The sequence below is a fragment of the Streptomyces sp. NPDC096339 genome, from assembly GCF_044762985.1.
Lineage (GTDB): Bacteria > Actinomycetota > Actinomycetes > Streptomycetales > Streptomycetaceae > Streptomyces.
Map to the genome: position 1 here is coordinate 57,672 of NZ_JBIWFI010000031.1, position 48,708 is coordinate 106,379.

Here is a 48,708-nt window from a genome sequence, read left to right on the forward strand (position 1 = left end):
CCTCGTGAGCAGAGGTGACGGCGTCACGTTCGAACAGGTACGGATGCGAGAAGGAGACGTGTTCGAGTTCGACGAGCGGTTCGTGCCGTTCGTCAACCAAGCACCGATCGACATCGTTCTGCACGAAGTGAACGAGGCGACCGACCAGGTCAAGTTCATCGGCGGGGCGAAAATCATCCCGTCCGAGGTAGGCCTCGGAGAGCGGACTCAGGCAATCGGTGCGCTGTCTTTGTCCTTGTACGAGCTGACGTACAAGGTGCTCTGACGCTGCCATAAGCCATGGGGATCTGAAATCCTCCTGCATGCAGAAATGGCCTCATGGATCGGATCCACGCGGACGGGTGGCCGCCGGGACACGCTCAGCGCGGTCCCCGTTCACCGATGAGCCGAGCTCTGGGATCAGCCGGACGCAGACGGGTCTGCCGCTGTTGCGTCCGGTCGGTAACGCCTCCTGCTGGAGGATCCGTGATCGAACATGTGACCCGCGCGCTCTCGCCTCCGCGCAACGCGCAGGACCGCGGGCCCGGTGTCCCCGGCCTGTTCCTCGAGCACGTGCAGCACCGCTTCCAGGCAGGCTGCACCAGCTTGATGCAGCTCTATCGCGAGTTACTGATTGTTTCAGAATGAGGTTCGGAGGCGGTGGAAGGCATATGAGGCTGTAGGCCAGTTCGAGCAGGCCCTGGTGGATGTCGGCGCATGGTTCGTAGCGGGTGCGGAGCCGTTTGCACTGGTGCAGCCAGGCGAAGGCTCGCTACACCACCCGGCGCACCTTGCCCAGTTCGGAAGCGTGGGCGACGTCGCGTCGCGCGATCAACGGCTTGATGCCCCGCTTCCACAGCAGGCGGCGGTACTTGTCGAAGTCGTAGCCCCTAAGGAAGTTGAACGTGACAGCCCTAGGGGGAAATTGAAGAGGCAACAGTTACGTCTGACGGCCCGACGGGTTCCGCATGGATCGACACCGCAGAACCCGCTACGTATCCTGCAATGGAGGCTTCCTGCCAGAGGGTCGCTAGGCCGTGACAAGCTGGCGGCAGTGCAGTAGAGGAGCGGTGGTTCGGGGTGATCGCGCCCGAGAAAAGGCGTCTGCCCGCCTTGCGCGAGCGGTGCCCGTCCCATGCTAGGAGCATCGGTATGCCTGAGAGTGAATCCGGCGAACGTGCCATTGTCTTCGCGAACAAGAATTTCGTCGGCCTGGGCCAGTTCCTCGCCGAAGGGTCCTACGATTCAACAGACTTGAGTATCGGAAACGACGCCGTTTGTTCTGTCAAGGTGCCCTCGGGTCTGGTAGTGCGCCTCTATGAACACTGGCACTTTCAGGGTCGCCATCTGGACGTCGCCCAGGACACCCCGGACCTCGGCGGATGGGCAAGGGAAGCAAGTTCGGCCGTCGTCTACAAATCTGCCGACCATCCCCCCGAGATCACAAAGATCGTCCTTTATGAAGGTCCCCAAATGGCTGGTGCGGCCCGTGTCGTCGGGCCTTTCAACTTTCCCCAGGAGGAAACCCACCCGCAGGTCCCACTTGGTTCTGCACTCATTCCGGATGGAATGGTTCTTCGGGTCTATCCGGATCCCGTGTTCAGCCCGGTCCTCGACTTCACGGATTACTTCAGTGACATCATGGATTTGGGCCCACAAGGCGTCGACAAGTACTCATGGAAAGCATACAAAGAGCCCGGATGAGGATCCAAGGCCGTTTCTCTCGGATCATCTGATCTTTGGTTGATGTGTGTTGTTGACTGGCGCGCAGTGGGCGCGGATCGAAAGGCGATGGCTCCCTCACCAGCGAGATGGGGCGCGGCGGTCTGGCAGTACGGGTGGAGCCATCTCCCGGACGGAGCCTCCACGTGGCCGCATGCCACCTGAAGTCGAAGCTACTGACCTTCCCGAACAAGCAGCACAGCACCAACGACGAGCACCTGCGTGTCCGCTACGCGGCCTACGCGCTCCTCCGCCGTGCCGCCGAGGCCGTCACCATGCGCGGCCTGGCCGACGATCTGCTTCAAGGCGACGGGAAGAACCGCGATGTCATCGTGCTGGGCGACTTCAACGACGAGTGGCAGGCGGCGACCACCCAGATCCTGTACGGGCCGCCCGGCTCGCAGATCGGCACCGGCGGCTTCACTCACCCCGACAACCCGGGCGACGCCAACCGCTTGTGGAACCTGGCCCCGCACATCCTGGAGCGGGGCGGCTTCTCCCGCATCTTCGAAGGCCAGCACGAACTGATCGACCACATCATGATCAGCCATTCACTGCTGGCCAAGTTCCAGGAGGTCTCCACAGGCAACGAGAAGCTCCCGAGCGTGACGGAGGACCAGCCGGCCGCGCCGCACGACAAGCCATCCGACCACTCACCGGTGGCGGCGAAGTTCGACTTCTAGACTTCCGCTTGCTCGATCACCTCGGTCGGCATGGTCTGGCCCGGTGGATGATCTCTCGTTGGCTGGGCCCGTCGAAGCCGCCATCGGCCAGTTGACAGCGGGCGATGACGGCCTGTTCGACGTCGTCCGTTTCGTGTGTGTCGGCCATGCGGAAACGATCTCATCGGAGGCTGACATCCTTGTGCGGCCTCCTGCGCCAGGTGATCACGTGCCCTGCCTCACTGACGAACCCGCGCGGCCCACGACCTGGCTTTGCCCACGAGAGCGGGCTCTGACTCAAGTCTCGTGGGGTGTCACGCCCCGTGGCGCAGGGCTTTGACGGCCGGTCGGCCGGGAGCCGTTCTCATGACTGGCCGGGCCCGTCGAGGCGGTCCGTGGGACCGGCGAACGAGAGGAAGACGGTCCGCGTGGTGAGCAGCCACGTGTCGTCCACCTTGCGGAACCTGTCTTCGTAATGCCCGACCTGAACCGGGGGCCGCAGCGGTGTCCGCGGAAGCCACGGTGACCAGGATGTTGGTGCATATACGGTGTGACAGTCGGTCCGCGGGTGGTGGGCACGTCAGGAGCTTCTCACGTCCGATCCGCCGTCGGGGGGCTGCCTCAGACCTCTTGCGCCACGAGCATGGTCCTCAGCCTCCGTACCTCGGCGATCAGGCGCGGCATGTCCTCCCGGGCAGAGGCGATGAAGTCGAGATCGGCATCCAACTGCCGGTCCGGACTGAGCACCTCCCGCCCGCCGATGAACCTCCTGAGATACATCTCGTCGTCCTGCTCGGCGACGTCCGGATCGACCTGGATGCAACTTGCGCCGCCGGTTCCCCAGCGAGTCTCCAGCAGTGGCACCCAGGGGCCCGGCGTAGCGCCCGCGATGCGTCTCTCCATCGCGTCGAGCTCTGTGTCAGTCAGCGCCTCGTTCATAGACATGCCGAGATCATCCGCCGGATGCTGCCCGGAGTCCACACACTCACAGCTCGCCGCTTTGGTTGCGGGACAGCCCTTAGCCGGGCCGTATCGGCTGAAGGACCCTCACTCGGGTCCCGAGTGTGGGCCCTTCGGGCCGCGGTGGGGCGTTCGGAGCTGTCGGCGGAGTCTCGGGGGTGGCTTTGTTCACGAGTCGTGGCTCTGGCACAACTTCTGTGGACCCGTGGCCGCGGTTGTCGGCGTCCCGGATAAGGACTCGTCCGCAGAGAACGATGTCTCTACCCTGAGTCGGAGCGGGTGTGCGCGCATTTCCGCAGGTTGCGGTGCCGTGGCAGAGCGGCCCATTGCGATCGACGTGGGCGAGGTCCCTCCCACGGCGACTGACGGAGACGGAGCGGACCTGCTCCCATCTGTCCACGGGTTCGAATCCCGTCGGCACCGCAGCCGACCTGGACGTGGTCCAGCGCGCGGACCTGCCGCATCACGCCAAGGCCGTCCTGCGAGGCGCCGTTCCTAGCGCATCAGCAGTCCCCGCATCCCCAGCCCGTAGTGCACGCGCAGCCGGTGCAGCTCCCACAGGCCCACCGCCGTGACGGAGAGAGGGGCGCCCAGGATGAACACGTATCGGATCACCGTCGGCACGCCCTCGTGGGCGCCGGTGAACATGTCGATCAGTGCCATCTCCCACGCCAAGGCCATGATCAGCAGCGGCGGCACCGTCTCGTGGATGTCCGCGGTGCGGAACACGTGCTGGACGGCGAGTCCCACGCCCCAGACGACGAACGGCGTCACCCAGAAGAGGAGGAAGAGGGTGAACGCGAGGATGAGGCCCTTCGTCACGGTGAAGTGGCCCTCCACGAGGGGTTCCTGGCCCTCGAAGAACCCTGAGAGCACGATGATCGGGAAGACGGAGGCCGCCGCCATCATGGCCACGATCGCGCCGAAGCACCGCCCCGCCCGGCGCAGCAGGTCCCGTCGCGCCGCCGGAGCGGCCAGGCCGTACAGGACGCCGACGACGACCGGGAGGGTCGCCGCCAGCACGAGGGCGCTGGTCCACGACTTGTCGACCTGCTCGTCCGCCGCATCGCTGAGCTTGAGGGCGAGCTTGTAGGCGTAGGACATCCACAGGAACGCGCCCACGCCGACCAGGGTCCTGATCTTCCGCATCCGCGCCACCTCAGGATCCGAGACGATGCCCGGCCGTGACGGGGTGAAGACCCTGCGCGCGGTGTGGATGGGGCCGATCCGCCGCCGCAGCCGGGTGATCGGCCCGCCCGGCGGCGGCACCGGCGGCCCCGGGTAGGGCGGCTGGGGCTGTGGCGGCACGTAGGGCTGAGGTGGGTGCGGCTGGTAGGGCTGCGGCTCCTGGGGCGGCTGTCCGCCCGGGTTCCAGTTGCTCATCGTTTCGTCCCCCGATATGCGAGTGTGCGGCGCCGCGATGGGCGCGATCGCCGAGTGTATTGAGCACACAGGGTCCGAGCAGCCCTCGCCCCGGGGAGTGCACCGAACGGCCACAATTATGCAAGCAAGCTTGCTTGTTTTCTTCGGCGCTGCCATGCCCGACGGGAGCGTCCCGTGTCCGATCCGGCGCCCGTGTTCGACGACCTGCGCGAGGAGAGCGAGGAACTCGACCGGCTGGTGGCCGAGTTGAGCGCCGAGCAGTGGGCGTTCGCCACCCCGGCGCCCGGCTGGAGCGTCGCCCACCAGATCGCGTATCTCGCCTGGACGGACCATTCGGCGCTGCTGGCCGCGACCGACACGGTCGCCTTCCACGTCCTGGTGGAGAAGGCGCTGGTGTCGCCGGGCTCCTTCGCCGACGACGGTGCCGAGGAGGACCGCTACGCCGGGACCTACCCAGACTTTGTAGCAGCCGTAACCGCCGGCGAAGATCGCGGCGATGTCGGTGCGTTTGTCGTCCCACAGGTGTCGCCAGTACTCGAAGGATGTCTTCTTCACCCACTGCGTTTCGTCGCACACCAGGATCCGGAACTCCTCGGCGAGAGTGTCCTTGAGGAGGTTGCCGAACTCGATGGCCCGGATGGGAGGTTCTCCCGGGAGGCCGAGTGCGTTGAACAGGCCGTGGCGGATGTCGCGAGGTGTGGGGCCGGCGCGCATTTCCAGGCGGTGGGTGCGGTCGGGTGCCAGGAGCCGTAGGGCGGAGTTGACGGACATGGTCTTGCCGGAGCCGGCCGGCCCGTACACGCACATCATCGCCTTGGCCTCGATGACGGTCTCGATGTTGTCCCGGGTGGTCAGAAGTCCTTCTGTGCCGACCGCCTGCGCGTCGGGCAGGGACGGGAAATGGTCGGCGGTCTCGGGCGAGAGCAGCCCGTAGTCGAGGTCGATCATGCCGTCTCGTTCTCCTTGTGATCGTTTCCGGGCGTGGGTGGTGTCCTCGGGGTCGGGGGGATCCGGCGGGCCCAGGTGTCGGGTACTGGGGCGTGGGGGATGTAGTCGGGCCGGGCCAGTTCACGCAGGCCGCGTTGAATCGGCGGCCCGCAGTATCCGCCTCGGCTTCGTCGGCGGTCAGCGCGCCCAGCTGTTTGGGGGCCACGCGGTGGTGACGGCCTCGAACCGCTTGCGCCGCAGTTTCTCGGCGGCCTTGAGGTCGGCCCGCAGCTTCCTGGCCGCCGCGGTGCGAGCCGCGCGTACGGCCGTGAACTGTTCGCGGTCGGCGCCGCCCGCGAGGAACGCAGTTCCCAGGTGGCGTCCGGAGACCGCGTCGAACACCTCGATCTCTTCGTCGTGGTGCGGCAGTCGGCGTACCTTGATCGGGTCGCCGGCGTGACCGACCATCCAGTCGGCGATGTAGTCACGCCGCTGGAACCGCACACCGCTGGTGGAGACCAACCGGATGCGGCCGTCACCTTCGAGGCCGAACCCGATCAGCGCTTCCTTGGGCACGTCGGTTACCGGGGTGGGTTCCGCCGAACGAGTTTGAGCCCTGTGCGATCGGGGGCCATGAACGTAGGGCTCGGCCGTTGACGGATTCGTTCCGCTGGGACCGGGATGGTGGCCTTGGCTCCGCGGTCTCATCCGGATGCTGCGGGAGCCGGCCTGGTGCGCCGGTAGCGGCCGGGGGGCAGGCCCCGTTCGCGGGCGAAGGCGCGGGAGAAGGCGAACTCCGAGGTGTAGCCGACTGCTTCGCCGATGTCGGAGACCAGGTGGTCGGTGTTGCGCAGGAGCCGGGCGGCCAGGGCGATCCGTACGCGGGAGAGATAGGCGAGGGGTGAGACGCCGACCAGCTGCTTGAACTGTCGGGCGAAGGCCGGGCGGGACATCGACACGTCGCGGGCGAGGCTCTCCACGGTCCAGGGCTGTTGCGGGGCTTCATGAATGAGGGAGAGCGCGGCGCTGATACGGGGGTCGCGCAGGGCCATCAGCCAGGACTGCGGTGCGGACCGCGGGTCGGCCGCCGTGGTGTCGAGCCAGGCGCGGATGACCTGGACGAACAGGATGTCGGTCAGGCTGGCGGCGACGGCTCGTGCTCCGGGCCGCTTGCGCGTGGTCTCGGCTGCCAGGAGCCGGATGACGCCCTGGAGTTCGGAGTCGGCGCTCATGCCCGGGATATGGATCACCGGGGGTAGGGCGGACAGGACCGGGTGCTGGGAGGCGTTGCCGTCGTACTCGAATTTGCCACAGACGACGCGGACGGCGGGGCCGTCGCCGCCGAGGTCCACGACGCCGTCGCGGTCCGCCGGGTGTGCGGCCTCCAGCTCCGCGTAGGGCACGGCGGCCTGTTCGGGTCCGCCGGCCAGATGGTGGGGTTCGCCGTGTGGCAGCAGGACGATGTCCCCGGGCACCAGCTGCTGCGTCGGCTGCCCCGAGACACGCAGCCAGCAGGTCCCCTCCGCGATCAGGTGGAACCCGGCCGTGCCGGCCTGTTCGAGACCGCATCCCCAATGCGACCCGCGGGCCCTGAGCTGGGCGAGCAGCACCCCTTTGAACCCGGTGGTCGCCAGTACATCCCCAAGAACATCCATGCCTGGAACATACCTGACCCTCCTTCACTCGCATTGAGACGATGAGTCAAGTTTTCTGAGAGTTCCTGTCATTTGAGAGCTGCTGTGTCGCTCATAGAGTCAGTGTCACAGGGAAGCGCACCGGCTCCCCGCCCAATGATTTCGATCGTGGAGAGCGACATGAGCAAGATCTGGTTCGTCACCGGTTCCTCGCGTGGCTTCGGCCGTCAGTTCGTCGAGGCGGCCCTGTCCCGCGGGGACAAGGTGGCCGCGACGGCCCGCAATGCCGAAACCCTGTCGGACCTGGTCGCCGAGTACGGCGACGCGGTACTCGCACTCGACCTGGACGTGACCGACAGGGCCGCGGTGAACGCGGCCGTCAAACGGGCCGTGGAGCACTTCGGCCACCTCGACGTGATCGTGAACAACGCCGGCTACGGCCTCTTCGGCGCCGTCGAGGAGCTGACCGAACAGGCGCTGCGCGACCAGCTGGAGACCAACCTGTTCGGTGCCCTGTGGGTCACCCAGGCCGCCCTGCCCTACCTGCGCGAGCAGGGCAGCGGGCACATCGTCCAGATCTCCTCCACCGGCGGCGTCGCCTCTTGGCCGCTGGTGGGCGGCTACCACGCCTCGAAGTGGGCGCTGGAGGGCCTGAGTGAATCCCTCGCCCAGGAGGTCTCCGGACTCGGCATCAAGGTCACGCTGGTCGAGCCCGGCGCGTACGCCACCGACTGGGGAGGCTCCTCCGCCGTCTGGGCCGACCCGATCCCCGTCTACGACGGCGTGCGCGACGCGCTCGGCACGTTCATGCAGACCCTCGACTTCGGCAGCCCCGCTGCCGCAGGCACCGCACTGCTGAAGGTCGTCGACTCCGACAACCCGCCGCTGCGGGTCTTCTTCGGCACTCAGGGCAACGACATGCTTCCGCAGGTCTACGCCGACCGCCTCAAGACCTGGGCCGACTGGCAGGACATCGCCGTCGAGGCCCAGGGCAACACCCCCGCAGCCTGAGCGACCACTCGCCTTCTCGTGTACCGCACTCGTGTGCTGCCGGCCCCGGCTCTCCCCGCGAGGCCGGCAGCTCCCTGCCCTTCTTAGGGTACGACCGGATGGCCGGGCGGCTGGGCGGCCTCCTGGCTGTCGTCGGCCCGCGGTGGTGACGTTGGGCTCGTCCACGCGGACTCGCACGCAGAATCAACGAGGCCTGCGCGCTCCGCACAGTGCTGCCGTCCATGCGGTCATAGAGTCGTCGAGCCGCACCAAGGAGCGGCGGTTTTCGAGGATTTGCCGTAATTCGGCGAGTCCGGATCCGGCCAGGTCGGCGCGCCGCGCACAGACCGAGGTCTGGAGATTCACTTTCCGGGAGATGACGCATGATCCAGTCCTGGCGTAGAGCACGCCGCGCTGTCAGAGCAACCGCAACCGCTACCGCCCTGGCCGCGATCGCCCTGGTCGGCTCCGCCGGCACGGCCTCTGCGGACTACTTCGGCGGCGGGCCCAACTCCATGAAGAACTGGAACAGCGACTCGTGCCTGGTCGTCCAGGGCAGCCAGAACGGCAGCGCTGCCTACCAGTACAAGTGCTTGGGCTACGCCGACCAACTGTGGACAGTCGACGAATGGGGCACGGGCACCTTTCACCTGACGAACTCGAACAGCGGAAAGTGCCTCGTCGTCCAGGGGCTCGCCAACGGAAACGGCGCGTTCCAGTACGACTGCGCGAACTACCGGGATCAGCTGTGGCGGTTGATCGGCACGGGCTACGGGTGGCTGCTGCAGAACGTCAACAGCGGAAAGTGCCTGGTCGTCCAGGGCGGCGCCGACGGAAGCCGCGCCTTCCAGTACACCTGTGATGAGAACTACGACGACCAGCGGTGGATGTTCGTCTGACCTCCTGACGTCCCTTGGCGAGGCCTCGACGCAGGCCGCGTCGAGGCGCGTCGCTGCACAGTTGCTGCAGCGCAGGACGTTCCCGCACACGGGGGCGGGAACGTCCTGTGGGTGTGAGCGGCCGCTGATGTGGCGGGGGCCGCTGGTCCGGCGTTCTCCCCGGTCGTCAGTCCCGGATGAGCAGGACGACGAATCCCGCGACGACGCCCAGCACCACCGCGAGCACGGAGTACCGGGGCCGGGACTCACGCAGGACCGGAAGGAAGTGGTCCACGGAGAAGCGGCCCGGCCCGGTGAGTGTGGTGGGGGACTTCAACGACTGGCAGTCCGGTGTCCACCTGCTCAAGCGGCGCATGGACGGCAAGCGGGCGGGGACGGTCGGATTGCCCAGCAGCAGCACGCATTCGTTCCGCTACCTGACAGCGGGTGACTACTGGTTCAATGACGAGGGCGTGGGCGACCGGGAAGACGCCAACAGCTGCCTGCACACTTGACAAGCCGGCCCGCCGCAGCTGCGGTCCTCTGGCCGGGGCGGCCCGCGCTCTCGGACTTGCCGGTCCTGGGCCAGGTGGAACAGTTCGGCTGCGTACCGCGTCGGGGCGTCGGGGTGTGGTGGGATCGGCCGGGTGAAGGATCCCTTCCGCAGTGACGAATCGGCTCCTGGCCACGTCCGCGACGGGAGACGCGGCCGCGCGGCAGGCTGTGGCCGCCCGGGCTGCTGACGCGGCCGGTCCGGCACTGCTGCTGGACATGCTCGGCCTCATGCCCGAGACCAGCTGCCCACACCACCTGCTGGGCCCGGAACGTCCCCGCTGATGTGCCGCCGGGGCCTGTGGTGGGTCAGCCGGCGAGCCTCGGGTATGCGAGGTGGTCCGTCCTGCGGGCGGTGAGGTGGACGCGGACGTCGGCGAGGAGTTCCAGGGCGTTGTCGTAGGCGTCACCGACGCTCCCGACCGAGGGGCTGATGCCCTCGAGGCGAAGACGCTCGGTGAAGCGCAGGCTCGTGTATGGCGAGCCCGCATCCGAATGACATATGAGCTGGTCCCGGCCAACAAGGGTGCCTTCGTGGCCACGACGCCAAAGGGCCATCCTGAGTGGCACGTCGACCAGCTCCACGTCCCGCTTCACCGACGCGTGCCAGCCCACGATCTTCTGGGAGAAGCAGTCCACGATGAACGCCACGTAGGTGAACGTCTGATACGTGCGGACGTAAGTGAAGTCGGTGGTCCACTTCTCATCAGGGTCCGGGGCTGTGAAGTCCCTGTTCGGCAGGTCCGCCGCCCTCGTGGCGGCCGGGTTGGGAACGGTCGTTCTGGGTCTCTTCCCGCGCACGACGCCGGCCATGCCGAGCGAGCGCATGGCCCGGTCAACCGCCCCGAACCCGGCCCCGGGCAGCACCGTGCGGCGGATGAGAGCCAATATTTTGCGCCGGCCATGGAGACCCTCAGGAGCCGGCACACGCTGCCCAGCACCGTTGGTGGTGAAGGCCAGCGACCGGATGGCTTCCTCGACCAGGGCGTCACTTACGGTCCCCGGGCCGCGGGCCCGTTCACCGGCCCCACGGGGGCGCGGCAGGCCCTTAAGGTTCGTGCCGCGATCTTCAGTCCCGCGCTGTTCAGGGCGGTGAGGATCGACTCGACGGTATGACCGACGGCCTTCATCTGGTCGACGTAGGCGACGATCAGCGGTTTCGGGGGTCGAGTTCCCCCGCGACGAAAATCGTCGCCGACTTCAGTACCTCGTTGACCTCGCGCAGCCGCTTGTTCTCCGCCCGCAACCGCCTGAGCTCCTCGCGTTCGTCGCTGGTCACGCCCGCAGTGACGCCCGTGTCGATCTCGTGCTGGCCACCCAGCGCCGCACGGATTCACGCGAGACACCGAGCGACTCGGCAACCTGGACATGGACAGTACGCTCGGTGGAGTACTCCGAACGGTGCTGGGTCACCAGACGCACAGCCTGGCTCCGAAGCGCGGGGTCGATCTTCTTGGGCACGTGTCCGATCCTCTCTGATGGCTCACAACGGAGCGGTAGAGAAGTCAGAACGGTTCAGTTCATCCTTGTGTGGGGCGTTGGTGCCCTCCCACCCGCCTATTGGGTGGGGCGGCCCCACGTGGCGCGGGGCGCCGGTGTGTGCGGGCTGGTGGTGGGTCAGGTCTTGGGTCGGGTCCAGAGGATGACGATGGCTCCGTGTTGGCCGGCGGCGCCGTTTTGGCCGTTGCTGCCTGGTCTGCTGCCGAAGCCGTCTTGGCCGGCGGAGCATTGGTCGGAGGCGGTGCCAGCACTGTTGTCGAGGCATCCGCCTCTGCCCCCGTCGCCCCCGTAGCCGCCTACACCGCCGAATCCGCCGTTGCCTCCTCCGCCGTACGCCCAGGCGCCTTCAACGCCGTCGAGGAAGTGCCGTGCCTTCACGCCGGGCCCATCGGCCACCGGGGCGCCGCCGGCGCCTGCGTCGCCGGCCCATTCTGGGCTGGGGCGGTGTTCCTTGCCGGTGACGCCCTTGCCCGAGGAGCCCTCTCCTCCGGCGCCTCCGGCTTCGGGGGTGGCACTGTCGGTTCCGTCGGGGCCGGGGTAGTCGGGCGTCAGCTTGGTGCACCGTTTGGTGTTCACGCTCTTGGTCGTGCCGTCCAGGCCCTTGGTGCCGGGTGTGCCGGCGGGCGCGCCGGCTGTGCCACCTGTGCCGCCGGCACCGTCTTGTACGAGGGCTTCGCCTCCGTAGGCGCCCCCTCCGCCCCCTCCGCAGCCTCCGCCGTGGCCTCCGGTGCCTGCCGTGCCGCCCTTGCCGCAGGGGGCGGTCAAACCCCGGGCTTCAGGTAGAAGTCCTCACCGTACGGCTCGATGAAGAGACAAAGATCGCCTTTGCCTGCGTTCGCCACAGGAAGCCTGCTGCGTCCCACCTGTCCCCCCAAGACCGTCACTCCAAATGGGCCACTCCACATATCTGCCCACACCAGCTCCGCCTGCCTCAAGCCGCTCTAGCCCTGCCGGTTGCGGGGCAACCCTTGACGCAAGGTCCGGCGTGCCCAAGCGAATGATCGAGGCCGGCGGTTGCCCGATGTGCATTCCTTGCGGCGTGCTGCGGTGCTAGCATTTTTCGGAGCGTTCCGTTGAGGTCTGCGGAGCAATGGGGGGTGGATTGCAACGCCGATTAGCGGTCGTCGGGAGCTTCCGTAATCAGGAGCTCCATATCCATGGATTCACCAACGAATCCGTGTTCGCCGAGATCTGTGCCGGGATCGGTGCCTGGGTGCAGCGGACGGGCCATATCCTCCGGGTGGGGTGGAGCAACGACCATCTGCTCAAGCAGGCGCGCCCCGAGGTCGATGGCCTGGAGAGCGTCGTACGGAATCCGGACGGAACGCTCGGTGCGAACCCGGAACACTGCCGTTTCCTCTTCGAGGAGACCGCCGACTACCATGCGATGCGCGGATTCCTCGAGTCGGCGGTGGTGAATCCGACGTCCGCGGCCCATGTCGAACTCGACATCAGCGAACCCATGCTCAACGGCAGCAGGGAACGCAACACACTGGCCTGGACGCCGGTCCGGGAGCGCGTGGTCGCCGGCACACGGATCGCGGACCATATAAACACCGGCGTCGTCCGGCGGTACGAGATCGACGGCCGACGTGACTATGAACTGTTCCGGTCGAAATACCTGATGAACATGTTGACGGACACCGGCGCCCGGGAGGTCGACCTGGTGGTGGCGGTCGGCGGGGGGAAGGCCAGCGGGACCTTCTACCAGACCGCGCTCGAACGGATGAAATTGCTTCCGCTTCCCTATTGCGGTGGCGAGGCCCAGCGTACGATTTTGCGCTCCTACGCCCGCCGCAACAGCAGGGCTCTGGAACGGATCACCTATGTGCTCGGACATGAGATGCCCGAGGTGGAACAGGATTACGCTCCGGATGAGGTCGGCGGACTCCTCCGCATTCTGGACAACGTCGAGAAGTTCTTCAGTTACCCCTATCGCGTCTTCGTCGCGTTCCCATACGGCCGGACCGCCGAACAGCGGGCGACGCAGAACCACCTCTTCGGCATCATCGAGCGCGCCATCGCCACGGTTTCCGCAAGCGCTCCCAACCGTTATCCCCATGCCTCGGCCGTCCGTATCGACCAGCACATCTTCGGGACCAGGGAGATCCACCGGGAGATGTGGAGCATGATCCGCAACTGCGGTGTGATCATGGGAGAGCTCACCCCGATCGACCCCGGCGGAGCACCCAATCCCAATGTCTTCTACGAACTGGGCTTCGCGGACGGGGTGTTCAACGACAAGCCCCACCTGCTCACCGCGCGGCACGGCACGGAGGTGCCCTTCGATGTCGGAAACAAGCTCATCTACTACTGGTCGGACCTGGAGCACTTCGAGCGGGTGTGCGTCGAGCAGTTCCGACGGATCTTCGACCGGGTGCACAACAACGAATAGTGTTCCCCGCGACACCGCCACACCGGCAGCCGGCCCGGCTGGGGAGTTCCCGATTCCGGCGAGCGCCATCGGGCATCTGGAGGAACTGCTGCGACGAGAGGTGCTGCGCGTCCTCGACAGCGCCAAGAGCGTCGACGAGCCCGTCCTCGTCCACCTGCTCGGGGTTCCGGGCGCCGGGAAGTCGACTGTCGCAGCGCTGCTGGCAAGGGAGCTGAGTCCGCTCTCCCCCACGCTGGTGGCCTTCGACCAACTGATGGAGGCTGTTCCCGAGTACCGCCGGGCCACCGACCGACAGGAGGCGTTCCGCCGGTGGGAACTGCCGGCGAGGGACGCCGGGTACGCACTGCTGCGTGAACTGATCCAAGCCAGGGCCACGGTCGTTCTCGACCACAGTGGCGCGGGTCCCGGACACGTGGAGCTGCTGGAGTACGCGCGCACAGCGCTCCACTACCGCACAGCCGTGGTACGGCTGAGAACATCCCCGGAGACCGCTGCGCGCCGTGCGGCGGCCCGGCAGGCCACCAACGGCCGGTACTTGCCCGCGCACTACATCGCCGAGCGCCAGGTGGTCATCGAGCGGCTGCTGGAAGGCTATCGTCGTGCCGCGGACGACTATGTGGAGATTGCCAATGACGAGGAATGCGACACCGCCCTGCGGCCCCTGGCAACCGCCTGCGCACGCTTCGCGCAGCGGTTCACCGGGCCCGGCCCGGCGTGAGGGCCGACTGCGTGTCGTGGCGGCAGTACTGCCGGGGGCGCGGCAGTGACCCCGGACGCGTCCGTCATCCTGAGCGATGAGCCCGGCTCCTTCGCGTGGGGCGTGCTGGCCGTAAGGCATCCGGCGCTCATCAAGAAGGTGCGTGGAGCCTTCCCGTACGATCCCGCTCGGCACCGCGCGCTTGACACCTTGCTCGCGCAGATCACGCAGGGAGTGATCGAACCGCTCGGTGATGATGCGCACGACGCCGCCCGCTGGGCGGTATGGGGACGTGGCCACTTCGGCCGGTCGTGGTTCGATGTGCCCTTCCTGTGGGCGGAGAGCTACTTCTACCGCAAGCTGCTCGAAGCGGTCGGCTACTTCGAGGACGGGCCCTGGCGGGGGATCGACCCGTTCGGTCCGTTCAAGCAGGCGGAACTGAGCACCGTGGAGGCCGACGAGGAGCCAGCCGTACTCGACCACCCCGAGCTGCGTCCGGCCGACGCGCAGGCCCAGGCCCAGGCACTGCTCCTCGGCTCATTGTGGGGCAACCGCGCGGACCTCGGCTTCCACATCACCTCGGGAACCTCCACAACGGAGACCGGTGGCGGGGGTCTGGTCGCGGACGAGTCAGCGCTGCTGTGGACTTTGCTGCCGGAGGGAAGTCCGGCCACGGTGTGCGTGGTGGCGGACAACTCCGGACGTGAGCTCCTCGCCGATCTCCTCCTTGTCGACCATCTGCTGAGCCATCGCCACGCCGAGCAGGTCGTCCTGCATGTCAAGCCGTACCCGTACTACGTCTCCGACGCCACGACCGCCGATGTGATCGAATGCCTGCGCCGGCTCACCGCCATGCGGAGCGCCGAAACAGGGGCCGGGCAGCGGCTGTGGTCGGCCTTGAGCAGCGGCCGCCTGGCCCTCCGCTCCCATGCCTTCTCCTGCGCCCCCCTTCCGTACGCGGACATGCCAGACGACCTGCGGGGGGAGTTCTCCGAAGTCACGCTGACCCTGATGAAAGGCGACCTGAACTACCGTCGCCTGGTAGGCGATCGGAGCTGGCCCGCCACCACGCCCTTCGCCGATCGCACCGCCTACTTCCCGAGCCCGGTGGCCGCGCTGCGCACCCTGAAGTCCGATGTCGTCGTCGGGCTGGACGATCAGACCGAGGCCACCCTCGTCAAGGCCCACGAGCAGCGGTGGCGCACCAGCGGTACGCACGCGCTGATCCAGGTCAGGCGCTGAGCAGGAGGAGTGACGCCGATAGCGCTCCAGGATTGCGCGCTACGGCGCGTCCTGCGGCCTGTAACGTCCCTAGGCAGAACGAGCGGTCACGGGCCGAGATGGCCTCCGGTGGCTGGACCGGTGCCTCGCTGGCGAACGTCACGGGCGTCGACCCCAAGAGCGTCGAGCGGTGGGTCAACCTCGGCCGTACCCCAGGGCGCTGCTGACTACCGAGGCCCTGGGCGAGGACGTACATGCCCTCGGGCCGGCGCTCAGGCAGGCCCGTGCCGCGCGGGCCGTGATGATCTGCGTGTGTCTGTCAGTGGTGTTCGGCGTTGAGGTGTCAGTGTCCTGTCTGGGGTTGTCTCTGGTCGAGGGCGTGTGGCTGGAGCTTCGGTGCTGACAGTGCTTGCCGATTCCGCGCTGACATTTTTGGCGTAGTGCCTGCTCATTTGGGTGCACATCGCTATGGCAGGCACGTATGGGACACGACTCCGGAGCCCTTGTCGAGGACGTCTTTGCACGCCTTCTGGGCTACCCACGCGCCGCTTCTCGCCACCTCGTGCCGGAAGCGTGTCGTCCTGCGGTGGGATGGGGATGAAGCGCCCATGGCGAAGACTTGGCGCGCTGTCCTGGTGCTCGCGTTCGTGGGGTGGAGCGTGTTCGCGTACCAGTGGACCGAGGTCGGGTGCAGCATTCCCCGGGCCTATCTTGCGGTGGTCGAGTACGGGACACCGGAGGGCATCGAGTTCCTGCCGGCCTGTCACGGGTAGGCGGAGCTCCCATGGTTGGCGCCCGCGTCGGCGGCTTCAGTGGGTGGGCTGGGCCGCTCGTCACCGTCGCCTGTGTCGCCGTTTGCTGATGCGCGACGTGTGGGTTTCAGTGGTTGGTGACAGGGCTTTCAGTAGGGGTTTTGGCTGGTGGGAGGGTTGTGGGGTGTCGTTTTTCTACTGAAGGCGGGTGTCGTTTTCCGTTGAAGGTTTGCTGTCGCGTGTGTGTGGGCTTGCGGGAGGGCCTACTGCTCGGCTTGCTGGGCTGTCGCTGTCTTTGGGAGGCGAGGGTTGCGGCGTGTGCGTCGATGGTGTGGCAGGGTTTGCGATGCGCGGGATCGCCTTGCGACGGGTGGTCTCACGCAGCCGGGACCACTGCTGCTCTGAAGCAGTGGTCAGCCGAATGTTCCGTCCTCGCGGTCGGTGAAGGATTCACAGCCGTCGTGCTCGAAACGCAGCCGCCCGTCGAATGCTGACCCGGCGTTGGTGCAAGCGCCCCAGTCCTGGCCGAGCTCTCCACTGAGCGCGATCCAGAACCGGCACCCACCGCACTGCTCGTAGTACCACTCGTCTCGATAGTCAGGTTCTCCAGTGGACCGGTTCAGCAGTCGTAGCCAGCGCGCGTGAACCACATCGTTGTGGCCACGATCGTCACCCGTCCAGGGCGTGCCACCCATCACCCAACCCCCAACGCTCTCCCCGGATTCGCAAGGTCAATCTGCACAGAACCGAGACTGGGCCACCAGCTGATTCTTGCGATGCCCGGCGCACCACTGCCGGCTGTCGTCGGCGGCTGGCTGCGTAGGTGACTGCGGGGTTCTGGAACGCATTCCGTGAGAGCGATCGACGAGTCTCTTCTGATCGGCAGACTGGAGCGATGCGGATAGAGAGCGTCGTCGGGTCGACCAGCGGGGCACTCAGCGCACGAAGACCGTTCCCGTGCCGTGGTTGTCGCCAGAGGTCAGGCCCCAGAGGATCAGCACCACGATGATGGCCAGCAGGACCAGCCCCGGCACGTTCTCGGGCCCCCAACGAACGGGCTGGCGAACGGGTGGGCCGGGTGTGGCATCGTCGCGCGCGGTGTCGGAGTCGGCACGCTGCCAGGGCGCGACATCGGCCTCACCCCGGGCGATCCGCGCGGCCACGCGGCGCACGTCGGCCGCGTGGTAGGTCGGCTCGCGGGTCAGGTCCGGGGAGGGCGCACCCGAGGTACGTACACGGTTGGCCCGCGCTACCGCCCTGATGCTGCTCGGCCTGATCTGCGGCCAGATTCGCCGGACTTCGGCCGTCGTCAACCAGCCTTGCCCGTCCTCACGGTCCTGCTCGTCCGCTGCCCCCATTCGAAGTCCGCCCCCTCACTAGCCAGCCACCCGTGGGCTTGATACCCAAACCGCCCGGAGATCACCCCGGCCGGGCCTCCACACTCGAACTCACGCCCACCGCGGCTGCCGCGGACACCCGGCGCTGATCCAGCCGTGGGACGGGAGGTCAGGTGATGGTAGATCGTGCGCAGCGGCTCTGTGCCCCGGAATCCCGGGTGGTTCGCCTCGTACGGTTCCGGGGGTGCGGCGAGGACGTCGCCGCACCCCCGAGGCCGACCGCCAGGGTTACGTGCCGGAACCGTGCCTGCCGGCGCCTGGGGGCGGCCCCCCCGGTCGGGGGTGCCCCGGTGTCGGGGCCGGGGCACCCACAGGTCAGGACGTCGGGACGGTGACCGAAGCGGCGGAGTACTCGCCGTACCAGCCGCGGTACGGCGTGTTGAACTTGCCTCTCGCCTGGGTGCCGAAGATGTGCACGGCCATCGTGGCCGCGGCCGGGGGCGTGAACGGAGAACGGACAGCAGTTGTTCACGACAGATCTGGCAGCACCAGCGCGTCGGCAGCCACGCTGCCTGGCCGTGGCCGAGGAGGTTCGAGCGGTCATCCGGCGGCTCTGCGAGAGCTCTCTCCCGCAGAGTCTGGCCTGTAGGGCATGATCGCGAACATGAGTGAATCGGAACTGGAACGGCTCTCACGGATGTGGAAAGAGCACATGCGCGCGCCATTCCCACCACACATGCGCGGTCGAGAGATCGAAGGCGAAGATATGGTGTTGCTCGACTCGTATATCGCTGGCGGTGTCGTCTCGTCGCTGTCAGGGCCTCTTGATGGGAAGCGCCGCGAGATCCTGCTTGTTTGCCTTGAGGCCATTGAGAAGGTCCTGCCGTCGATCGATGATGATGACGGCGCGTCCGAGTACTACAAGCACCTGCGGGACATGGCTGCGTTGGCTGTCGAACTGGGCAACGCCAACGCTCGCTAAGGCTTGTCCCGTAAGGATTGGTGGGCGTGGGCGGGTAACACCGTCCGGTGGTTAGCCGAAGAGCAAGTCGACGTCCCTCGCCACGCAGAACTGTAGGACGACGACCAGCTGGCGGACGTCCTGGATGCGGCGTTGCCAGACCGGATCGAGTCGGTCATCCTGCAGCTGCCCAGCGATCTCGCTGAGACGGGGCAGGATCGCAGCGCAGTGTGCCGGCGTGAGGTGGCCATCGTCGTCAGGGTGGTCGAGAAGCGGTGTCAGTGGAGTGGAGACTTCGCTCCAGGGACGCTCTCCGCCGAAGCCGCGCATCTCGGCAAGGGTGAACCCCTCGATCTGCGCCAGCCATTTCCGGAACATTCCGAAGCCGGTGTAGGACCAGGAGATGTCCGGGCTGTCGATGTTGTGGTCTCCTGGGAACAGAACCAGTCCCACCGTGTACTCCTCATTGGCCGAGCACACAGGATCGGCTGTGGGAAGGAGAGGCCGCAACTGGAATGATCACCGTGTGGCTGGTGTGATCACGGCGTCCGAGCCGTCCTGGATAGCCCCGTTCACCGGGCTGAGCCCTCGCCGTTTCGGCAAGCTGCTGACCGCAGTCCGCCGTGAGACCAGGGTCGAGGCCCAACGAGGGCGCCCCTGGGGACTGCCGCTGCAGGACCGCATCCTGCTGGTCGCGGCCTACTGGCGCACGAACTTGACGCTGCGGCAGATCGCCCCGCTCTTCGGCATCTCCAAGTCCGCAGCTGACCGAGTCATCGGCCATCTCGGCCCGAAGCCGGCGCTGTAGCCCAGGCGCCGCTTCGCGAAGGACACCGTGCTCATAGTGGACGGCACCTTGGTCCCCACCCGTGATCACGCAGTGGCCGAGCAGTCCAAGAACTACCGGTACTCGACCAACCACCGGATCGTCGTCGACGCCGACACCCGCTTGGTCGTCGTGGTCGGGCGGCCGCTGCCGGGTAACCGCAACGACTGCAAGGCGTGGGAGGAATCCGGCGCGAAGGCTGCCGTCGGCAAGACGATGACCATCGCGGACGGCGGCTACCCGGGCACCGGACTGGTGATGCCCCACCGGCGCCGCACGGGCGAGGAGCTGCCCGCCTGGAAGGAAGCCCACAACAAGTCCCACAAGCAAGTACGGGCCCGTGTCGAGCACGTCTTCGCCCGGATGAAGACCTGGAAGATCTTCCGCGACTGCCGTCTCAAAGGCGACGGCGTTCACCACGCCATGCTCGGCATCGCCCGACTGCACAACCTCACCCTCGCCGGATAAACGAGCGGTCCCACACAAGACCGATCACTTTCGACCGGCCCGAAGATCATTACGGGACAAGCCTTAGGCCGTCAGACCTTGTGGCCTGGTTCGGAGTGGAGGCTCTGCGTACCGAGTGCGGTGCGGGGCGGTCAGTTGTGCATTTCCACGTTTCCGGTGTTGCAGGCGGAGTATTGCTGGTTGATGTCGAGGCCCTGGCTGGCCCATGGTGCGAGGCAGGGGACGGTGGTGTTGGCGAGGGGGGCACCCATGGAGCCCACGAGCTGGGTGGTTTCCGCCATGACGGGCGCGGCAGCGTCGATGGCGAAGCCGTTCGGAGAGGGGTCGAGCGGTCCGGTGTCCGCGGTGGCCGCGTTGGCGCCACAGAGGATTGCGGCACCGGCCAGCAGCATGGTTGCTCCAAGCTTCGTCGCACGCATCAAGTTGCTCCGTTCGTTCATGGCAGTCCTGGGAAAAGGTTCTGATCACAAGAACGTTTCGGCTTGATCTTGGTTACGGCGCGAGGTTCGGGTCTGGGGTCGGGGCAGCCCGTGCCGATATGGCGTGCGTGGGTGAGGCCCGGTGCCCGGTCTTTCGGGGGCGGTACCGCCGGGCCGCCTCAGGCAGTCAGCCGGCCCCGGCCAGTGACGGCTGGTCAGTGTGTGCCTGTGCCCGTCCCGGTCCCAGGCGGCGTCGGCCGGGGGAGCGGGGCGCCGCCGCAGGTTCCTCGGCGGCCGCGGGCGGCGCCTCGGCCGGCTCGGCGGCGAGACGGGCCCGGCGGACGGCTGCGGGCTGTGCAAGGGGAGTTGCGGGGCGCGGGCCGGTGCCCAGGACGCGACGTTCGATCATTCGCCTAGTTTCCCGGCTCGGCCCCGGGGGTTGCGACCATCGAGGGAGCAGGTCCCGCTCCACCACCACGTCCGGGCCCGCGCCCGGCCAGGCCGCCCCGGCGGAGCCGGCGGTGCCTGCGCACCGGCAGCCGTCCGCGCCTGCGCGGCGTCAGGGGCGTGGTCGGCAGCGGTTCCCGGATCCGGGAAGGGTGCCGCCCCGACGAGAGCCCCCGGCCGATACTTCGGGTGCCGGCCGGGGAGCCTTTCGCGAACCGTCCGGCGGGTCAGCGGTCCGGGTTGATGCCGTTCGAGACGGACTTCACGCGGGCGATCTGGACCTTTGCCGCATACTCCACGTTGCGGAGCTCGGTGTCGCTCGCGCGGAGGTGCGCCACGACGGCGCCGATGCGCATGACGACATCGAAGCTGTCGCCGTCCTGCATTGCCTCGGTCTCGTCTGCGCCGGCGTCCACCGTCACCGGCTTCGCCGGCTCGCCGTCCTCCGCTCTCTTCTTGCGCTCGTGCTCCGCCAGGTTCTTCATCGTCGTGGACGCGTCCTTCGCCGCGGCGAAAGTGAAAAGGGTGAACTCCACCCGTGCCCGGTCTGCGGAGCCCCGGGCCTCCATGTCCCTGTTCCCGATCGCCTGAATCCCGGGACACGGCGACTTCGTCAGCTCGGGGCAGCCCTTGACCACATCGTTGCCCTGGACCACGACTCGATCACCGCCGACCATGACGTCGCCGATGCTGCCGTCGGACGGGAGTGCGGAGTACAGGCCCGTCGTGTCCACCCAGACCGGCGGGAAGTTCGGCGTCACGCCCTTGCCGTCGGCGGGTGCCGATGACCCTCCGCCTTCCTTGGCGGGCGGCTTTGCCGTCATCCCTCCCGCGGTCGGGCTGCCCTTCGCCGAGCCTTCCGCCGGAGTGCTTCCGTCCTTGCACCCGGTCAGGGCAAGCGCCACTACCGCCGCGACAGCGGCCCCCCGTGCTACAGCCTTCACCCGGAATCCTCCGATGCCCTGATCATGCCCGAAGAAGATCGGACCATGATCGGATTCATTGACATGCACACCCAACCCCATTGGCCATCGACCGGCCAAATTCGGCGGCGGCTTCACGCTGTCGCGGAACCGCGCAGCAGTGACCTCGTCCGGCCTCAGGCTCTCGGCGCCCAGGATCTACACCGCGATCGCGGCCGCACGCCGAACATGTTCCTGACGAGGCACGCGCTCAGTGAGCCGTTTCAGCGTTGACGCTCCAGGGTGAGGATGGCTGCGGCGATGAGGGTCATGCGGTTGGGGCTGCAGCGGGCTCGGCGGAAGACACGCGAGGACTTCAGTGGTGCGATGCTTCGTTCGACCGGTGCTCGCGCTGCGGACAGGGCCCGGTTGATTGTCTGCTGGGTTGCGGTGAGGTCCTGATGAGGAAGCCGTCTGATCGGTGTGGTCACCCAGGAGCCGGCCCCGATGTAGGCGCGGTCGGCGAGGATGGGAACGCCCTGGCGTTCGCAGATGCGGATGATTCGGTGAGTGCGGGCCGCGGTGAGGTCATGGGTGCGGCCAGGCAGTGCGGGTGAGATCCATAGCAGCTTGCCCGCGGGATCGGTCACGACCTGCACGTTCACACCGTGACGGCGGTGCTTCTGGGAGAAGTCGGCCCGGCTGTCGCCGACGCGGTCGCACTCGGCGAGCGTCCCGTCGAGCAGGACGTGATCAGGATCGGCTTCTCGCAGGACCCGCAGCAATCTGGGTGCGCGGCGGTACAGGTGATCGACGACGGCTGTGACGTAGGCGTGGGCGGTACCGACGGATATGCCGAAGCCGGCGGCGATCTGCGCGAGCGTGTCGTGGCGGCGGAGGTAGACCAGGCCCACGAGCGCACGCTGGTGAGGCGGGAGCTTGCATCAACGGTCACCCTCGCGGGTGACGATGAGCATGGATACCCACTCGACCAGGGCGTGAGGCAGGTCGAGTGCGGCAGGATAGGGAACCAACAAGGCTCCTGTGCTGATGAGTTGAGACGTCGAACACCTCTCTCAACGGCACGGGAGCCTTGTGCGTTGCGGGACACCGGCCCGTCACCCGATCAGTGGCCACGCTGAAAGAGCTCACTGATTCTGCGCACTTTTTGGGTGCGGAAGCCGTCTGACCTACGGATGGTTGGGCGTGGGGCCTGGTTGTGCAGGTTGGTTGCGTACTGCGCGGTTTCACCGGTCCTCGGTATGTGGTGCGTGTTTGCCGAGTGGGCTGCTCGGCACTGGGGACGAGTGGATTCCTTTGCGTTTCCGTACGTGCGTATGACGCTGTGCGGTAGTGCCCGTGATACTGGCGTGGTCGGCGTTGAGAAGTGAGCGGTTGGGGGGCGTGTATGGGCAGCTTTCGCGTGAGTAGGGGAAAGCCGTTCGCGGTGTGGAGGACGCCGGCGATCGCTGCCGAGGTGTATGCGAGGTGTACTACTCCTTGTGGTGAGGTGACCCTGATCCGGGAACGCGGCCCACGGACGCGTCCGGAGGACCATGCCGATGCGGTGGAGAGCTGGACGGTGTCACTGCGGGACGGGGAAGCCATGCTCAAGGTTCACCGGCTCGTGGCGGAGCCACTGTTGATGCGGTGGCGGATCCGGAAGGGTTTCGATGGCGAGGTGGACGGGGAACCGTTCCGTTTCACGGGCGCGTCCGCGCTGCGGCGCTCCCGCCGTTCGGTCAGGTACGAAGGACCCGCGATCGATGTCCGGATCGTGCCTCGTGCGTGCAGCCTCCGTCTTGTCCAGCGGGGAGAGGAGGTCGGATTCCGCTCGTCCAGCAATCAGTGGGAGCTGTCGGGCCCCACTGATCATGCCGTGTTGGCTGTCTGCCTCTTTGAGTGGGCCGGGTTGGAGGCTGTGCTCAGGACGCCCGTGATCCGGGACCTGTGATGCGATGCGCCGGTTTGGTGTCAGTGGGGGATTGGCAGTGACGGTCCGTCAGTCAGGGCGTTCGTGCTGGTCGTATGACCAGGAGCCGCGTCGGTTGCTGACATGGAAGCGGTGCTTGGTGGGGTGGTTGCCGCTGTCATGGGGCGGTACACCACCACGGTGTCCACTGCCACGGAAATGGTGCTTCTTATCCATGGTGGGTGTGGCGGACGGGAAAGCTGGGGCCTGTGGAGGTCTTCCCGGTCGTGGAGTGTGTGGTGGTGGGGGAGCGGAGTGCGCTGCCTGAGCTTGTTCTTTATCTTCTGGCGCTCCTGAAGTGGTGCGGGCAGAGTGGGTGGCATGAGAGACAGTTCCGGCTCTGTTCCTATGGACGTAGATGACCGTCAGGTGATGGAGCACATCCTCGGTCGTCCCTTGAATCAGACATGGCTGGCGGGTGCGCTGGGACCGGGTAGCCGGGTCGTGGTCGTTCGTGCCCTGGATTGGGATGGTCCTTGGCAGGCCGAGTTTGCCGGAACGGTCGATGCCATGGGTGCACCCGAACCCAACGAACATGCCCAGGCGCTTGATGGCGAGTTGCTGTACTGGGTCACCTGCGACTCCCCGCAGTACGACAGCGCCGGGGACGGCCCCTATCGCAAGGCCCAGATCTGGGGCCGGTACCTGAGGACCGAGTCGGAGCCCGAAGCATAGACGTTCCGCAGGTCATGTTGCCGCGCTCGAATCGTCTGTCGAACTGGGTCGCTCACCTGGGGGTTCGTCGGACGTGGGGGCGGCCTTCGTCTGATCATGTGCTCCGACCAAGGTGCACGTGACCACGACGAAGGCCGTAAGGTGAGTCTGCTGCCTGCTGCTGTTCGGAGGGAAGCGTTCGCGGAAGCGTCACGCCTCCGGGGCGAGTTCCACGAGTGCCTGACCGCCCGGCGCGACGAGTTGTTCGAGCTCGCCGACGCCGTGTTGTGTGCGGACGGTGTGGTGAAGTCCCCGGTGGACCTGACACTGCTGCCCGAGCACCGTCGTGGGCACGGAGCAATGTACGGCGGCCTGAATCACGGCCGGATCGACCTCGGCCGGCTGCGAACCGTGCTGGCTGGGCTGTCGCTGCCGCGTTTCGACGGCGGGCGCCTGGTCCTGGCGGTCGATGTGTCGCCGTGGCTTCGCTTGGACGCGCCGTGCTCGGCGGAGCGGCTGTTCTGGCCACGTCTACGGCCGGGCGAAGACGGCGTCGCAGTTCATCCCTGGCTGGCCGTACTCCTTCGTGGCCGTGCTGGAGCCGGGTGCCACGTCCTGGACCGCGATCCTGGACACGGTCCGGCTCGGCCCGGCGGACGACGCGACCGCGATCACCGCAGCCCAGCTGCGGGATGTCGTCGAACGTCTCATTGCCACAGGTCAGTGGCGGGCCGGGGACCCGGCCATCGTGATCGTCAGCGATGCGGGCTATGACGTCACCCGCCTGGCCTGGGTCCTTCGCGACCTGCCGGTCGAGCTGGTCGGCCAGGTTCGCTCCGACCGCGTGATGCGTCTGCCGAAACCACCGCGGATGCACGGGGTCAACGGCCGGCCGCCCAAGTACTTGTTTGCGATCCCCTGATTTGGCTGGACGGACGGCCTAATCTGGTGGGGTGTCAGCTGGTGCTGTACGGGTTGGTGAGCGTCGGTGCCGGGGCTGTGATGAAGCTCTGGCGCCCGGGGCCAGTCCGAGTGCGGTGTTCTGCTCGTCAGCCTGTCGTTCCAGGTCATGGCGTCGCCAGCAGAGGTTGCGGAAGCGGCTTGCGGCGGTGCGGGACGGGGCCGGCGTGGTGGAGTGCGGTGTCTGTGGGACACGGTGGATCGCCGGGTTGGACCGGCGGTCGAACGCCCTCTACTGCTCGGGCCGGTGCAAGGTGAGGGCTTGGCGGGTCCGGAACGAATCGTTCGGTGAACGGTCACGGTAACCGCAGCGTGAACGCCCATCCGCTCACGCTATGTCCAATTTCATCCAGTTCTATGGAGTTTGTTGCGATGAGAGGTTTTCCGGTCTGACGCTGTGAGGGCAGCGGGCTGCGTTCCGTCACGGCCTTGAGAACCGTGCCCGGCCCGCTCTGGGTGGTGACACACATGCCCGAAGATCACAACGAGGTCGGAAGCGTCAGCCAGCAGCGATACGAGCAGATCGTTGCTGAACTGCGCGAAGTAGTTGGGGCCCAGCCCCTGGGTCAATTCGTCATCGGGGACCGCTCGCTTGAGATCGAGCCGATCCGTGACTTCGGTGGGCGGGTCGCCGGCGAGAGGACTCCGCTCGTCCGTGACTCCTTGGTCAAGTTGGCCGCAGACATCGGGCTGGCCTACGGCACGGTCGCGTCCGCGAGGTGGACGGCTTCGCGGTGGCCGCAGGAGCACCGCAGGCCCGATGTCTCGTTCAAGGTCCACCGGATCCTCGCCCAGATCGAGAGCGAGGAGGAGCGGTTCGCGGTCATCGGGACGCCACCGGAGGGCAAGCCGAGGTGGACGCCGGACGAGGCGTCCCGCCGGGTCGGCCGCCAGGTCGAGACGCCGGTTACACCGGAGGAGAAGGTCAGCGCGATCCATGCCCTGGCCAGGAACGATGAGGTCGCCGCTGTGGTGACCACGGAGCTTCTGCGCCGGCCGACGGTGGCCGCCCAGGTCAGTGCCGAGGACAAGGTCAAGGTTGTGGAGGAGCTGACCCGCGATGAGAAGGTTGCCGCGGCGGTGACTACCGGGCTGCTGAGGCGTCCGACGGTCGCGGCCCAGGTCAGCCGGGAGGACAAGGTCCGGGCGGTTGAGGAACTGACCCGCGACGAGTCGGTCGCCACCGAGGTCACCACCGGCCTCCTGCGCAGGCCGGACGTGGCCTTCAAGGCCATGTCCGATGACACGGCCCGCCACCAGGTCAATCACGCCCAGGTCGAGCGGGGCCGCCAGGCCCGTGAGCACTTCGAGCGCACCAGTCCGGTCGCGCCGGCGGTCCGCAGGATCGAACGGACCATGGAGTTCATCGACCTGGTCGCGGCCTGCCACTCCTTCGTCGCTTCGGCCGGCCGCACCGTTCCGGGTCTGCGGGACCGCCAGCTCGGCGAGGACGAACGCGTCATCGTCCACGAGAACGTATCAAGGGTGAGGGCGACCCTTGACTGGATCGAGACCGCGGTCGACACCGGCAAGGTCGACGTCGACGGCGAACTCGCCCGCCTCCTGAGCGGCCAGTAGCCATGCCCCGCGCGTCACGGCGCCGGGGCCAGGCCGCAGAGCGGCACGCCGACACACTCCGCTTCATCCTCTTCGAGGCCCGCCCTGCGGGGCTCCTCTTCCACCAGCTGACCGCTGCCAGCGAACTCTCACCGAGCCAAGTACGGGCAGGGCTGGCGAGCCTGCGCGACATCATCGCGGCCAACGGATGGCCGCCACTGATCTGGACCAGGGAGAGCGGCTACCAGCTCGGAGCCGAACGAGCAGCCCTCGAAGCCTACGAACGCGCGGTGATCAACGAGAAACTCACCGCGTTCCGCCGGTTCATCACCGGCACCGTCGCACCCCACGCCGCCGCCCACCCGGGCGACAAGTGGGTACGCCACATCGTCGCCCAGCTCAACTCCATCGAATCCACCCTCGACCTCATCGCAACTGCCTGACCCCGCGAGGGGGCGGCCAGCCCGACCACCGGGCCAGCCGCCCCTCGCTTCGAGTTCCCCCGGGACAACCTGATGCGACCTCGCCGCTATCCCTCGGACACCACCGATGCCGAGTGGGCCCTGATCGAACCCCTTCTCCCCGTCCCGGCCTGCGAAACCGAGACCGGCGGGGCCCCGGAGAAACACCCGAGACGGGAGATCGTCGACGCCATTCGCTATGTCGTCGACACGGGTTGCAAGTGGCGAGCCCTCCCGGCCGACTACCCGCCATGGCGCACGGTCTGGGGCTTCATGGCGCGATGGACCGCGGCTGGCGTCGTCGGCCAGATCCGCGACCACCTGCGCGGACGCATCCGCCGTGACATGGGCAAAGGCCCCCGAGCCGTCGCGACCGTGATCGACTCCCAGAGCGTCAAGGCCGCCGAGACCGTCGGCAAAGCCTCGCGCGGCTACGACGCGGCGAAGAAGATCAACGGAAGGAAACGGCACATCGTCGTGGACACACGCGGCCTCCCGCTGCTGGTGATGGTCACGCCCGCCGACATGACCGACCGCGACGCGGCCAAGGAAGTCCTCTTCCGCCTCCGCCTCATGCACCCGGAGATCACCATCGTCTGGGCGGACTCCGCCTACGCTGGCCAGCTCGTCGACTGGGCGAAGAAGTACCTCCGGCTCACCATCAAGACTGTCAGCCGGCCCAAGGACGCCACCGGATTCGTCGTCCTACCTCGCCGCTGGGTGGTCGAGCGCACGTTGGCCTGGCTGATGCACGCCCGCCGCCATGCCCGCGACTACGAGCGGCTCGTCCAGCACTCCGAAGCCCTCATCACCTGGGCTGCGATCACCCTCATGACGCGCCGCCTCAGCCGTAGTCCCGGATTCCGAACCAAGCGCGGACCAGCAACGATCGATCTGGTCCAGGCTGCCTGATCCAGAGAACCGTACATCTACAGGCTGGCACGGGCGAGCAGGTCTTCTGCTTGCTCTCGCGTGAGCCTGGGTGCAGCAGGCGCGGGTGGCGGGCACGCGTGGGTGTTTCTCTGGAACGACAGGCTCCATTCAGTCAAGGGGTCGTCAGTCGCCAGGGCGGCCACGAGGCTCTCACGCAGAGCCGAGGGGGTGCCTGGGCGGGCGGCGATTGTGTTGCGGACGAAGAGGTCCACGTCTGCGGCCAGCTCGTCCCGCAGCTCAGCGGACAGGTTCGGATGGGCTGCCACGGCCCTGCGAACGCCGGAATCCGGATCGCGGGCCAGCTCCGGTGACGGGTCGACATGGCGGACGGCGACGGCGCGGGTCTCCGGATCGGCAAGGAGAACGGGCAACAGGTCCGCCGGCGGCGAGTACACCGAAGCGGCAGACCTCCGGATATTCGGATCGGAATCCGTCAGCAGAGCCCGGCGCACTGGCTCCGGTGCATCCCTCCAGTACTGGACGACGTTCGACCGCACACTTGGCTCAGCGTCTTCGGCCAGGACGGCCAGGAGCTCAGGGGGCAGATGCTCGTTCATCGCGAGGAACGAGCGCACGCAGGAATCCTGATCATCCGCCAGGCGCGCCAAAAGCCCATGCGGCTCGTCTGCGACGCTCGCCGCGACCGCGGCCCGGACTGACGGTTCTGGATGCTCCGCCAAGCGGGCCCTGACCATCGCGGGCACGTGCGCGTTCGCGGCGAGAGTACGTGCGGACCCGAGCCTGATGACCTCCTCGATCGACTCCGCCGTCAGGTCCTTGCGGAGAAGAGCCGCCGAGCGGCGAGCCTGCGGGTGCTGAAGCAATCGCCACACGAGGTCGGCGGGGAGATCCTCTTGGACAGCAAGAGCACTCAGTTCGGCATCCAGGTTCATGAACCGCAGGCTAAACCGATCAACACAGAAGCGTCAGCCACCCGACAGTCATGTCATGAACGGATCAGACGCAGGTACTCACTGGGTCGCCCACTAGCTGGATGCGTTCGCTGGCGGCGGTGGCGGCGAGTTGGCCAGGGTTGGTGAGGCTGGCGGTGACTTCGCGGATCCTGTTGCCGTTGTGTGGGCTTAGGAGGGGCCTGCAGGGCGGCTGTTGTACGGGATCAGGGGCGTGGGTCCGTGGACGCCGAGGGCGGTCAGGAGGTGTTGTTGGTGGGGGTGGAGCTGGTTCCAGGCGCGTTGTTGGGTGCGTATCCACTTGGTGGCGGTACCGGGGAAGGGGCGGTCGGCGGTGTGGTGGGTGTGGGCCTGGTGGTAGCTGTGGTTCCAGGAGACCCGCCAGGGTGGGTTCCACCACAGGTCGAGTGCGGTGAGCTGTGTGTCGTGGGGCCAGGGCCGGCCGGTGCGGCGTAGGTGGGCGGTTGCGCGTTTGCGTTGCTCGTACAGCCACCAGCCCAGCGGGAATCCGTCGTGTTCGGTGTCGTAGTCGGCGGTACCGAGTCCGCCGTGAGCGCGGGCGTAGGAGCGGGCGTAGGGGAGGCCGGCCTCGATGGATGACGAGACGGTGGTGGGGCGTGGTCGGCTGGCGCCAGCCCGGGGGCGTCTGCGTGCTTCCTGCTGGGGGGCGGGCGGTGTGCGCGTCCTGGGCGGTGATACCGAGGCTGTTAAGGAGTTCTTGCTGGCCGGGGCGGAGGTGGTCGTAGTTGATGCACTGGGTGAGCAGCCATCTGGCGACGGCAACCATCCCGGTGCCTGCTGACCGGGTCCGCAATCGGCTGGGGCGCGGTTCGCGCGGCGGCCGCCCGCCGAAGTTCGACAGGGACGACTACAAGCAGCGGCATGCGGTCGAGTGCGGGATCAACCGTCTCAGGCGCCACCGTGCCATATCCACGAGGTACGACAAACTCGCCGTCCGCTACGAAGCGACAGTGCTGGTCGCAGCCATCAACGAGTGGCTTTGACCAGCACTTTCACAACAGGCCCTAGCCGATGAGGGCCTCGGTGATCTGACGGGTGGTCTGCGCGGCGACCCGGGGGTTGACGGCAGCGTAGTGGGTGTAGGCGTTGAGGGCTGTGGCCAGTGCCCAGCCGCGGCCCCGGATCCAGGTGGCGTCGTCCACGGCGAGCGCGGCGCGGAAAGCGGCCCGGCTCTCCGCCGACATCAAGGTGAAGGCGATCACCAGGTCGCAGGCCGGGTCGCCGAGGCCGAGCCCGCCGAAGTCGATGACCGCGCTGAGGCGGCCGTCGACGGTCAGCAGGTTGCCGGTGTGGAAGTCGCCGTGGAACCAGACCGCAGGACCATCCCATCCGGGGGCACTGATTGCCGTCTCCCACAGCTCGGTCATGGCCGCAGCGTCGAACACGCCGTCGACCTCCGCGATGGCGGCCCGCGTCGCCCGGTCCCGTGCGAGCAGCGGCGGGGCGGTGAGATCCTCGCTGGCGCCCCAGGCCGGAATGTCACCGGGCTCGAACCGTTGGAGAGCGCTCAGGAACCCGGCCAGTTCGACGGCGGCCTCGGAAGAATCCGCCAGTGCCTCGACAGTCGCCACCTCGCCGTCCAGCCAGCGGGAGACCGCCCACGGCCACGGATAACCGAAGTCGGGCTCCCCCACCCCCACCGGCACGGGGACGGCCAGGGGCAGGCGCGGGGCGAGCCGCGGCAGCCACTCGGACTCCTTCCGCGCCTGCCCGATGGCACCGGCATGACGGGGCAGACGGACGGACAGCTCCGCGCCCAAGCGGTAGATCACATGGTCCGAGCCGGCCGGGTCGAGCAACTCCAGGGGCAGACCGGCCCACTGCGGGAACTGCGTATCGACCAGACCTCTGACCAGTGCGGCATCGATCGCGGGGCGGACGTCCGCGGTCCTCTCGGTCGCCAAATGCAGCTCCTGGAGTCGGGCCCGCCCGTGCGGCAGGCTGTTGGGGCCATCACATTGCGTCGCAGATCTCCTGTCGACCGGTTTTTCCCCACCGGGGTCATCCGGCTTCAGCGGTTCTGGCTCAACGTCTGGATGCTGTTGGCGATCTTCATGAGTGACCGGCTTGAGTCCCGGATCTTACTTGTTGGCATAGGTCCTGGAAGCAAGTGGTCTGACCGCTTGGGCGGTCGGTGGGGCGGTGCTGGCTGAGGCGGATGACGTTGGCGCCGGCAGCGACGAGGACGTGCTGGACGTGGGTTTTCGCGATGCCTCGGTAGCGGCAGTGGCGGAGGCCGTGGGCGCGTACGGTTTCGGAGACGGTGGCTTCGCAGCCGGCTCTCATCGCGTATCGCTCGCGCCAGGGTGTGGTCTTCTGTTCTTTCCTTACTCGGTTCTGAATCTCCGGCTCTGGTCCACTTCTTGTGGGCGAGTACGCAGCGTGACTGTTGCTCGTCGTTGGACGGCTGACGAGGTCGCCCGAAAATCGTCCTGCCGTGGACGAGTGGGCTCGACAGTTCTGCCCCGTGAGCAAAGTACGGCTGCAGCTGGATGAGCTGCTGTTCTGGTCGATGGAGAACGTGTCAGTGGAGTTGGTCGAGGTGGCCGACACCGTCGTTCGCGTAGAGGCCCAGACCACAGCCATTGGGGCGGCCTGTCCGGCCTGCGGGTGTTGGTCAGGGCGAATCCATGGTTCCTACCTGCGGTTTCCTCGTGACCTGCCAACCGCTGGCAGGCTGGTCGGAGTGTCGTTGCGAGTGCGCCGGTTCCTCTGCGTCGAGGCGCCCTGCCCACGCAAGACGTTTGTCGAACAGGTGCGGGGGCTCACCCGTCGGTTCGGCCGCCGGACAGAGCGGCTACGTTCGACGCTGGTCTCGGTCGGGCTCGCACTCGCGGGGCGGGCCGGCGCCCGGATGTCGGACGCCTTCGGGGTGCGAGTCAGCCGGAACACGCTGCTGAGGCTGATCACCTCGCTGCCGGATCCGCCCGCCTCCACGCCCCGCGTGGTCGGAGTCGACGAATACGCCCAGCGCAAGGGCCGGATCTACGGAACGGTGCTCGTCGATGTCGAAACCCGCCGCCCAGTGGACCTCTTGCCGAACCGGGAGGCGGACACCGTCGCGGCCTGGCTGGCCGAGAGGCCCGGGATCGAGATCATCTGGCGGGACCGCGCCCGCTTCTATGCCGAAGGAGCCACCCGCGGCGCCCCACAGGCTCTCCAGGTCGCTGACAGGTGGCACCTCTGGCACAACCTCGGCGAAGCCGCAGAGAAGTGCGTCTTCCGGCACCGCGCCTGCCTGCGACCGCCACCGGCACCGCTCGAAGAGCCTCAGCAAACACCGGAACCGCCCGAGTCGTCGCCGTGGCCTACTGGGCACCGGTTCGCTGAGCGGACCCGCGCCAAGCACGCCACCGTCCACGCGCTCCTGGCCGCCGGCCACAGCAAGCGGTCCATTGCCCGCCAGCTCGGCATGGGCTTCAGTACCGTCCTCCGCTATGCCCATGCCGCGGAACCGGAGCAGTTGTTCACCGGCCAGTGGCAAAGTCGCCCCACCAACCTCGACGCGTTCAAGCCCTACCTCGACGAGCGGTGGAAGGAGGGCTGCACCAATGCCTGGAAGCTGTGGGAGGAGATCAAGGAGCGGGGCTACCCGGACGGCTACAGCAGCGTTCGCGCCTACGTCAGCCGCAATCTACGCGGCAAACCCCAGCCAGTCGGCCCCCGCCCGCCATCTGCCCGCACCGTCACCCGCTGGATCCGTACCCGTCCGGAAGCACTGACCGAGAGAGACCGGATCCACCTCAAGGACGTACTGGCCAACTGCCGGGAACTGGAGGCACTCGCCGGACACGTCCGCTCCTTCGCCCACATGCTCACCCAGTTGCAGGGCCACCAGCTGCCAGCATGGATCGAAGCCGCAGCCACCTCGGACCTGCCCAGCCTCCAGCGATTCGCCCGGCACCTGGAGCGCGACCTGGACGCCGTCACCGCCGGACTCTCGCAGCAGTGGAACTCCGGAGTCGTCGAGGGGCATGTCAATCGGATCAAGATGCTGAAGCGGCAGATGTTCGGCCGCGCCGGTTTCGAACTCCTCCGCAAGCGGGTCCTGCTCTACTCCTGAAAAGGCTGCTCAGGACACATCGTCGATCAGCCCGAAACCCTCCGGGAACGCATCCTGGAAACCGCGGCGAGCCGGGTCGTCCTCGGCGGCCGCCATCTCCCCGACCAGCTCGATCAGCTCCTGCCGCTGATCACTCGGCAGCGTGCTGACCACGTGGGCAAAACCCTCCATGACCTTGACCGCGTCATCCTGATCCATCTGCTCGTCCTCGCTGCCGTCGATGAACCACAAGACATCGACCAAAGCCTCCGCCAAGGCACGAGTCAGGGACGGATATGAGGACGTCACGAAGGCCTCCCAGCGGATCAACGGCAGAGTCAGGCCATCCCACCACACACCACTGACATCACTGTCCGTGAGCCTCCACATGAAGTGGACCAGAGCCTCACAACCAGGAACGCTTGTCGACGCCTTCTGAGAACGACGGTGGGCGGACGGCGCCAGGAATGCCGGTGAGAAGTGGGAACGGGTGTCGCGGCGCTCCAACGTGGTGCAGCGTCGCACCGCCATACTCGGGGAGGAGCGGACCAGGAAGGCGGTACCGGGTGAGCAGCACGGTGGTCCCGCTTGTGATCGCGTTCCTGGGGATCGTCGGCACCCTCGCATCAGGCCTCATGACCCAGCAGCTCGCCGCAAAGTCCAAGGCCAAGGAACTGGATCAATCAGCACGGCAGCGCGTCCAGGAGCGGCAGCACGAAACCGAACGCGTGATGATGGAGGCCGTTCGGAGCTGCTGCGTCATGCTGAACACGGCTTCGCTGGACTTCCACTCCGAGCTGAACCATTTCTGGCATGCGCTGCGGGCGGGCCGCGTCACGGGTGACGTGCGGGCTCGGCTGGACGATGCACGACGCGAGCACCGGGCGCGGTACGCCGAAGCCCAGATGCGGGTACCGGACGACGTACTCGCCGTCGTCGACGGTGTCCACCGCCGGCTCAATCGCATCTACGGGGACCTCAAGCGTCTGGACAGCGAGATCCCGTCAGGCTTGGAGGACGACGAGTCCCTGGACGGAGCACACCAGCAGATCACGGGGCTCTGGGAGCAGCTCACGCAGATGCGCCGCACCATGCGCCGGAGCATCGGCGTGACTCAGGACAATCCCTAGCCGGGCTTCCTTCGAGCAGCGCACACCCACGCTTCCGAAGCAAGCATCCACACCTTTCCAAAACTCGGCGACATCGCTCTCACTGCGAAGTGGCATCGCCCGCCACTTGACGCCGTTGTCCACGAGATGGCGGATCGCGTCCAGTACCGCGCGGTGGCAGTATCCTTCCGGCCGGCCGCCCCGCCCGCGCATCCAGCCCGGCACCGGCAGCAGCGGCCGGACCTCAGCCCACTCCACGTCCGTCATGTCCGTCGGGTACCGGCGCTGCCGTGCGGGCTGGTCAGCCACGTTGCCGTACACGTGCGTAAATGGTCAGGCGCGCCCGCACACCGGTGCCAGCTCGTGGACGGTACCACCATCACGGTGAGCAATACGCAATGGCTGTACTGAAACCGTCATTGACGGGGTTGGTGTTCTGAAACTGGACAATCCAGCTGTCGTTTGGGGTCACCACGCTGGCTTGCTCGGAGGAGATCGGGATGACGTAGGCGCCTGCGTAGAATCCGCCGGAGACTGCCCTTTGCCCGGGTGGGCAGGTTGCTGTGTCGGAAGCGATTGGGCCTCCCGCCACAACCGTGGTTCCTGGCCCGTAATAAGCAATCTGATTGATGGGCCCGGTACCACCCGCGGGACCTGTCGTCCCAGTAGCGCCGGTTGCTCCCGTTGCTCCAGGCGTCCCCGGGATACCCCGCGGACCAGTCGGCCCCGTGGCGCCAGTCGGTCCAGGAGTGCCCTCACCGGAGGGACCCGTCGCACCGGCGGGTCCGGTGGGGCCCTGCGGCCCGCTGGATCCGGTCGGTCCGGTCGGTCCGGTGGCGCCGGGCGTGCCGCCTCCCGGCCCGGTCGGCCCTTGGATGCCCTGCGGACCAGCAGGTCCGGTGGAGCCAGTGGGCCCGGGAAGACCCTGCGGACCAGTGGGCCCGGTGGCGCCGGGCGCGCCACCTCCCGGACCGGTCGGACCGGTCGCGCCGGTGTCGCCCTTCGGGCCGGCAGGCCCTGTTGGGCCGGTAGGGCCGGCGGTTCCGTTGCCCTGGTCCTGGCACTCGTCGTGGCCGGCGCGTGGCCACCACATGCCGGGCAGCTGGTGGTGTGGTCGATGGTCATGGCAGTTGTCGCCGCCAGACGAGAGGCTCGTACCGACCATCGGCTGCATCGCAGTGGCCAGTGCGGGGCTGGAGAGCCCCAGCATGACCAGGGTCAGTGATGCCATGACGCCCCGGGTGGCCATGTGCTTGGCACGCAGAGGCAGGGGGCCGAGGGCGGATCGGGTCCTGTCGTTAGGACTCATGCGGTGCTCCTCATGGAACAGAGATTGATCACCTGGAGGCGGACTCGCACTTCCGGCGGTCATGATCGATCGCGCTCGCAACGGAGCGTTGGGGGGCGCGCTGCCGGGTCCACGTAATGGGTTAGTCCGAGCGGCTGAAAGGGCGACATGCCGTCCCTCGATCACTTCGCCGTAGGAGGGTGTCAGACGGTTCGACAGCCCTGACGCGAATTCTTCCGGGTGACCTCGCGACTGACCGTTGACACCGACCGGCCAATCACGGAAGCGATCTGACGCAAGGATTCCCCTCGAGCCAGCCCTCGAGAGAACTCTTCCCGTTCGGTGAGGGAAGCGCGTCCGGCCTGCGTCGGCGTTCCGCGGGGACGATCCCGCCGTTGGCCTTGATGACTCCGAAGATCGAGCCGGCATGCCGCCCGAAGGCCTGGCCGATTCCCTCTTCGTCCGATACCTCTCCGCTCACGGGCGGGGGAGGGCGGGAGACCCTCCGGGAGCCGCTGACGCCGCCGAACTGCTGGTAGACACGGTGCGCGTGTTGGGCACGGATCACCGGAGTTCCCTCCTGGCCCGGCAGGGTGTCGCGCTCTGGCGAGGGGAGGCGGGGGATGCGGCCGGAGCGGTAGCCGCTTCCGCCGAGTTCCTGGAGCACAGGCTCCGGGTGCTCGGTCCCGACCACCCGGACACCCTCTCAGCGCTTGACTACCTCGCTCACTGGCGGGGACAGGCAGGGGATGCGACCGGCGCCGCGCAGGCGTACCAACAGCTCTTCAACGCTCGCCTCCGACTGCTGGGCCCGGACCACCCGGACACCCTCACCGCCCTGAACAACCTCACCCACTGGTGCAGCGAGGCGAGGGACGCGGCCGCAGCCGCTCAGGCATACGAGCAGCTCCTCCTCACTCGTCGCCGAATCACGGGCGACGACCACCCTCAGACTCTCGCCGCATGGGGCAGTTACGCCCACTGGCGGGGCGAATCAGGAGACGCGGCCGGAGCCGCAATCACGACCGGGGACTCCTCGAGCACATGGTGCGGGTTCTGGGCGAAGACCACCCGCACACACAGATCATCAGGAACAACTGGTCCACTGGCGAAACCGGGCAAACGAGGAGGGCCCGGTCGTCGGTGTCGAGTGTCCGCCACCCTGATGGCTCTCCGTGCCGTCAGGGGATCGATGGTCTCCCCGAGCTTGTTCTTTAACGTTTCGACGCGCCTTCTACATCAAGACACCTGACGACACCCCACTGACCGCGACCTGGGTGCGCCGGCTGCCGCTCGACCGCCTCCTGCGGGTTGCCGCCGATGCGCGGGAGCAGGAGATGGCCGAGGAAGTCGGCAACGCCCCGGCGGTCGAGGGGCGCCCGTACGGCGGCGGCGACGAGCACCTGGGCAGAGTGGCCGCACTCTACGAATGGGCGACCGAACGCAACATCCCGCCCCGCAGAGCCGTAGCCACCCGCTGGGCACGCTCGGAGGCGACAGCCGGCCGATGGATATCAGAGGCCCGAAAGGCCGGCCTCATACCCGCCGCAGGGACAAAGCAGTTGCAGCCCCCAACGGAAGCGTGACGCGATCGCAGTTTGCCCGGGTCTGCACTGTTGACCGCAGAGCGCTGGCTGCCGCTGCCGCGACCTGACCCCGCATCATCCCCAGGGGCGCGGCATCCCGGCCGCGCGCCTACCTTCCATCCTCCGCAGGAGCCACGCCTATGCCTCAGCCCAAGCCTGACTCCTCCAAATCACACGCCGTTGTCGCCTTCCTGGTGAGACCCGGACCGCGCGAGCCCGGCAACAGGCTCCTCACAACCCAGATGCTGCGGTCAGCCGGCTGGTCCAAGGCAGCCATTGCGGCCCTCGTACCGGAGAACAGCCACTTCCCCGAGGGCATAGACGGACCCCGCGGACTTCTCTATCACCGGGCGCAGATTACGTGGACTGTCACTCACGGGGCGCATAGCCGTTCAGGTCGTCATCGCACCCGTCTTCGAACTCTCGCTGCTCACGCCATCCCCGGGATGCGTAGGTCATGGCGCCCGTCTGGCAGAGAGTCGAGAACCGGTATCTGTCCATGGCGGAGTTCCCCGCGTCCCGGCCAGTCCCGTACTGGTATCCCTCCCGGTAAAAGTTGGGCCCCGTAACCGCCCTGTCCCACGTCGAGACAGCCGAGTAGTAGAGGCCCCCCAGGACCGTGACGGAGAAGACGGACGCCACGACGATGGCAGCTATATTCCAGGCCCCCAGGGGAGCCTTCGTCGGCGGTACACCACCCCACTGCGGCGCCGCGTAGGGGTTGCGCTGCGGTTGCTCGGGTGTCTGGTTCACGGCTTCTCCTTGTACTTGTACGCCTTGCTCTCTTCGCCGAGCCGACCGGCCACGCAGCCGTCGTGCTCCGCTTCCGCGACCGAGCCCGCAACACCGGCTCCGTCCTTGTGGCACAGCTTGATCACGTCCAACACGGACGTCTCGGGACTGCCGGGCTCCTGGAAGATCCCCCGCATGAGCTTCCCCTGCTCATACGCAGCTTCGTACGCCCTCCGCGGGCTCGGCGCCGCCTCCGAAGGGCCGCAACCTGTCAGCAGCACGCCGGCCGCCAGGACAGATATCGCGCTCTTCTTCATCTGCATCTCCCTTTAGCGATTCCCGGGATGGCGCCGTGCGAGGAGTGATCTTAAGCGCGTACGCGAGGAGATGTGGCGGGGTGTCAGATGCTGGCCAGGAGGAGCAGCTCGATGGCCGGCGCAGACCGGGAAGAAGGATCGGCCCGCCGCCGACGCGCTGCGCCCGCTCCTCGACGCCCGGGTGCTGGCCGACCTGACGGAGGGGGCGGACTGGCCCGCCACGGCCGGACAGATGGTCCTGCTGCAGCGCGCCGGTGTCGACCTGACCGCGTTCCTGCCCCAGCTGGCCGCTCGTCATCCGCCAGAACATTAGCGGAGCGTCGCGCACGTTCGCATCGCCCGGCGAGCTTGCCGGGCGCCTGGTCGGCTCGACCCTGCGCGCCCTGACCACCATGCCCGGCACGCCCGTTGCGGACGGCCCGCGGGTGTCGGCGACCGCCGCCCGGTCCCGCTCCACCACCACCTCGGGGCCCGCGCCGGGGCAGGCCGCCCCTTCGGAGCCGGCGGTGCCCGCGCACCGGCAGCCGTCCGCGCCTGCGCGGCGTCAGGGGCGTGGTCGGTAGCGGTTCCCGGATCCGGGAAGGGTGCCGCCCCGACGGGTCGGTCGTTCCCCTGGGTGGGCCGCTTCGTGGGGAGGCGGCCTGGTGGGGTCGGGTTCCGGCCTGCGGCCTGACCAGAAGGGGGCGCGGTGGTGATGTCGGGCAGGCAGCGGCGGGTGTGCGTGGGCAGTGTTGCGGGGTCGGTTCTGGCCGGGTGTGGTCGGTGGGCCGGCCGTTCGGGCCTGCCGGTGGTGGGCCTGGTCCTGTCCGTGGTGGCCGCACTGCTGGTGTGTGAGAGCGCGTGGCGCTCCGGCGCGCTGCGGCTCCCGGCCCGGCGGCGGCCGGCGGGGGTGATGGCGGATGAGGAGCGTTCGCTCAGGCTGCTTGCGGCTGCGGACCGGGCCTTCGACACCTAGGCCGGGGTCCGCGCGCTGGGCGAGGAAGCGTCGTTCGAGCGGATCGTGCTGCTGGGTGTCGGCGGGGTTCCGGGCCGGGAGTATCCGCCACCGGGTCACCCCAGCCCGTGAACCGGTCACCGGTCCGGGTGCGATCACCGCCCTCAAACGTCATGCGCCATGCGGCTTTTATGCGGTAGGTGTGTAGTCGTTTACGTAAATCTGCGGATGTCCCATGTCGCTCTCAGCGGCACCATGGCGGGCATGACCACACCAGAAGCGTTGCCCCCGGGCCGCAATTGGGTGACGGCAGACAGGGCCGCCGCTCTCTGGATGGTCAGACGTAGGTTCGTGCCCCAGGTGGCCTCCACCCACGGGGTGGAAACCAAGGAGCAGAAGAGATACGGAACCTTGGGTGAGAGCACCTTCACCGTGTACTCCTACGCCGAGGTTCAGCGGGTGGTGGCGGAGTTCGAATCCGGTGATGTGGTCCTGGACCCGTCCTGGCGGGTCGACACCAAGGAGGGGATAAGGGGTGCCCGGCGTGACACTCTGGCCACCTGCGGCTGCGTGGTGCTGATGCTCGCGGTGGTCATCGCCGTCGCCGTGCTGTCGAGCTGAGCCCAGGGCGAACGTCGCCCCCTGAAGGGGGGCGCCGCCGCCGGTCCGTGCTCCCCGGTCAGTAGGTGTAACTCAGGCCGGACTTGTACGGGGTCAGGGTGCGCTGGGACACCACACCGCGGTAGGTGTACCAGCCCCACTTCTTGCACATCGTCTGGTAGCTCAGGGTGTTGTACGCCCCCGTCCCCACCCGCACGCGCGGGTAGATGACGTTGTCGCCCCAGTCTCCGCCGGCCGGACCGCTTGAGTAGGTGTCCACCCCCCAGTAGACGCCGACGACCGATCCGCCCGCCGGACAGTTCCAGCTGCCGAAGTTGACCCAGACGTTCCCGCCGGACCAGGCGCTGGCCGGGGCGGCGCTCAGGCCGACGACCCCCAGCGCCATGAGCGAGCCCGCCAGTACGGCCCGGGACTTCCGCATCAGTGATCCACGCATATGACCTCCCCAGTGACAGCTGCGCGCGTTGGTGCGCCGCCGCGGGCAGCAGCCTCCCATATCGGCCACGCGATTGTCCGACTTTCGCTCAAACTGTGCCTATGTCGAACTATTGCGCGATATGCGGATATTCATACGGCAGGACAGTCGCTCCTCACGCGGCCTGGCTTCCATGCAGGACCAGTGCCTCGCCCAAACAACGACTCAGGTCGCCCGACCGTGCGGCGGACGCCGGCCCTGGCCTGTGGTCGCGGGCGGTGGTCGAGGCCGTCGACCCCGAGGCGGTCCGGGCCGCGCTGCCGTACCCGATCGGGGCCGGGGTGGCGGCGGACCGGCTGACGCAGGCCCTGGGGAGCCATTGCGGTGCCGGCCGCGGGTGACCGCGGCGGCGGTCGGCCACCTCGCCCGCGCGGGTCTGCTGGTCCGCCTCGGCGGGGACGCCGAGTTCCCCGACGTCCACCCGGACCAGGTGGCCGCCCTCGCACGCCGCCGGGACCTGCCGGTCCTCCTCGACCGGCACGTCCCCCTCGGCCCCGACCAGGCCGCCCGCCGCCTCGGCGTCCGCCGTTCGGACTTCAACGAGATCGTCGGTCGGCTCGGGTGGCTGTCACCAGTGGGCTCGGTGACGGTCGACTACAAGCGGCAGGGCGGCGTGACCTCGGTGCCCTTGTTCAACGCCGAGGAGGTTGCCCTGCTCCCCGTCGTCCGCCCCTGGGTCGACTGGCGGGCGGTGCGCGCCGCCCGCACGGGAAGCCGCTCCTTGCTCGCCGCCCTTACCCCGATGGTGCCGGGCCGGGACCGGGTGCTGCTGGCCGAGGTGGCTCGGATGGCTCGGGTGGGCCGGGCCGCGGTGGTCGCCTGGCGGCGCCGGCACGACGACTTCCCCGCCCCGGCTGGCGGCACGGACGTGCACCCGCAGTTCGACCGGCCGGCGGTCGTGGCGTGGCTGCTCGCCCACGACAAGATCGAGGTTCCTGTGGGCATGCGGGTGTGAGTAGTTGCGGTATAGAAAGTGCCGCTGAGATTGATCTTGCTGGAGTTGGCCTACCTCTTCGGCGCTTCGAGCTGACGGGGCACGGCGCCAGCGCGCAGCTCGCGCAGGTCCGGGATGTGGTTGTAGAGGGTGCCCGGGGAGACGCCCAGCAGCTTGGCGATGGAGGTGATCGAGCGACCGGGGTCGGGCAGTAGATCGCGTGCTGCGCGGATGACTTCCTCGGTGGCGACGCTCGGGCGCCCGCCGACCCGGCCGCGCTCGCGGGCGGCGGCCAGGCCCTCGTTGGTGCCGATGACGATGAGCTCACGGATGAACTCGGCCAGCGCGGCGAAGACGTGGAAGACGAGGCGGCCGCCGGGGGTGGTGGTGTCCAGGTTCTCGTGCGGCGAGGTGAAGCCGATCCCGCGCTCGCGTAGTTCGGCGACCGTGTTGATGAGGTCCTGAAGGCTTCGGCCGTAGCGGTCCAGGCTCGGGACGACGAGGGTGTCGCCGGGGTCGAGGAAGGCGTGGCACGCCTTCAGTTCGGGGCGGAACGCGTTTTTGCCGGACTTCTTGTCGGCGAAGATCTTCCGGCACCCGGCGGCGGTGAGCACGTCGAACTGTCGCTCCAGCTTCTGCCCGCTGGTCGAGACTCGCGCGTACCCGATCTTGATCTCGGTGCGGACGAGTGGTTCGGCGACGAGTAGGCCCGGTTCGGCCGGTTCGAGAGCGGTCATGGCCCCGGATCACGTCAGAAAACGGTGGGTCGGGGTTATTGAATGACCCAGGTTTTTGAAGGGGTTTTTGAAGGCCCTGCGGGGTCCAGGCGGTCTCGCAAAGCCATCTTCAGAAAACGAAGGTTTGTTGAAGGTCATGATGTGCGCCCCGGTGACGCGGGCCGAAGGCACCGGTAGCTGTCAACCCTGACGATCGTCAAGGTCCGGTGTTGCCGTTCGACCCGGGTTATCGACTGTTCCCACTTCTACGTTCAGGCCTCATGGAACGAGAACCGCGAAAGAAGATCCCGGCCGGTCGGCTGCTCGGTGTGCTGGGCGTCCTGGCAGTGGGGGCAGGCATTGTCACGTGGCTGGCCCCCGGTGGACTGGGCGAGGTCGGCGCAGTGGAGGTCACGGGTGGAGCTTCGGCGTCCGCGTATCGCTCGGTGACCGGGGCGGTGGCGGACGCACCGTCGTGGCTGGGCCCTCTCCTGGAAGTCGCCACCGAGGGCACGCTCGTGATCCTCGGGATGCTGCTGGTCTGGATGTGGTGGACAGCGGTCCGTCGCGAGGACATACGAGGGGTCGCCGGATCCGTGCTGACCGGCCTCGGCACCGTCGCGGCTTATGCAGTGAGCGAAGCGGTGAAGCTGGTGGTGGACGAGGAGCGGCCTTGCCGTGCGTTACGCACAGGGGTCGACCTTGTCGCGGAATGCCCCGCAGCGGGGGACTGGTCGTTCCCGAGCAACCACTCCACCTTGGCCGCCGGGTTGGCAGTCGGTCTGGCCGTGCTGTGGCCCCGCCTCGTCGCGATCACGCTGCCGCTGGCCGGGGCCGCTGCGCTCCTGCGCGTGCTGGTGGGGGTCCATTACCCGCATGATGTGCTCGCCGGCGCGATGCTCGGTGGCACGGTGGTGGTAGCCGTACTGCTCGCTTTCATGCCCCTTGCCCAGGGGGCGGTATCACGGCTGGGGAGGCTGCGGAGGAACGATTCCGGCCTCGTGAGCCACGACCGCGGCAGCAGCCCGGTTGTCCACGCCCAGCCTCGCCAGGATGGAACTCACGTGGGCTTTGACCGTTCCCTCCACCACATGCAGCCGCCGGGCGATCTGTCCGTTGGAGAGGCCACTCCCGAGGAAGGTCAGTACCCCCCGTTCCCGGGCCGTGAGGGAGGCGACCCGGTCACGGGCGGCGGAGCGCCGACCGGCCAGGGTGCCCGCACCCGTCGCGGCGAGGTGCGCGACGACCCGGGCCGCGACTTTCGGTGACAGGTAGGCGGCGCCTTCGGCCACCGCACGGACTCCGGCGATCAGTTCTTCGGGCTCGCCCGACTTGATCAGGAAGCCTGCTGCTCCACCGCCGAGTGCCTGAAGGATGTAGTCGTCCTCACCGAAGGTCGTCAGCATGACGATCCGTGTGGTCGGCACCGCGCTGCGGATCTCCGCCGCCGCGTCGATGCCGTTGATCCCCGGCATGCGGATATCGAGTACGGCCACTGCGGGGCGGTGGCGCCGGACCAGTTCCACGGCATCGTGCCCGTCGACGGCCTCGGCAACGACTTCAATGCCCGGATCCGTGGCAAGAACGGCGCGCACGCCTGCGCGGATCATCGGCTCGTCGTCGGCGATCAGCACCCGGATCATCGAGCACTCACGGGGTGAGAGTGTCCAGGGACACCAAGGTGTCCTCCCGGAAGCAGAGCCGGTAGGCGTCCCCGGAGCGGTCGTCGAACCTGTCGGCCGTCATCGCGTAGTACTCGCACGTTATGCCGTCTCCTGTCGGCTTGGCAGTCAGCGGTCGGTGGTTCGTCTGCCGGTTCGGCAGGAAACGCGTCACCTCGGAACGATCTTGCCCCACGTGCAGGCGGGCGTAGTCGCCCGGGTCCAGGACCGACCGTGATGCCGACAGCATCTCCCAGCCCATGAGCGCTCCGCTCAGCAACGCTCCCGTCACCAGGGGCACCATGACCGCAGCCACCAGAGCCCGGCTGACGCGGCGCCGCGCACGGCGGTGTTCCTGCGGCAACTCGCAACCGCGAGAGGCCGCAGGCGCGAACGGCGGTGGCGGGGGAGTGTGCGGGATCCGTGCGACGACTGCGTAGCCACCTTTGCGCGGGCCGTGGTCGAACGAACCGCCGGCCAACCGCATACGTTCTTCGAGACCGATCAGGCCACGCCCCCCGCCCCGGGGCCGGGGCCGCAGGTAGGCCGCAGGCGATGGCGGGCCGTTCTCCACCACGACACGTGTTTCTGTTGCCGTATGCGTCACGTGGACAGTCGCTGCTGCGCCAGGTGCGTGCTTGGCAACGTTGGTAAGCGCTTCCTGTACGACCCGGTGAGCCGCCCGTTTGACCACCGACGGCAGCTCGTCCGAGGTGCCGTCGGTGCGCAAATCCACCGCGAGCCCGGCCGCAGACGCCTCGGAGATCAGGCCCGTGAGGCTGGAGCCGCTGGGGTCCATCGGCGTGGCGTCGGTCTCCTCGCGCAGGACGCCGATCACCTCGCCGAGACGATCCACAGCGGCCGCAGCTCTGGCCCTGATGTCGCCTGCGGCCCTTCGATGGTGTTCTTCAAGGCCCGGCGCGAGTTTCAGGGCGCCAGCCGACAGGGCAATCAGGCTGAGGTCGTGGCCGAGTACGTCATGCATGTCCTGGGCGATCCGTGTCCGCTCGCGCAGTCGGGCGTGATCAGCGATCAGCTGCTGCTCGCGTTGCAGTTGCTCGGCACGCTCCCACCCGCCCCGGACAAGCTGCTGGTACTGGCGCCAGAACCGGCCTGCGAACCAGGGCAGCATGGTGGCGACAACCAGCACTGCCACAAGCCGGCTGGCCAGGGGGAGCCAAGCAGGCACGGCGGACAACGTCACCACGCTGGCCGCGAGAATCGCGAGCAGCGCGAGCGCTGTCGGCGCGGTTTTTCCCGGCCGCCATCCTGCCAGGAACGCTGCGACGGCAGCCGGGACTGCCCACCACAGGTTCACCATGCTCAGGCCAGCGGTCACCGCGACGGCCGCTGTCAGGATGATCCCTGGATTAAGCGCCCGCCGCGAAACAGCGGTCCCGGTCGCAATCTGACTGTTGATCGTCGTGCTGTCCACGAAGGCGACGGTACGGACATGGGGAGCCTGCCGACACTGCCGAAAGTTCAATCTGCGCCGATGGCCGGCGAGCACTGTGCACTCGGAACATCCCCACTTGGTGCGATTCGCCAGCTCACCGACCGCCGTGGACATGCGGATTCGGCATCGCAGGCGGGGGACAGTCCTCTCGGTCCGGTCCTATTCCTCGTCGTCCACGCGTTCGATCGCGTCCGGGTCGCGCAGTGGGCGCAGGCCGCTGTCCGGCGCGCTGGCCTTGATGTTGAACAGGTAGCGGCCCAGGAAGTTGATGTGCCGGTCCTTGAGCGGGGACAGTCGGGCGATGTCCTCGTCCTTGATGTCGTGGCCCTCGGCGCGGAGCCGGGCCACGGCGGCATCCAGGTAGCGGGTGTTCCACAGCACGACGGCGTTGAGGACGAGGCCGAGGGCGGCGAGCTGGTCCTCCTGGTCCTCGCGGTACGCCTGGCGGATCTGGCCCCGGCGGCCGTGGCAGATCGCGCGCGCGAGGCGGTGGCGGGACTCCTGCACGGTGAGCTGCCGGTTCATCAGCCGCCGGTAGGTGTCGTCCATCGGGTCGACCAGGGCGAGCAGGTGCATGGTCTTGTCGATCCGGCCGTACTCGGCGAACGCCGCCCCCAGCGGGGTCGGGTGCCCCTCGCGGCCGAACATCCGCAGCAGGTCGTAGGCCCGCACCTGGTTAGTGATGAGCGACCCGGCCACCCGCAGCATGTCCGGCCAGTGCGTGGCGATCCGCCCCAGATTGACCTTGTTGCAGGCGACGGCCTCCAGCGGCCCGTACCCGGCGGCCGGCTCCTCGCCGTCGGTCAGGTCGGCCCGCCAGAACCGCTGGTCGGCAAGGTCGCGGAAGCGCGGGGCGAACCGGAAGCCGAGCATCTTGTACAGGCCGAAGGCCATGTCGCTGTACGAGGCGTTGTCGGTCGCCACCATCTCCGGCTTCACGCCGCCGTCGAGGTTCAGCAGGGTGTCCAGGGTGTAGAGGCTGTCGCGCGGGGTGCCGCGCACGACCATCGCGCCGATCCCCGCGACCTGGTCATTGACGGCGTTGAGCCAGGTCACGCCGTGTTTGTAGCCGTAGTACTTGGGCGAGGGCCCGGTATTGATGCTCTTGACGGGTACGACGAAGCGCAGGCCGTCGACGGAGGCGAGCAGGCCGCCGCCCCACTTCTGGGCCAGTTCGATGCGGGACTGGGCGGTGATGAGCGCGGCGTTCGCCGCGGCGAGGGTGTCGGCGCGCAGGTAGTTCTGGTCGACGTGGGACAGCCGCGAGCGGGTCAGCGCCTTGCTCTCCGGGTCGATGACCGGGGTCAGGCCGATGTTGCAGCTCTGCGAGACCAGCAGCGCGACCAGGGAGATGAGCAGCCCCTCCATGCGGGTGCGCCGGTCGGAGACGTGGCCGAAGGAGTCGAGGAAGCCGGTCCAGGAGTGCACCTCAAACAGCAGGTCCGGCAGGTCGATCCTCGGGAGCATCGCCTCCGTGGTGGTCTTCAGCCAGGTCAGCGACTCCGGCTCGCCCACCGCGCCGAGCTTGTCCACCGACAGGCGGGCACGTCCGCCGCCCTCGGGAACGACGATCTCCACCTTCGCGTCATCGCCGGCCTCGGCGAGCCGGTCGGCCATCTGCCGCCACGCCGCGTCCAGCCCGAGCGTGAGCTGGGCCAGGTGCTCGCCCGCATCCTCGGTCAGGGACAGGCCCGCCAGCACGTCCGCGCGCATCGCCTCCCACCGGGGGCCGTCCAGCAGCCGGGCGCGTGGGTCCGCCCACCGGTTCGACGGGGCGGCGAACACGTCGCGCCGGTTCAGCGCCGGTGCAGCTGCTCCAGCACGCACACCACGTACGCGTCCCGGTCGACCGCGCCCTGGGGCAGCTTGGTGTTGGAGAACACCGGCCGCTTCCACATGGCGGGCACCAACTCGGGGTCGACCTCACGGGGCAGCAGCGGCCGGTCCTTGACCCTCCGGCGCGAGAGCGCGGGCAGGCGGCGTACCGCCTTCAACAGGTGCCGCCCGGCCGGTGCGGCGCCCAGCGCGTTAGACTCGCCCAGCAGGGCCAGGAAAGGGCGCACGGTGTTGTAGCGCAGGGCCAGCTTCTCGCGCATCGCCGCCTCGGCCGACCCGTCGTCCTCGGGCACCAGGGCCTCGACGGTCGCCATCGCGCCGGCCACCGCCGTACGCGGCACGGCCTCCTCCACCGCCGCCCACAGCGCGGCGACGTCCAGGTCCGCGTCGTGCTCGGCGACCAAGTCCAGTTCCTCGGTGAGGATCTTCGACGCCTTCGCCAGGATGCGGGCCGCCTTCTCCAGCTGCGGCAGCATCGCCAGGCGCTCCCGCTCCGAGGCCCGCCGCGCTGGGCTGATCAGCCGGTTCGCCATCAGCACCGCGAACAAATCCAGCGCGTCGTCGACCGCCTGCGCCTCCAGCTGACGCACCACCGCCGTCAGCAGCGCGGTCCGCCGCGGCTCGGGCGCCCGCTCGATCGTCTGCGCCTTGCTCAGCTGCCCGTACCGGGCCAGCGTGGACAGCCGGTTCACTGGTACCCGCGACAGGTTCACCCGGCCCAGCGTGAACGCGGAGATCTCCTCCATCCGCTCCATGGCCCGCACCATCGCGGTGCCTGTCGACTTCGTCGGCGGCGTCCGCAGTCGCTCCAGCTCCGAGACCCGCTTGCCCTCCGGCACCACCAGTAGTTCGGCCAGCGCCGGCGCGAGCGAGGGGGCGGCCCGGTGCGCGGCGCGGGCCACCGCCTCGTACACGCGCCGCTCGGCCACCGCTCGGGCCTCAGACACCTGCCGGGCCAGTACGCTCACCCCGGGCAGCAGCACCCGGTTCTTGCGCAGCCACGTCACCGCGTGGTTGAACAGCGCCACTGGCCCCTCGGCGTGCGTCCACGCCCGCCCGTACAGAAAGCCGCGGAACTCCTGCCCCCACTTCCGGTCGGTGAAGTCCCGGTACTTGAACCGCTTCTGGATCTCCGCCGCGTGCTCGTACGGTGTCCTGTGCCGCTCCGGGTACCGCTTCACACACGAGGCGTCCGCGATGCCGAGCTGCCCGGCCAGGTACTCCACGACCTCCCACGGCACCGCGAGCGGGTCCTCACCCAGAAACCGGCCGACGTAGCGGACCGTGCAGATCTGCACCGCCATCCCCAGCCGATGCGCGTCCGTACGCCGCAGCGCGATCAGATCACGGTCGTCGTCATCTAGGAAGAAGAACCGCTCCAGCTCCGGGCGCGTGGGCACCTCGGTGAACGTCCCGTACGCCTCGGCCTGCTCATCAGTCAGAAATTCCACCGGCACGACCGGACCGTAGCCAGCACCGACAGCCGCCCGACGATCTTTCCGAGAACCCCGGCGGCACTCCCGGGAGGTGTGCTAGCCGACCATGATCGATCTCAGCGGCACTTTCTGTACCGCAACTACTCACACCCGGCATGCCGGCGGCCTCGCTGGTCGTGGTCGGTGCCGGCCGCCGTACGGTCCGGTTCCGCCTCGACGGCCCGCACCTGGTCCTCGCCGACGACGCCGAGGGGGAAGACGAGCTGTCCGGCTGGTCGACCGATGCGGACGCCGACGAGCTGGCCGTGCTGGCGGCGGGGGAGTTCGGGGCGTCGGCCGGTTGACGGCGCCGGGTACGGCGCCGTTGGCGGTGCTGGGCCGGGTGCGGGTGGTCGAGTGGTTCCGTTCGGGGTCGGGCGGTCTGCGGGTGACGCTGTCCTGGCCGGCCCGCCTGCGGGGCACCGCCGAGGGAGCGGAGGGCGGG

Annotated in this window: 48 protein-coding genes, 1 tRNA gene and 10 pseudogenes (1 of these 59 cut by a window edge); 31 read left to right on the forward strand and 28 right to left on the reverse strand. The window is 68.0% G+C overall.

What is annotated here, in order from left to right:
- Together ACIQ5Y_RS30105 and ACIQ5Y_RS30110 are read left to right on the forward strand one after the other, a co-directional pair.
- On the forward strand, positions 1 to 265 hold the 3' portion of the coding sequence (locus tag ACIQ5Y_RS30105; protein ID WP_403887311.1) for a hypothetical protein. The gene continues 77 nt to the left of window position 1, outside the view; the window shows 265 of its 342 coding nt (coding positions 78-342); its start codon lies beyond the left edge, outside the window; the stop codon is at positions 263 to 265.
- 200 nt (positions 266 to 465) lie between these two features.
- On the forward strand, positions 466 to 627 hold the full coding sequence (locus ACIQ5Y_RS30110) for a hypothetical protein (RefSeq protein WP_403887314.1): 162 nt from the start codon (positions 466 to 468) through the stop codon (positions 625 to 627).
- On the opposite strand, the pseudogene ACIQ5Y_RS30115 reads toward ACIQ5Y_RS30110, so the two are convergent.
- A pseudogene (locus tag ACIQ5Y_RS30115) lies at positions 619 to 871 on the reverse strand (IS5/IS1182 family transposase); the annotation flags it as partial. The gene ACIQ5Y_RS30110 and the pseudogene ACIQ5Y_RS30115 sit on opposite strands and share 9 nt — an antisense overlap.
- Before the next feature lie 260 nt (positions 872 to 1,131).
- Between ACIQ5Y_RS30115 and ACIQ5Y_RS30120 the strand changes: the two are divergent.
- The gene (locus ACIQ5Y_RS30120) at positions 1,132 to 1,683 is read left to right on the forward strand and encodes a hypothetical protein (protein ID WP_403887317.1); all 552 of its coding nucleotides are present in this window, start codon (positions 1,132 to 1,134) and stop codon (positions 1,681 to 1,683) included.
- 164 nt (positions 1,684 to 1,847) lie between these two features.
- Positions 1,848 to 2,384: an endonuclease/exonuclease/phosphatase family protein gene (locus ACIQ5Y_RS30125; RefSeq protein WP_403887320.1), complete on the forward strand. Its 537-nt coding sequence runs from the start codon at positions 1,848 to 1,850 to the stop codon at positions 2,382 to 2,384.
- A gap of 600 nt (positions 2,385 to 2,984) precedes the next feature.
- Here ACIQ5Y_RS30125 and ACIQ5Y_RS30130 read toward each other — a convergent pair.
- Positions 2,985 to 3,308 (reverse strand): hypothetical protein, encoded by a 324-nt coding sequence (locus ACIQ5Y_RS30130; RefSeq protein WP_403887323.1) that lies wholly within the window; start codon positions 3,306 to 3,308, stop codon positions 2,985 to 2,987.
- Between the two features lie 319 nt (positions 3,309 to 3,627).
- On the opposite strand from ACIQ5Y_RS30130, the gene ACIQ5Y_RS30135 reads away from it, so the two are divergent.
- Positions 3,628 to 3,746 (forward strand) — tRNA-Gly (locus tag ACIQ5Y_RS30135).
- A 72-nt stretch (positions 3,747 to 3,818) separates the two neighbouring features.
- Here ACIQ5Y_RS30135 and ACIQ5Y_RS30140 read toward each other — a convergent pair.
- Positions 3,819 to 4,706: a hypothetical protein gene (locus ACIQ5Y_RS30140; RefSeq protein WP_403887446.1), complete on the reverse strand. Its 888-nt coding sequence runs from the start codon at positions 4,704 to 4,706 to the stop codon at positions 3,819 to 3,821.
- Positions 4,707 to 4,880: 174 nt separating this feature from the next.
- On the opposite strand from ACIQ5Y_RS30140, the pseudogene ACIQ5Y_RS30145 reads away from it, so the two are divergent.
- A pseudogene (locus ACIQ5Y_RS30145) lies at positions 4,881 to 5,138 on the forward strand (maleylpyruvate isomerase N-terminal domain-containing protein); the annotation flags it as partial.
- An 87-nt stretch (positions 5,139 to 5,225) separates the two neighbouring features.
- Here the strand turns inward: ACIQ5Y_RS30145 and ACIQ5Y_RS30150 are convergent.
- From ACIQ5Y_RS30150 to ACIQ5Y_RS30160, 3 genes and pseudogenes are all read right to left on the reverse strand, one after another.
- Positions 5,226 to 5,654: pseudogene (locus ACIQ5Y_RS30150) on the reverse strand (ATP-binding protein); the annotation flags it as partial.
- 177 nt (positions 5,655 to 5,831) lie between these two features.
- Entirely contained in the window at positions 5,832 to 6,209 is a 378-nt protein-coding gene (locus ACIQ5Y_RS30155) for a Mu transposase C-terminal domain-containing protein (protein WP_403887326.1), read from the reverse strand.
- 128 nt (positions 6,210 to 6,337) lie between these two features.
- A complete protein-coding gene (locus tag ACIQ5Y_RS30160) occupies positions 6,338 to 7,288 on the reverse strand; it encodes a cupin domain-containing protein (protein ID WP_403887330.1) in 951 nt (316 codons plus the stop codon).
- A 159-nt stretch (positions 7,289 to 7,447) separates the two neighbouring features.
- Between ACIQ5Y_RS30160 and ACIQ5Y_RS30165 the strand changes: the two genes are divergently transcribed.
- From ACIQ5Y_RS30165 to ACIQ5Y_RS30180, 4 genes are all read left to right on the forward strand, one after another.
- Positions 7,448 to 8,278, forward strand: a complete 831-nt coding sequence (locus tag ACIQ5Y_RS30165) for an SDR family oxidoreductase (protein ID WP_403887332.1) — start codon at positions 7,448 to 7,450, stop codon at positions 8,276 to 8,278.
- Positions 8,279 to 8,640: 362 nt separating this feature from the next.
- Positions 8,641 to 9,156: an RICIN domain-containing protein gene (locus ACIQ5Y_RS30170; protein ID WP_403887335.1), complete on the forward strand. Its 516-nt coding sequence runs from the start codon at positions 8,641 to 8,643 to the stop codon at positions 9,154 to 9,156.
- A gap of 293 nt (positions 9,157 to 9,449) precedes the next feature.
- Positions 9,450 to 9,650, forward strand: coding sequence for a hypothetical protein (locus ACIQ5Y_RS30175; RefSeq protein WP_403887337.1), 201 nt, complete (start codon positions 9,450 to 9,452; stop codon positions 9,648 to 9,650).
- A 151-nt stretch (positions 9,651 to 9,801) separates the two neighbouring features.
- Positions 9,802 to 9,972, forward strand: a complete 171-nt coding sequence (locus ACIQ5Y_RS30180; protein ID WP_403887340.1) for a hypothetical protein — start codon at positions 9,802 to 9,804, stop codon at positions 9,970 to 9,972.
- 24 nt (positions 9,973 to 9,996) lie between these two features.
- Here ACIQ5Y_RS30180 and ACIQ5Y_RS30185 read toward each other — a convergent pair whose 3' ends face one another.
- The 3 genes from ACIQ5Y_RS30185 to ACIQ5Y_RS30195 form a co-directional block, all read right to left on the reverse strand.
- Positions 9,997 to 10,500, reverse strand: a complete 504-nt coding sequence (locus ACIQ5Y_RS30185) for a transposase (RefSeq protein ID WP_403887343.1) — start codon at positions 10,498 to 10,500, stop codon at positions 9,997 to 9,999.
- Between the two features lie 337 nt (positions 10,501 to 10,837).
- Entirely contained in the window at positions 10,838 to 10,966 is a 129-nt protein-coding gene (locus ACIQ5Y_RS30190; protein WP_403887346.1) for a hypothetical protein, read from the reverse strand.
- A gap of 338 nt (positions 10,967 to 11,304) precedes the next feature.
- Entirely contained in the window at positions 11,305 to 11,763 is a 459-nt protein-coding gene (locus ACIQ5Y_RS30195) for a hypothetical protein (protein WP_403887349.1), read from the reverse strand.
- Positions 11,764 to 12,364: 601 nt separating this feature from the next.
- Between ACIQ5Y_RS30195 and ACIQ5Y_RS30200 the strand changes: the two genes are divergently transcribed.
- The 5 genes and pseudogenes from ACIQ5Y_RS30200 to ACIQ5Y_RS30220 all read left to right on the forward strand — a co-directional run bounded on the left by ACIQ5Y_RS30200 (position 12,365) and on the right by ACIQ5Y_RS30220 (position 16,273).
- On the forward strand, positions 12,365 to 13,582 hold the full coding sequence (locus tag ACIQ5Y_RS30200) for a hypothetical protein (protein ID WP_403887352.1): 1,218 nt from the start codon (positions 12,365 to 12,367) through the stop codon (positions 13,580 to 13,582).
- 100 nt (positions 13,583 to 13,682) lie between these two features.
- Positions 13,683 to 14,300, forward strand: coding sequence for an AAA family ATPase (locus ACIQ5Y_RS30205; protein ID WP_403887355.1), 618 nt, complete (start codon positions 13,683 to 13,685; stop codon positions 14,298 to 14,300).
- 45 nt (positions 14,301 to 14,345) lie between these two features.
- Positions 14,346 to 15,521, forward strand: a complete 1,176-nt coding sequence (locus tag ACIQ5Y_RS30210; RefSeq protein ID WP_403887358.1) for a damage-control phosphatase ARMT1 family protein — start codon at positions 14,346 to 14,348, stop codon at positions 15,519 to 15,521.
- Between the two features lie 98 nt (positions 15,522 to 15,619).
- Positions 15,620 to 15,801: pseudogene (locus tag ACIQ5Y_RS30215) on the forward strand (XRE family transcriptional regulator); the annotation flags it as partial.
- A 307-nt stretch (positions 15,802 to 16,108) separates the two neighbouring features.
- Positions 16,109 to 16,273, forward strand: coding sequence for a hypothetical protein (locus ACIQ5Y_RS30220; RefSeq protein WP_403887361.1), 165 nt, complete (start codon positions 16,109 to 16,111; stop codon positions 16,271 to 16,273).
- A 392-nt stretch (positions 16,274 to 16,665) separates the two neighbouring features.
- Here ACIQ5Y_RS30220 and ACIQ5Y_RS30225 read toward each other — a convergent pair whose 3' ends face one another.
- Together ACIQ5Y_RS30225 and ACIQ5Y_RS30230 are read right to left on the reverse strand one after the other, a co-directional pair.
- Positions 16,666 to 16,947, reverse strand: a complete 282-nt coding sequence (locus ACIQ5Y_RS30225) for a DUF3027 domain-containing protein (protein WP_403887364.1) — start codon at positions 16,945 to 16,947, stop codon at positions 16,666 to 16,668.
- 240 nt (positions 16,948 to 17,187) lie between these two features.
- Positions 17,188 to 17,610 (reverse strand): hypothetical protein, encoded by a 423-nt coding sequence (locus ACIQ5Y_RS30230; RefSeq protein ID WP_403887367.1) that lies wholly within the window; start codon positions 17,608 to 17,610, stop codon positions 17,188 to 17,190.
- 643 nt (positions 17,611 to 18,253) lie between these two features.
- Here ACIQ5Y_RS30230 and ACIQ5Y_RS30235 point away from each other — a divergent pair.
- Positions 18,254 to 18,571, forward strand: a complete 318-nt coding sequence (locus tag ACIQ5Y_RS30235; RefSeq protein ID WP_403887370.1) for a hypothetical protein — start codon at positions 18,254 to 18,256, stop codon at positions 18,569 to 18,571.
- 51 nt (positions 18,572 to 18,622) lie between these two features.
- Here the strand turns inward: ACIQ5Y_RS30235 and ACIQ5Y_RS30240 are convergent, their stop codons facing one another.
- Positions 18,623 to 19,003, reverse strand: coding sequence for a hypothetical protein (locus ACIQ5Y_RS30240; RefSeq protein WP_403887373.1), 381 nt, complete (start codon positions 19,001 to 19,003; stop codon positions 18,623 to 18,625).
- Between the two features lie 73 nt (positions 19,004 to 19,076).
- On the opposite strand from ACIQ5Y_RS30240, the pseudogene ACIQ5Y_RS30245 reads away from it, so the two are divergent.
- Positions 19,077 to 19,844: pseudogene (locus ACIQ5Y_RS30245) on the forward strand (transposase).
- A gap of 131 nt (positions 19,845 to 19,975) precedes the next feature.
- On the opposite strand, the gene ACIQ5Y_RS30250 reads toward ACIQ5Y_RS30245, so the two are convergent.
- From ACIQ5Y_RS30250 to ACIQ5Y_RS30260, 3 genes and pseudogenes are all read right to left on the reverse strand, one after another.
- On the reverse strand, positions 19,976 to 20,263 hold the full coding sequence (locus ACIQ5Y_RS30250) for a hypothetical protein (protein WP_403887376.1): 288 nt from the start codon (positions 20,261 to 20,263) through the stop codon (positions 19,976 to 19,978).
- Positions 20,264 to 20,937: 674 nt separating this feature from the next.
- A complete protein-coding gene (locus tag ACIQ5Y_RS30255) occupies positions 20,938 to 21,771 on the reverse strand; it encodes a hypothetical protein (protein WP_403887379.1) in 834 nt (277 codons plus the stop codon).
- Positions 21,772 to 21,896: 125 nt separating this feature from the next.
- Positions 21,897 to 22,646, reverse strand: a pseudogene (locus ACIQ5Y_RS30260) (transposase family protein).
- A 1,310-nt stretch (positions 22,647 to 23,956) separates the two neighbouring features.
- Here ACIQ5Y_RS30260 and ACIQ5Y_RS30265 point away from each other — a divergent pair.
- From ACIQ5Y_RS30265 to ACIQ5Y_RS30285, 5 genes and pseudogenes are all read left to right on the forward strand, one after another.
- Entirely contained in the window at positions 23,957 to 24,259 is a 303-nt protein-coding gene (locus tag ACIQ5Y_RS30265; protein ID WP_403887382.1) for a ferrous iron transport protein A, read from the forward strand.
- Positions 24,260 to 24,400: 141 nt separating this feature from the next.
- Positions 24,401 to 25,142 (forward strand): annotated as a pseudogene (locus ACIQ5Y_RS30270) (transposase); the annotation flags it as partial.
- A gap of 524 nt (positions 25,143 to 25,666) precedes the next feature.
- Entirely contained in the window at positions 25,667 to 26,776 is a 1,110-nt protein-coding gene (locus ACIQ5Y_RS30275; RefSeq protein WP_403887385.1) for a DUF6192 family protein, read from the forward strand.
- A gap of 2 nt (positions 26,777 to 26,778) precedes the next feature.
- The gene (locus ACIQ5Y_RS30280) at positions 26,779 to 27,198 is read left to right on the forward strand and encodes a RacP protein (RefSeq protein ID WP_403887388.1); all 420 of its coding nucleotides are present in this window, start codon (positions 26,779 to 26,781) and stop codon (positions 27,196 to 27,198) included.
- 72 nt (positions 27,199 to 27,270) lie between these two features.
- On the forward strand, positions 27,271 to 28,128 hold the full coding sequence (locus ACIQ5Y_RS30285; protein ID WP_403887391.1) for an IS5 family transposase: 858 nt from the start codon (positions 27,271 to 27,273) through the stop codon (positions 28,126 to 28,128).
- 17 nt (positions 28,129 to 28,145) lie between these two features.
- Here ACIQ5Y_RS30285 and ACIQ5Y_RS30290 read toward each other — a convergent pair whose 3' ends face one another.
- The gene (locus tag ACIQ5Y_RS30290; RefSeq protein WP_403887394.1) at positions 28,146 to 29,042 is read right to left on the reverse strand and encodes a hypothetical protein; all 897 of its coding nucleotides are present in this window, start codon (positions 29,040 to 29,042) and stop codon (positions 28,146 to 28,148) included.
- A gap of 776 nt (positions 29,043 to 29,818) precedes the next feature.
- Between ACIQ5Y_RS30290 and ACIQ5Y_RS30295 the strand changes: the two genes are divergently transcribed.
- Complete coding sequence (locus ACIQ5Y_RS30295) at positions 29,819 to 30,064, forward strand: hypothetical protein (RefSeq protein WP_403887397.1); 246 nt, start codon at positions 29,819 to 29,821, stop codon at positions 30,062 to 30,064.
- Positions 30,065 to 30,085: 21 nt separating this feature from the next.
- Here the strand turns inward: ACIQ5Y_RS30295 and ACIQ5Y_RS30300 are convergent, their stop codons facing one another.
- Positions 30,086 to 30,985 carry an aminoglycoside phosphotransferase family protein gene (locus tag ACIQ5Y_RS30300; RefSeq protein WP_403887400.1) on the reverse strand — a complete coding sequence of 300 codons (900 nt, stop codon included), beginning with the start codon at positions 30,983 to 30,985 and terminating at the stop codon, positions 30,086 to 30,088.
- A 148-nt stretch (positions 30,986 to 31,133) separates the two neighbouring features.
- Positions 31,134 to 31,667 (reverse strand): transposase, encoded by a 534-nt coding sequence (locus tag ACIQ5Y_RS30305; RefSeq protein ID WP_403887402.1) that lies wholly within the window; start codon positions 31,665 to 31,667, stop codon positions 31,134 to 31,136.
- Here ACIQ5Y_RS30305 and ACIQ5Y_RS30310 point away from each other — a divergent pair.
- Positions 31,594 to 33,144, forward strand: a complete 1,551-nt coding sequence (locus tag ACIQ5Y_RS30310) for an ISL3 family transposase (protein WP_403887405.1) — start codon at positions 31,594 to 31,596, stop codon at positions 33,142 to 33,144. The two genes, ACIQ5Y_RS30305 and ACIQ5Y_RS30310, sit on opposite strands and share 74 nt — an antisense overlap.
- A gap of 9 nt (positions 33,145 to 33,153) precedes the next feature.
- Here ACIQ5Y_RS30310 and ACIQ5Y_RS30315 read toward each other — a convergent pair whose 3' ends face one another.
- Positions 33,154 to 33,513 (reverse strand): hypothetical protein, encoded by a 360-nt coding sequence (locus ACIQ5Y_RS30315; protein WP_403887408.1) that lies wholly within the window; start codon positions 33,511 to 33,513, stop codon positions 33,154 to 33,156.
- A 176-nt stretch (positions 33,514 to 33,689) separates the two neighbouring features.
- Here ACIQ5Y_RS30315 and ACIQ5Y_RS30320 point away from each other — a divergent pair, with 176 nt between their 5' ends.
- On the forward strand, positions 33,690 to 34,253 hold the full coding sequence (locus ACIQ5Y_RS30320) for a hypothetical protein (RefSeq protein WP_403887411.1): 564 nt from the start codon (positions 33,690 to 33,692) through the stop codon (positions 34,251 to 34,253).
- A 99-nt stretch (positions 34,254 to 34,352) separates the two neighbouring features.
- Here the strand turns inward: ACIQ5Y_RS30320 and ACIQ5Y_RS30325 are convergent.
- Positions 34,353 to 34,499: pseudogene (locus ACIQ5Y_RS30325) on the reverse strand (transposase); the annotation flags it as partial.
- A gap of 1,224 nt (positions 34,500 to 35,723) precedes the next feature.
- Positions 35,724 to 35,987: a helix-turn-helix domain-containing protein gene (locus tag ACIQ5Y_RS30330; RefSeq protein ID WP_403887449.1), complete on the reverse strand. Its 264-nt coding sequence runs from the start codon at positions 35,985 to 35,987 to the stop codon at positions 35,724 to 35,726.
- Here ACIQ5Y_RS30330 and ACIQ5Y_RS30335 point away from each other — a divergent pair.
- The gene (locus tag ACIQ5Y_RS30335) at positions 35,948 to 36,772 is read left to right on the forward strand and encodes a tetratricopeptide repeat protein (RefSeq protein WP_403887414.1); all 825 of its coding nucleotides are present in this window, start codon (positions 35,948 to 35,950) and stop codon (positions 36,770 to 36,772) included. The genes ACIQ5Y_RS30330 and ACIQ5Y_RS30335 overlap by 40 nt on opposite strands.
- Before the next feature lie 703 nt (positions 36,773 to 37,475).
- Here ACIQ5Y_RS30335 and ACIQ5Y_RS30340 read toward each other — a convergent pair.
- Together ACIQ5Y_RS30340 and ACIQ5Y_RS30345 are read right to left on the reverse strand one after the other, a co-directional pair.
- The gene (locus ACIQ5Y_RS30340; RefSeq protein WP_403887417.1) at positions 37,476 to 37,859 is read right to left on the reverse strand and encodes a hypothetical protein; all 384 of its coding nucleotides are present in this window, start codon (positions 37,857 to 37,859) and stop codon (positions 37,476 to 37,478) included.
- Positions 37,856 to 38,155, reverse strand: a complete 300-nt coding sequence (locus tag ACIQ5Y_RS30345) for a hypothetical protein (RefSeq protein ID WP_403887420.1) — start codon at positions 38,153 to 38,155, stop codon at positions 37,856 to 37,858. The genes ACIQ5Y_RS30340 and ACIQ5Y_RS30345 overlap by 4 nt, the downstream gene beginning before the upstream one ends.
- A gap of 694 nt (positions 38,156 to 38,849) precedes the next feature.
- Here ACIQ5Y_RS30345 and ACIQ5Y_RS30350 point away from each other — a divergent pair.
- Together ACIQ5Y_RS30350 and ACIQ5Y_RS30355 are read left to right on the forward strand one after the other, a co-directional pair.
- Positions 38,850 to 39,110, forward strand: a complete 261-nt coding sequence (locus ACIQ5Y_RS30350; protein WP_403887423.1) for a hypothetical protein — start codon at positions 38,850 to 38,852, stop codon at positions 39,108 to 39,110.
- Between the two features lie 312 nt (positions 39,111 to 39,422).
- The gene (locus ACIQ5Y_RS30355) at positions 39,423 to 39,710 is read left to right on the forward strand and encodes a hypothetical protein (RefSeq protein WP_403887426.1); all 288 of its coding nucleotides are present in this window, start codon (positions 39,423 to 39,425) and stop codon (positions 39,708 to 39,710) included.
- 58 nt (positions 39,711 to 39,768) lie between these two features.
- On the opposite strand, the gene ACIQ5Y_RS30360 is transcribed toward ACIQ5Y_RS30355, so the two are convergent.
- Positions 39,769 to 40,131, reverse strand: coding sequence for a hypothetical protein (locus ACIQ5Y_RS30360; RefSeq protein ID WP_403887429.1), 363 nt, complete (start codon positions 40,129 to 40,131; stop codon positions 39,769 to 39,771).
- 391 nt (positions 40,132 to 40,522) lie between these two features.
- On the opposite strand from ACIQ5Y_RS30360, the gene ACIQ5Y_RS30365 reads away from it, so the two are divergent.
- A complete protein-coding gene (locus ACIQ5Y_RS30365) occupies positions 40,523 to 41,140 on the forward strand; it encodes a hypothetical protein (RefSeq protein WP_403887432.1) in 618 nt (205 codons plus the stop codon).
- A 50-nt stretch (positions 41,141 to 41,190) separates the two neighbouring features.
- Here the strand turns inward: ACIQ5Y_RS30365 and ACIQ5Y_RS30370 are convergent, their stop codons facing one another.
- Positions 41,191 to 41,856, reverse strand: coding sequence for a recombinase family protein (locus tag ACIQ5Y_RS30370; protein WP_403887435.1), 666 nt, complete (start codon positions 41,854 to 41,856; stop codon positions 41,191 to 41,193).
- Positions 41,857 to 42,380: 524 nt separating this feature from the next.
- Here ACIQ5Y_RS30370 and ACIQ5Y_RS30375 point away from each other — a divergent pair.
- A pseudogene (locus tag ACIQ5Y_RS30375) lies at positions 42,381 to 42,710 on the forward strand (phosphatase PAP2 family protein); the annotation flags it as partial.
- Between the two features lie 87 nt (positions 42,711 to 42,797).
- Here the strand turns inward: ACIQ5Y_RS30375 and ACIQ5Y_RS30380 are convergent.
- From ACIQ5Y_RS30380 to ACIQ5Y_RS30390, 3 genes and pseudogenes are all read right to left on the reverse strand, one after another.
- The gene (locus tag ACIQ5Y_RS30380) at positions 42,798 to 43,478 is read right to left on the reverse strand and encodes a response regulator (protein ID WP_403887437.1); all 681 of its coding nucleotides are present in this window, start codon (positions 43,476 to 43,478) and stop codon (positions 42,798 to 42,800) included.
- Between the two features lie 7 nt (positions 43,479 to 43,485).
- Positions 43,486 to 44,817, reverse strand: a complete 1,332-nt coding sequence (locus ACIQ5Y_RS30385; protein ID WP_403887452.1) for a sensor histidine kinase — start codon at positions 44,815 to 44,817, stop codon at positions 43,486 to 43,488.
- 294 nt (positions 44,818 to 45,111) lie between these two features.
- Positions 45,112 to 48,245, reverse strand: a pseudogene (locus ACIQ5Y_RS30390) (Tn3 family transposase).
- Positions 48,246 to 48,379: 134 nt separating this feature from the next.
- Here ACIQ5Y_RS30390 and ACIQ5Y_RS30395 point away from each other — a divergent pair.
- The gene (locus tag ACIQ5Y_RS30395; RefSeq protein WP_403887440.1) at positions 48,380 to 48,568 is read left to right on the forward strand and encodes a hypothetical protein; all 189 of its coding nucleotides are present in this window, start codon (positions 48,380 to 48,382) and stop codon (positions 48,566 to 48,568) included.
- Positions 48,569 to 48,708: the final 140 nt, after the last annotated feature.

Excerpts from the sequence above, each read along its gene's own strand:
- ACIQ5Y_RS30120 (WP_403887317.1), top strand. The coding sequence starts at position 1,132 with ATGCCTGAGAGTGAATCCGGCGAACGTGCCATTGTCTTCGCGAACAAG.
- ACIQ5Y_RS30130 (WP_403887323.1), bottom strand. The coding sequence starts at position 3,308 with ATGTCTATGAACGAGGCGCTGACTGACACAGAGCTCGACGCGATGGAG.
- ACIQ5Y_RS30140 (WP_403887446.1), bottom strand. The coding sequence starts at position 4,706 with ATGAGCAACTGGAACCCGGGCGGACAGCCGCCCCAGGAGCCGCAGCCC.
- ACIQ5Y_RS30160 (WP_403887330.1), bottom strand. The coding sequence starts at position 7,288 with ATGGATGTTCTTGGGGATGTACTGGCGACCACCGGGTTCAAAGGGGTG.
- ACIQ5Y_RS30165 (WP_403887332.1), top strand. The coding sequence starts at position 7,448 with ATGAGCAAGATCTGGTTCGTCACCGGTTCCTCGCGTGGCTTCGGCCGT.
- ACIQ5Y_RS30170 (WP_403887335.1), top strand. The coding sequence starts at position 8,641 with ATGATCCAGTCCTGGCGTAGAGCACGCCGCGCTGTCAGAGCAACCGCA.
- ACIQ5Y_RS30185 (WP_403887343.1), bottom strand. The coding sequence starts at position 10,500 with ATGGCCGGCGTCGTGCGCGGGAAGAGACCCAGAACGACCGTTCCCAAC.
- ACIQ5Y_RS30220 (WP_403887361.1), top strand. The coding sequence starts at position 16,109 with ATGGCGAAGACTTGGCGCGCTGTCCTGGTGCTCGCGTTCGTGGGGTGG.
- ACIQ5Y_RS30225 (WP_403887364.1), bottom strand. The coding sequence starts at position 16,947 with ATGGGTGGCACGCCCTGGACGGGTGACGATCGTGGCCACAACGATGTG.
- ACIQ5Y_RS30230 (WP_403887367.1), bottom strand. The coding sequence starts at position 17,610 with ATGGGGGCAGCGGACGAGCAGGACCGTGAGGACGGGCAAGGCTGGTTG.
- ACIQ5Y_RS30235 (WP_403887370.1), top strand. The coding sequence starts at position 18,254 with ATGAGTGAATCGGAACTGGAACGGCTCTCACGGATGTGGAAAGAGCAC.
- ACIQ5Y_RS30250 (WP_403887376.1), bottom strand. The coding sequence starts at position 20,263 with ATGCGTGCGACGAAGCTTGGAGCAACCATGCTGCTGGCCGGTGCCGCA.
- ACIQ5Y_RS30265 (WP_403887382.1), top strand. The coding sequence starts at position 23,957 with ATGGAGCACATCCTCGGTCGTCCCTTGAATCAGACATGGCTGGCGGGT.
- ACIQ5Y_RS30275 (WP_403887385.1), top strand. The coding sequence starts at position 25,667 with ATGCCCGAAGATCACAACGAGGTCGGAAGCGTCAGCCAGCAGCGATAC.
- ACIQ5Y_RS30280 (WP_403887388.1), top strand. The coding sequence starts at position 26,779 with ATGCCCCGCGCGTCACGGCGCCGGGGCCAGGCCGCAGAGCGGCACGCC.
- ACIQ5Y_RS30285 (WP_403887391.1), top strand. The coding sequence starts at position 27,271 with ATGCGACCTCGCCGCTATCCCTCGGACACCACCGATGCCGAGTGGGCC.
- ACIQ5Y_RS30290 (WP_403887394.1), bottom strand. The coding sequence starts at position 29,042 with ATGAACCTGGATGCCGAACTGAGTGCTCTTGCTGTCCAAGAGGATCTC.
- ACIQ5Y_RS30310 (WP_403887405.1), top strand. The coding sequence starts at position 31,594 with ATGGAGAACGTGTCAGTGGAGTTGGTCGAGGTGGCCGACACCGTCGTT.
- ACIQ5Y_RS30305 (WP_403887402.1), bottom strand. The coding sequence starts at position 31,667 with ATGGCTGTGGTCTGGGCCTCTACGCGAACGACGGTGTCGGCCACCTCG.
- ACIQ5Y_RS30315 (WP_403887408.1), bottom strand. The coding sequence starts at position 33,513 with ATGTGGAGGCTCACGGACAGTGATGTCAGTGGTGTGTGGTGGGATGGC.
- ACIQ5Y_RS30335 (WP_403887414.1), top strand. The coding sequence starts at position 35,948 with ATGCCGCCCGAAGGCCTGGCCGATTCCCTCTTCGTCCGATACCTCTCC.
- ACIQ5Y_RS30345 (WP_403887420.1), bottom strand. The coding sequence starts at position 38,155 with ATGAAGAAGAGCGCGATATCTGTCCTGGCGGCCGGCGTGCTGCTGACA.
- ACIQ5Y_RS30350 (WP_403887423.1), top strand. The coding sequence starts at position 38,850 with ATGTCGGGCAGGCAGCGGCGGGTGTGCGTGGGCAGTGTTGCGGGGTCG.
- ACIQ5Y_RS30355 (WP_403887426.1), top strand. The coding sequence starts at position 39,423 with ATGGTCAGACGTAGGTTCGTGCCCCAGGTGGCCTCCACCCACGGGGTG.
- ACIQ5Y_RS30360 (WP_403887429.1), bottom strand. The coding sequence starts at position 40,131 with ATGCGGAAGTCCCGGGCCGTACTGGCGGGCTCGCTCATGGCGCTGGGG.
- ACIQ5Y_RS30370 (WP_403887435.1), bottom strand. The coding sequence starts at position 41,856 with ATGACCGCTCTCGAACCGGCCGAACCGGGCCTACTCGTCGCCGAACCA.
- ACIQ5Y_RS30380 (WP_403887437.1), bottom strand. The coding sequence starts at position 43,478 with ATGATCCGGGTGCTGATCGCCGACGACGAGCCGATGATCCGCGCAGGC.
- ACIQ5Y_RS30385 (WP_403887452.1), bottom strand. The coding sequence starts at position 44,817 with ATGGTGAACCTGTGGTGGGCAGTCCCGGCTGCCGTCGCAGCGTTCCTG.
- ACIQ5Y_RS30395 (WP_403887440.1), top strand. The coding sequence starts at position 48,380 with ATGCCGGCGGCCTCGCTGGTCGTGGTCGGTGCCGGCCGCCGTACGGTC.